At 59.7% G+C, this 57251-nt stretch carries 55 protein-coding genes (2 of these 55 only partly in view); 22 read left to right on the top strand and 33 right to left on the bottom strand.

Translation table 11 applies throughout. From position 1 onward, the window contains the following. Window positions 1–20, top strand: partial view of a CaiB/BaiF CoA transferase family protein gene (locus AC1DIH_RS24650; protein WP_477773620.1) — the final stretch only. Its footprint begins 1180 nt before the window's first position; the window shows 20 of its 1200 coding nt (coding positions 1181–1200); the start codon falls outside the window, past its left edge; its stop codon occupies window positions 18–20. Continuing rightward, window positions 1–927: the 3' portion of a TIGR02285 family protein gene (locus AC1DIH_RS24645; RefSeq protein ID WP_477773619.1), read on the top strand. 27 nt of this gene lie to the left of the window's left edge; the window shows 927 of its 954 coding nt (coding positions 28–954); its start codon lies beyond the left edge, outside the window; it ends in the stop codon at window positions 925–927. The genes AC1DIH_RS24650 and AC1DIH_RS24645 overlap by 47 nt, the downstream gene beginning before the upstream one ends. Before the next feature lie 167 nt (window positions 928–1094). On the opposite strand, the gene AC1DIH_RS24640 is transcribed toward AC1DIH_RS24645, so the two are convergent. The 11 genes from AC1DIH_RS24640 to ffh all read right to left on the bottom strand — a co-directional run bounded on the left by AC1DIH_RS24640 (window position 1095) and on the right by ffh (window position 11613). After that, window positions 1095–1382, bottom strand: a complete 288-nt coding sequence (locus AC1DIH_RS24640; RefSeq protein ID WP_477773618.1) for a DUF3509 domain-containing protein — start codon at window positions 1380–1382, stop codon at window positions 1095–1097. A gap of 167 nt (window positions 1383–1549) precedes the next feature. Then, window positions 1550–2911 (bottom strand): transporter substrate-binding domain-containing protein, encoded by a 1362-nt coding sequence (locus AC1DIH_RS24635; protein ID WP_477773617.1) that lies wholly within the window; start codon window positions 2909–2911, stop codon window positions 1550–1552. A 119-nt stretch (window positions 2912–3030) separates the two neighbouring features. After that, a complete protein-coding gene (gene thrC, locus AC1DIH_RS24630) occupies window positions 3031–4440 on the bottom strand; it encodes a threonine synthase (protein ID WP_216744776.1) in 1410 nt (469 codons plus the stop codon). Between the two features lie 66 nt (window positions 4441–4506). Continuing rightward, entirely contained in the window at window positions 4507–5811 is a 1305-nt protein-coding gene (locus tag AC1DIH_RS24625) for a homoserine dehydrogenase (RefSeq protein WP_054593847.1), read from the bottom strand. Between the two features lie 136 nt (window positions 5812–5947). Continuing rightward, entirely contained in the window at window positions 5948–6679 is a 732-nt protein-coding gene (locus AC1DIH_RS24620; protein ID WP_477773616.1) for a DsbC family protein, read from the bottom strand. A gap of 307 nt (window positions 6680–6986) precedes the next feature. Next, a complete protein-coding gene (xerD, locus tag AC1DIH_RS24615) occupies window positions 6987–7883 on the bottom strand; it encodes a site-specific tyrosine recombinase XerD (RefSeq protein WP_347927917.1) in 897 nt (298 codons plus the stop codon). Between the two features lie 156 nt (window positions 7884–8039). After that, window positions 8040–8390: a 50S ribosomal protein L19 gene (gene rplS, locus AC1DIH_RS24610; RefSeq protein ID WP_054593850.1), complete on the bottom strand. Its 351-nt coding sequence runs from the start codon at window positions 8388–8390 to the stop codon at window positions 8040–8042. A gap of 45 nt (window positions 8391–8435) precedes the next feature. After that, window positions 8436–9188 (bottom strand): tRNA (guanosine(37)-N1)-methyltransferase TrmD, encoded by a 753-nt coding sequence (trmD, locus tag AC1DIH_RS24605; protein ID WP_019692017.1) that lies wholly within the window; start codon window positions 9186–9188, stop codon window positions 8436–8438. Between the two features lie 2 nt (window positions 9189–9190). Further along, window positions 9191–9730 carry a ribosome maturation factor RimM gene (rimM, locus tag AC1DIH_RS24600; protein WP_054593851.1) on the bottom strand — a complete coding sequence of 180 codons (540 nt, stop codon included), beginning with the start codon at window positions 9728–9730 and terminating at the stop codon, window positions 9191–9193. A 5-nt stretch (window positions 9731–9735) separates the two neighbouring features. Then, window positions 9736–9987: a 30S ribosomal protein S16 gene (rpsP, locus tag AC1DIH_RS24595; protein ID WP_003209587.1), complete on the bottom strand. Its 252-nt coding sequence runs from the start codon at window positions 9985–9987 to the stop codon at window positions 9736–9738. A 249-nt stretch (window positions 9988–10236) separates the two neighbouring features. Further along, entirely contained in the window at window positions 10237–11613 is a 1377-nt protein-coding gene (ffh, locus tag AC1DIH_RS24590) for a signal recognition particle protein (RefSeq protein ID WP_477773615.1), read from the bottom strand. 208 nt (window positions 11614–11821) lie between these two features. Between ffh and AC1DIH_RS24585 the strand changes: the two genes are divergently transcribed. The 3 genes from AC1DIH_RS24585 (at window position 11822) to AC1DIH_RS24575 (ending at window position 15301) form a co-directional block, all read left to right on the top strand. Beyond that, complete coding sequence (locus AC1DIH_RS24585) at window positions 11822–12634, top strand: cytochrome C assembly family protein (protein ID WP_216744780.1); 813 nt, start codon at window positions 11822–11824, stop codon at window positions 12632–12634. A 12-nt stretch (window positions 12635–12646) separates the two neighbouring features. Further along, entirely contained in the window at window positions 12647–13912 is a 1266-nt protein-coding gene (locus tag AC1DIH_RS24580; protein WP_477773614.1) for a transporter associated domain-containing protein, read from the top strand. A 72-nt stretch (window positions 13913–13984) separates the two neighbouring features. Further along, window positions 13985–15301: an MFS transporter gene (locus AC1DIH_RS24575; protein WP_477773613.1), complete on the top strand. Its 1317-nt coding sequence runs from the start codon at window positions 13985–13987 to the stop codon at window positions 15299–15301. 120 nt (window positions 15302–15421) lie between these two features. On the opposite strand, the gene purT is transcribed toward AC1DIH_RS24575, so the two are convergent. From purT to AC1DIH_RS24550, 5 genes are all read right to left on the bottom strand, one after another. Further along, window positions 15422–16603 carry a formate-dependent phosphoribosylglycinamide formyltransferase gene (gene purT, locus AC1DIH_RS24570; RefSeq protein WP_054593855.1) on the bottom strand — a complete coding sequence of 394 codons (1182 nt, stop codon included), beginning with the start codon at window positions 16601–16603 and terminating at the stop codon, window positions 15422–15424. Window positions 16604–16702: 99 nt separating this feature from the next. After that, on the bottom strand, window positions 16703–17170 hold the full coding sequence (locus tag AC1DIH_RS24565) for a VUT family protein (RefSeq protein WP_477773612.1): 468 nt from the start codon (window positions 17168–17170) through the stop codon (window positions 16703–16705). 206 nt (window positions 17171–17376) lie between these two features. Continuing rightward, the gene (locus tag AC1DIH_RS24560; protein WP_477773611.1) at window positions 17377–17592 is read right to left on the bottom strand and encodes a DUF1289 domain-containing protein; all 216 of its coding nucleotides are present in this window, start codon (window positions 17590–17592) and stop codon (window positions 17377–17379) included. Beyond that, window positions 17589–18113 carry a gamma carbonic anhydrase family protein gene (locus AC1DIH_RS24555; RefSeq protein WP_007936184.1) on the bottom strand — a complete coding sequence of 175 codons (525 nt, stop codon included), beginning with the start codon at window positions 18111–18113 and terminating at the stop codon, window positions 17589–17591. The genes AC1DIH_RS24560 and AC1DIH_RS24555 overlap by 4 nt, the downstream gene beginning before the upstream one ends. A 66-nt stretch (window positions 18114–18179) precedes the next feature. Then, on the bottom strand, window positions 18180–18779 hold the full coding sequence (locus tag AC1DIH_RS24550; protein ID WP_477773610.1) for a CoA pyrophosphatase: 600 nt from the start codon (window positions 18777–18779) through the stop codon (window positions 18180–18182). Between the two features lie 148 nt (window positions 18780–18927). Between AC1DIH_RS24550 and AC1DIH_RS24545 the strand changes: the two genes are divergently transcribed. The 7 genes from AC1DIH_RS24545 to nagE all read left to right on the top strand — a co-directional run bounded on the left by AC1DIH_RS24545 (window position 18928) and on the right by nagE (window position 27519). Next, a complete protein-coding gene (locus AC1DIH_RS24545; RefSeq protein WP_477773609.1) occupies window positions 18928–19479 on the top strand; it encodes an NUDIX hydrolase in 552 nt (183 codons plus the stop codon). 39 nt (window positions 19480–19518) lie between these two features. Next, window positions 19519–20022, top strand: coding sequence for a L,D-transpeptidase family protein (locus tag AC1DIH_RS24540; RefSeq protein ID WP_477773608.1), 504 nt, complete (start codon window positions 19519–19521; stop codon window positions 20020–20022). Window positions 20023–20362: 340 nt separating this feature from the next. Next, the gene (locus AC1DIH_RS24535) at window positions 20363–21094 is read left to right on the top strand and encodes a GntR family transcriptional regulator (RefSeq protein WP_071551701.1); all 732 of its coding nucleotides are present in this window, start codon (window positions 20363–20365) and stop codon (window positions 21092–21094) included. A 30-nt stretch (window positions 21095–21124) separates the two neighbouring features. Continuing rightward, window positions 21125–22231 carry an N-acetylglucosamine-6-phosphate deacetylase gene (gene nagA / locus AC1DIH_RS24530; RefSeq protein ID WP_477773607.1) on the top strand — a complete coding sequence of 369 codons (1107 nt, stop codon included), beginning with the start codon at window positions 21125–21127 and terminating at the stop codon, window positions 22229–22231. Continuing rightward, window positions 22224–23234 (top strand): SIS domain-containing protein, encoded by a 1011-nt coding sequence (locus tag AC1DIH_RS24525; RefSeq protein ID WP_477773657.1) that lies wholly within the window; start codon window positions 22224–22226, stop codon window positions 23232–23234. The genes nagA and AC1DIH_RS24525 overlap by 8 nt, the downstream gene beginning before the upstream one ends. A gap of 24 nt (window positions 23235–23258) precedes the next feature. Next, window positions 23259–25775, top strand: coding sequence for a phosphoenolpyruvate--protein phosphotransferase (ptsP, locus tag AC1DIH_RS24520; protein ID WP_477773606.1), 2517 nt, complete (start codon window positions 23259–23261; stop codon window positions 25773–25775). Window positions 25776–25803: 28 nt separating this feature from the next. Continuing rightward, window positions 25804–27519, top strand: coding sequence for an N-acetylglucosamine-specific PTS transporter subunit IIBC (gene nagE / locus AC1DIH_RS24515; protein ID WP_477773605.1), 1716 nt, complete (start codon window positions 25804–25806; stop codon window positions 27517–27519). Window positions 27520–27693: 174 nt separating this feature from the next. On the opposite strand, the gene AC1DIH_RS24510 is transcribed toward nagE, so the two are convergent. Both AC1DIH_RS24510 and AC1DIH_RS24505 read right to left on the bottom strand, forming a co-directional pair. Beyond that, entirely contained in the window at window positions 27694–27984 is a 291-nt protein-coding gene (locus AC1DIH_RS24510; protein WP_477773604.1) for a hypothetical protein, read from the bottom strand. Window positions 27985–28183: 199 nt separating this feature from the next. Continuing rightward, window positions 28184–28573 (bottom strand): DUF6124 family protein, encoded by a 390-nt coding sequence (locus AC1DIH_RS24505; RefSeq protein ID WP_477773603.1) that lies wholly within the window; start codon window positions 28571–28573, stop codon window positions 28184–28186. 648 nt (window positions 28574–29221) lie between these two features. Here AC1DIH_RS24505 and AC1DIH_RS24500 point away from each other — a divergent pair. Continuing rightward, entirely contained in the window at window positions 29222–29428 is a 207-nt protein-coding gene (locus tag AC1DIH_RS24500) for an EF-hand domain-containing protein (RefSeq protein ID WP_477773602.1), read from the top strand. A 636-nt stretch (window positions 29429–30064) separates the two neighbouring features. On the opposite strand, the gene AC1DIH_RS24495 is transcribed toward AC1DIH_RS24500, so the two are convergent. Further along, window positions 30065–30376: a YqfO family protein gene (locus AC1DIH_RS24495; RefSeq protein ID WP_054593868.1), complete on the bottom strand. Its 312-nt coding sequence runs from the start codon at window positions 30374–30376 to the stop codon at window positions 30065–30067. 5 nt (window positions 30377–30381) lie between these two features. Next, a complete protein-coding gene (gene purL / locus AC1DIH_RS24490; protein WP_477773601.1) occupies window positions 30382–34278 on the bottom strand; it encodes a phosphoribosylformylglycinamidine synthase in 3897 nt (1298 codons plus the stop codon). 286 nt (window positions 34279–34564) lie between these two features. Between purL and mltF the strand changes: the two genes are divergently transcribed. Continuing rightward, a complete protein-coding gene (mltF, locus tag AC1DIH_RS24485; protein ID WP_477773600.1) occupies window positions 34565–36025 on the top strand; it encodes a membrane-bound lytic murein transglycosylase MltF in 1461 nt (486 codons plus the stop codon). Between the two features lie 127 nt (window positions 36026–36152). Here the strand turns inward: mltF and pdxJ are convergent, their stop codons facing one another. The 8 genes from pdxJ to lptF all read right to left on the bottom strand — a co-directional run bounded on the left by pdxJ (window position 36153) and on the right by lptF (window position 44575). After that, complete coding sequence (pdxJ, locus tag AC1DIH_RS24480; protein WP_054593871.1) at window positions 36153–36896, bottom strand: pyridoxine 5'-phosphate synthase; 744 nt, start codon at window positions 36894–36896, stop codon at window positions 36153–36155. A 51-nt stretch (window positions 36897–36947) separates the two neighbouring features. Beyond that, window positions 36948–37634, bottom strand: a complete 687-nt coding sequence (gene recO / locus AC1DIH_RS24475) for a DNA repair protein RecO (protein WP_477773599.1) — start codon at window positions 37632–37634, stop codon at window positions 36948–36950. Window positions 37635–37807: 173 nt separating this feature from the next. After that, on the bottom strand, window positions 37808–38710 hold the full coding sequence (gene era, locus AC1DIH_RS24470) for a GTPase Era (protein ID WP_054593873.1): 903 nt from the start codon (window positions 38708–38710) through the stop codon (window positions 37808–37810). Continuing rightward, window positions 38703–39392: a ribonuclease III gene (gene rnc / locus AC1DIH_RS24465; protein ID WP_019691997.1), complete on the bottom strand. Its 690-nt coding sequence runs from the start codon at window positions 39390–39392 to the stop codon at window positions 38703–38705. Before rnc ends, era begins: the two co-directional genes overlap by 8 nt. 179 nt (window positions 39393–39571) lie before the next feature. Then, complete coding sequence (gene lepB, locus AC1DIH_RS24460; RefSeq protein WP_477773598.1) at window positions 39572–40426, bottom strand: signal peptidase I; 855 nt, start codon at window positions 40424–40426, stop codon at window positions 39572–39574. Between the two features lie 5 nt (window positions 40427–40431). Next, window positions 40432–42231, bottom strand: coding sequence for a translation elongation factor 4 (lepA, locus tag AC1DIH_RS24455; protein WP_427534419.1), 1800 nt, complete (start codon window positions 42229–42231; stop codon window positions 40432–40434). Window positions 42232–42402: 171 nt separating this feature from the next. Continuing rightward, the gene (lptG, locus tag AC1DIH_RS24450) at window positions 42403–43464 is read right to left on the bottom strand and encodes an LPS export ABC transporter permease LptG (RefSeq protein WP_477773597.1); all 1062 of its coding nucleotides are present in this window, start codon (window positions 43462–43464) and stop codon (window positions 42403–42405) included. Continuing rightward, complete coding sequence (gene lptF / locus AC1DIH_RS24445; RefSeq protein ID WP_477773596.1) at window positions 43457–44575, bottom strand: LPS export ABC transporter permease LptF; 1119 nt, start codon at window positions 44573–44575, stop codon at window positions 43457–43459. Before lptF ends, lptG begins: the two co-directional genes overlap by 8 nt. Window positions 44576–44882: 307 nt before the next feature. On the opposite strand from lptF, the gene AC1DIH_RS24440 reads away from it, so the two are divergent. The 5 genes from AC1DIH_RS24440 (at window position 44883) to rlmF (ending at window position 51636) form a co-directional block, all read left to right on the top strand. Beyond that, on the top strand, window positions 44883–46373 hold the full coding sequence (locus AC1DIH_RS24440; RefSeq protein WP_477773595.1) for a leucyl aminopeptidase: 1491 nt from the start codon (window positions 44883–44885) through the stop codon (window positions 46371–46373). 60 nt (window positions 46374–46433) lie between these two features. Next, entirely contained in the window at window positions 46434–46862 is a 429-nt protein-coding gene (locus AC1DIH_RS24435; protein ID WP_123585119.1) for a DNA polymerase III subunit chi, read from the top strand. A 7-nt stretch (window positions 46863–46869) separates the two neighbouring features. Continuing rightward, a complete protein-coding gene (locus tag AC1DIH_RS24430; protein ID WP_477773594.1) occupies window positions 46870–47295 on the top strand; it encodes a DNA polymerase III subunit chi in 426 nt (141 codons plus the stop codon). 209 nt (window positions 47296–47504) lie between these two features. Beyond that, window positions 47505–50351, top strand: coding sequence for a valine--tRNA ligase (locus AC1DIH_RS24425; RefSeq protein ID WP_477773593.1), 2847 nt, complete (start codon window positions 47505–47507; stop codon window positions 50349–50351). A 262-nt stretch (window positions 50352–50613) separates the two neighbouring features. Continuing rightward, window positions 50614–51636 carry a 23S rRNA (adenine(1618)-N(6))-methyltransferase RlmF gene (rlmF, locus tag AC1DIH_RS24420; RefSeq protein WP_477773592.1) on the top strand — a complete coding sequence of 341 codons (1023 nt, stop codon included), beginning with the start codon at window positions 50614–50616 and terminating at the stop codon, window positions 51634–51636. Between the two features lie 134 nt (window positions 51637–51770). Here rlmF and AC1DIH_RS24415 read toward each other — a convergent pair whose 3' ends face one another. Further along, the gene (locus AC1DIH_RS24415) at window positions 51771–52052 is read right to left on the bottom strand and encodes an HU family DNA-binding protein (RefSeq protein ID WP_007905514.1); all 282 of its coding nucleotides are present in this window, start codon (window positions 52050–52052) and stop codon (window positions 51771–51773) included. Between the two features lie 396 nt (window positions 52053–52448). Here AC1DIH_RS24415 and yejK point away from each other — a divergent pair, with 396 nt between their 5' ends. Further along, complete coding sequence (yejK, locus tag AC1DIH_RS24410) at window positions 52449–53453, top strand: nucleoid-associated protein YejK (RefSeq protein WP_054593883.1); 1005 nt, start codon at window positions 52449–52451, stop codon at window positions 53451–53453. Continuing rightward, a complete protein-coding gene (locus AC1DIH_RS24405) occupies window positions 53453–53803 on the top strand; it encodes a glutaredoxin family protein (RefSeq protein WP_427532007.1) in 351 nt (116 codons plus the stop codon). The genes yejK and AC1DIH_RS24405 overlap by 1 nt, the downstream gene beginning before the upstream one ends. Before the next feature lie 114 nt (window positions 53804–53917). Here the strand turns inward: AC1DIH_RS24405 and AC1DIH_RS24400 are convergent, their stop codons facing one another. The 4 genes from AC1DIH_RS24400 to AC1DIH_RS24385 form a co-directional block, all read right to left on the bottom strand. Further along, window positions 53918–54853 carry a glutathione S-transferase family protein gene (locus AC1DIH_RS24400; protein WP_477773591.1) on the bottom strand — a complete coding sequence of 312 codons (936 nt, stop codon included), beginning with the start codon at window positions 54851–54853 and terminating at the stop codon, window positions 53918–53920. Between the two features lie 87 nt (window positions 54854–54940). Then, entirely contained in the window at window positions 54941–55261 is a 321-nt protein-coding gene (locus AC1DIH_RS24395; RefSeq protein ID WP_477773590.1) for a GIY-YIG nuclease family protein, read from the bottom strand. Between the two features lie 39 nt (window positions 55262–55300). Beyond that, window positions 55301–55771: a nuclear transport factor 2 family protein gene (locus tag AC1DIH_RS24390; RefSeq protein ID WP_477773589.1), complete on the bottom strand. Its 471-nt coding sequence runs from the start codon at window positions 55769–55771 to the stop codon at window positions 55301–55303. A gap of 115 nt (window positions 55772–55886) precedes the next feature. Further along, the gene (locus AC1DIH_RS24385) at window positions 55887–56519 is read right to left on the bottom strand and encodes a response regulator (RefSeq protein WP_477773588.1); all 633 of its coding nucleotides are present in this window, start codon (window positions 56517–56519) and stop codon (window positions 55887–55889) included. A gap of 352 nt (window positions 56520–56871) precedes the next feature. On the opposite strand from AC1DIH_RS24385, the gene AC1DIH_RS24380 reads away from it, so the two are divergent. Beyond that, the coding region (locus AC1DIH_RS24380; protein ID WP_477773587.1) for a DUF1120 domain-containing protein at window positions 56872–57251 on the top strand (380 nt) is incomplete at its 3' end.

Below are 57251 nucleotides of genomic sequence, written 5' to 3'. Positions count from 1 at the left end.
GTGCAGATGGGGCTATCTAAACTGCAAGGGTTGTCAGCCATTCGCAGAGGCGCGGCGCAGTACCTTCGAGTGCTGGGTTTCGGCACAGCCCTAGCATGCCTGCTGGCAATCCCCCCCGTAGCTCAAGCCAAGGACACGTTGATCTGGTTGCTGCGCGATCTGCCGCCGTTGACGATTGTCGACGGGCCGCAAAAAAGCCAGGGCGTGATCGACCGGTATTTACCGCTATTGATCGCCAGCATGCCCGAGTACCAACACACAACCTTTCAGGTCAACCGCGCACGCGGCATGCAAATGCTCCTGGAACCCAGCTTCACCTGCGACCCTTCGCTGCTGTGGAGCGCGGAACGGGCAAAACGGATCGTCTACTCCATCGCGGCCTATCGAATCCCTGGCAACGGCATTGTGATACGCCATGCGGACCGCGAAGCACTTGCGCCCTTCATCATCGGCAACAGCGTCGATCTGGAGCGGTTGCTGGCGCATCAGGACAAGAAACTGGGAGTGGTCGCCGAACGCAGTTACGGCCAGGTCGTTGACCGCCTGCTGCAACAGGCACCGAGCAACAGCCTGGCAGCCCATTACGGTAACGATGCCCTTGGCAGTCTGCTGCAAATGCAGCGCCTGGGCCGTTTGACCGCCCTGCTGGGTTACTGGTCGGAGATTCGTTATCAGGCCCGACAGCAAGGCATATCGCTCGATGATCTGGAGTTCTACGCGATTCGCGGCACGGACAAGTACCAGTCGATTCACATTGCCTGCTCGGACACCGAGCAGGGCCGTCAGGCCATCACTCACATCAACAAAATATTGCGCGGACCGGGGCAGACCAGGCTGGTCGAGCTTTACGCACAATGGCTCGACCCGAAAATGCGCAGTGAGTACCTGGAAGATGCCAAGAGGTTTTTCCAGAATGAGACACCCTGACCAAACGCCAGGCAAAAGAAACCCCGAGAAGTGGGGAAACGACTCGGGGTTAAACGTGGCCTACAAGGACCCGTACAACAAGCGACAAACACCGGAGCACAATGCCTGCTCTTGTTGATACAGGGTCTGACTAACCTGATTGCGCGAAGGTTCCCGCAAAAAACAAATCAGCTTCTGCCAGCCAGGCGTTTGTCTTGCGCAACATTGCGCAGAGCCGCAATCACGCTGGGCTCAAGCCGTCCCTCGGCGATCAACAAGTCGCGGTGCAAGCCGTCGACAACATCTGTCAGCAGCCGTTTATCCGTGAACTGCGCCTGATTGAACTCACGCTCGACCACGATCGCGCCAGCGGCACTCTTCAATGTCACCAGGCATTCGCCATGGGCACCTGACGGGGTCAGTGTTACCTGATACGGGCTCAATGCCTCACCCAGCAATAGGCTGATACTTTCCATCTCGATCACCACTCAATAGTCCGAAAACAAAGTGCCAAGGGCGTGATAAATGACCACTGGCCCGAGAAGAAAGTTCTGAACTCGACTGACGGTATGTCGCTTTACCCTGAGTCTCCAGAGCATGCATGGTAAAGATGACAAGAAAAAAACAGTGGGTTTCAACCGCGTCAATCAGGCTCATAACGCCGCCGGCCATGGGTATCGGTCCAGCCGCCCACCACACCTCGCAGCAAACCCTCGGCGCTATAAAACGGCACCGTCCACTGATAAACATCCCTCACACCACTTTTGAATCTCAGTGGGCGCTCGGTAAATCGGGTTTTCCGACTGCTGAGTTGATCCATGATTTCCGCGTGCAGAAGCTCGGCCGTCGAAGCAGGCAAAACGTCGACCTCTGTCAGGCGTTTTCCCTGCATCTGGTCGAAGCGGGTCGACAAGTGTTCTTCATAGCTCTTGTTGCACATGATCAACCGCCCCTCCAGATCCCGTACAAACACCGGATCGGGCATGGCATCCATCAAGGCATGCTGGAACGCCAATTGGTCACCAAGCCCTTGCTCGGCTTTCAGTCGCTGCTTGATCTGCATGCTCAGCCGCCGGTTCCACAGCAGTGAAATCAGYCCGAACAGACTCGCGAAAAAGACTCCCCAGCAACCCCACTGGTAGAACCGCTGCCACAACGAGGGTGGCTGGCCGGGCACCACGCCGCTGAGCCACTTCGAACGGATCGCCCGCAACTCGGCCGGAGGAAAAGCCTCGAGCGCCTTGTTGAGAATGCTCAACAGCTGTGGCTGCCCTTTGCGCAGTGCGAGATGGTCGGCCTCCCACATACCTTCGATACTTGGGCCGATCGCCAGCCGGCCTGCAGGGTATAGGTGGGCGCCCGTTTCATTTTCAATGGTGACGTCGGCTTCGCCGCTTTCCACCAGGGCGCGTGCCTCGGCGTAGGTTTTCACCGAGCGCAGCTCGATCTGTGGATAGTCACGGCGGATGCCGGCCTCCAGCGCATGCCTGGCCGGTAGCGCCAAAACCTTACCCGAAAGGTCCTCTAACGAATCGACCGAAGCAGCTCCGGCCCGCCCGACGAACACCCAGCCAGCCCCGCCAAAGGCATGGCTGAAATCCAGAAAGCCTTTGCGTTCATCGTTCACCGCCAGTGTCGTGTTCATGTCTGCCCTGCCACTCTCCAGCAGTCCGAGCAGGTGTTCGGTCGAGAATGACTCTTCATGAACAAACTCCAGCCCGGTCATCCGCGAAAGACGCTGGAGAATGTCGTTGTTCAGACCGCTCCATTGACCGTGCTCATCCTTGAACAAGTACAACGGGAACTGCACCGAGGCGACGATCACTCGCCGGTGCTCGGCAATCCATTCGAGCTCGTGAGCCTCAAGCTTGAAACTGTCATGACTGTCGGCAGACCTTACGTCCAAAGCGCCGAGTTGAGCCGCCAATACACAATGCCCAGGCCCCATGGCACTCAATAAAAACAGCCAGCACAAGGCCGGTTTTAATCCATTAAAAAACCACATGCCCACTTCCTTCACGTCCACTCACCCATCCTTGAGGGGCGAAACGACGACAAGTGTGCCATGCAGAAATGAGAAAGCCCGTCAGGAGACGGGCTTCAAAATGTGACAGATAAATCCTGTCAGAGTGGCTTGCCGCGGTTGCCATGCTGACTGACAAAGGCCTGCACGGCTTTCAGGTCATTTGGCAGAACCGTGCAGCGCTCATCTCGCTCAAACAAATCAGAAAGATGGGCAGGCAGTTCAAGCGCTTTTCCTACGCCGGCTTTTTCGACGGCTTCAGGGAATTTGACCGGATGGGCCGTTCCCAGAATCACCATCGGAATATCCAGGCTACGACGGCACTCACGCGCTGCCTTGACGCCGATGGCGGTATGCGGATCGAGCAGCTCACCGGTTTGTGCGAAGACTTCAGCGATGGTCTCGCAGGTTTGCGCGTCATCCACGGCCAGCGAGTCGAACAGTTTGCGCGCTTCGGTCCAGCGCTCTTGCTCGACGCTGAAACCGCCACCTTGCTTGAAGGTGTCCATCAGGCCGGCAATCGCGGCGCCGTTGCGACCGTGCAGGTCGAACAGCAGGCGTTCGAAGTTCGACGAGACCATGATGTCCATCGACGGCGACAGTGTGGCGTGCAGGGTTTCCTTGACGTACTGGTTGCCGCTCATGAAGCGGTGCAGGATGTCGTTGCGGTTGGTGGCGACGATCAACTGGTTGATCGGCAAACCCATGTTACGTGCCAGGTAGCCGGCGAAGATGTCACCGAAGTTGCCGGTTGGCACCGAGAACGACACCGAGCGCGCCGGGCCGCCCAACTGCAGGGCTGCATGGAAGTAGTAGACGATCTGGGCCATGATCCGCGCCCAGTTGATCGAGTTCACCGCCACCAGGCGCGTGCCTTTGAGGAAGCTCTGGTCGGCGAAGCTCGCCTTGACCATTTCCTGGCAGTCATCGAAGTTGCCTTCGATGGCGATGTTGTGGATGTTTTCGCCGAAGATAGTGGTCATCTGCCGACGCTGCACTTCGGACACGCGGTTGTGCGGGTGCAGGATGAAGATGTCGACGTTTTCGCAGTGCTTGCAGCCTTCGATGGCGGCCGAACCGGTATCGCCCGAAGTGGCGCCGACAATCACTACGCGCTCACCGCGTTTTTCCAACACGTAGTCGAGCAGACGACCGAGCAATTGCAGGGCGAAGTCCTTGAACGCCAGGGTCGGGCCGTGAAACAGCTCCAGCACCCATTCGTTGCTGTTCAGCTGACGCAACGGTGCCACGGCGCTGTGAGAGAACACGCCGTACGTTTCTTCGAGGATTTTCTTGAAGTCGGCGTCCGGGATGCTGCCGGTGACAAACGGGCGCATCACCCGGAAAGCCAGCTCGTGATATGGCAGGCCGGCCCAGGAAGCGATTTCTTCCTGGGTGAAACGTGGCAGGTTTTCCGGCACGTACAGGCCGCCGTCACTGGCCAGACCGGCCAGCAGCACGTCTTCGAAATTCAGGGCCGGTGCCTGGCCGCGGGTACTGATATAACGCATGACTGGCTCCACAATTCAGAGTTCGCAAACCCGGGCTCGCGCACGAGCCCGGTGAACAATAACGACTTAGTTCAGGTGCTCGACGCGGATCCGCACCACCGGACCGACCACGTCCGCCAGGGCCTCGAGGGCGGCGATCGCATCGTTCATGCGCTGTTCCTGCACACGGTGGGTCAGCAGGATCATTGGCACCAGGCCGTCGTGTTCTTCGACTTCCTTTTGCATGATCGATTCGATGTTGATACCACGCTGCGACAGAATGCTCGCGACCTGAGCCAGCACGCCCGGATGATCCTTGGCCTGGATGCGCAGGTAGTAGGCACTTTCGCAGGCTTCGATCGGCAGGATCGGGTGGGCCGACAGCGAATCCGGCTGGAAAGCCAGGTGCGGTACACGGTTTTCCGGGTCACTGGTCATGGCGCGAACCACATCCACCAGGTCGGCGATGACCGACGAAGCGGTCGGTTCCATACCGGCGCCCGCCCCGTAGAACAGGGTCGAACCAGCGGCGTCGCCGTTGACCATCACCGCGTTCATCACGCCGTTGACGTTGGCGATCAGGCGATCGGCCGGGATCAACGTCGGGTGCACACGCAGTTCGATGCCGGCAGCGGTGCTACGCGCCACGCCCAGGTGCTTGATGCGATAGCCCAGCGCTTCGGCGTAATTCACGTCAGCGGTGGTCAGCTTGGTGATGCCTTCGGTGTAGGCCTTGTCGAATTGCAGCGGGATGCCGAACGCGATGGACGCCAGAATCGTCAGCTTGTGCGCCGCATCGATGCCTTCGACGTCGAACGTCGGATCGGCTTCGGCGTAACCCAGGGCTTGCGCCTCGGCGAGTACGTCTTCGAAGGTCCGGCCCTTCTCACGCATTTCGGTGAGGATGAAGTTGCCGGTGCCGTTGATGATCCCGGCGACCCAGTTGATGCGGTTGGCCGACAGGCCTTCACGGATCGCCTTGATCACCGGAATGCCACCGGCTACCGCGGCTTCGAACGCGACGATCACGCCTTTCTCGCGGGCCTTGGCGAAAATTTCATTACCGTGAACGGCAATCAGTGCCTTGTTCGCGGTGACCACATGCTTGCCATTCTCGATGGCTTTGAGTACCAGCTCGCGGGCAACGGTGTAGCCGCCCATCAGCTCTATAACGATGTCGATCTCAGGGTTCGTGGCCACTTCGAAGACATCGTTGGTAATCGCAATACCGGTCGTCTGGAACTGAGGCTTTGGCGTGCGCATGGCAATTTGTGCCACTTCGATTCCACGCCCGGCACGACGAGCAATTTCCTCGGCGTTGCGCTGAAGTACGTTGAAGGTACCGCCACCGACGGTCCCTAACCCACAGATGCCTACTTTGACCGGTTTCACTGTGAACTCCCCATAAAACGGCCGACTCAAGGCCGGCCGTGGAAAACAGCCGCACAGCGTGCGGCTCTCTATTAATGGAACGCCGACTGCTGTCGCCGCTCCATGATCGTCAAAGGCTTACCGTGACGACGCAGGATTATTTCGCACTCAGTGCCAGTTTGGCGACTTGTGGTGCTGGCTGGTAGCCCGGAATCACTTGGCCGTCAGCCAAAACGATAGCCGGTGTACCGTTCACACCGATCGACTGGCCCAGGGCGAACTGCTTGGAAACCGGGTTGGCGCACTTGGCCGCCTTGATTTCCTTGCCATTGACCATGTTGTCCATCGCCGCTTTTTTGTCAGCCGAGCACCAGACCGCTTGCAGTTGCTCATCACCCGGCGAGCCGAGGCCCTGGCGCGGGAAAGCAACATAACGCACTTCGATGCCCATTTTGTTCAATGCAGGCACTTCGGCATGCAATTTGTGGCAGTACGGGCAGGTGGTGTCGGTGAACACGGTGATGTGGGTCTTGGTTTCGCCAATCGCCGGGTAAACCACGGTTTCAGCAACCGGAATGCCGTTGATCAGCTTGGAGATACCCAGACGCTCAGCCTTCTCGGTCAGGTTGACCGGTTTGCCGTCCTTGAGCTGGAACACGTAGCCCTGAACGATGTACTGGCCGTCGGCGCTCGCGTACAGCACGCGGCTACCCTTGAGTTTGACTTCGTAGAGACCGGCCAGCGGACTGGCACTGATGGACTCGATCGGGGTGTCGAGCTGGAGGGTTTCCAGGCTTTTACGGATGGCTTTATCAGCCGCATCATCGGCGATGGCAAAGGTGCTGACCAACGCAATGGCTGCGGCGGCGAAAATCTGGGTCAGACGCATGGGGACTCCTGAAGGCGGGCAAATGGGTCGACTGAAACGCCGGTACTGAAACATCGGGTCATAACCGCCCATCGTGCAAACCCGCAAAGCCTACCACATAAGGCCCGCGTGGCCGAATGCGCCTGATGCAAGTCACACATTTGCCAATCAGCGCAGAACCGCTCTTGTAGCAGCTGGCGCAGCCTGCGTTCGGCTGCGCAGCAGTCGTCAATTCTGTATCCGGGGTTTGACTGAAACACCGCGGCGTCTGATTTCACGACTGCTTCGCAGCCGAACGCCGCCTTCGGCAGCTGCCACAGAGATATGTTCAGCCGCGTGGGTGGTGTTTGGCGTGCAGGTCCTGCAAACGGGCGCGAGCGACGTGGGTGTAGATCTGGGTGGTCGAGAGGTCGCTATGGCCGAGCAACATCTGCACCACCCGCAAATCGGCGCCGTGGTTGAGCAGATGAGTGGCGAAGGCATGGCGCAAGGTGTGCGGCGACAGCGACTTGCCGATCCCGGCGACTTTGGCCTGGTGCTTGATACGATGCCAGAAGGTCTGGCGGGTCATCTGCTCGCCACGCAGGCTCGGAAACAGCACATCGCTGGGCCGCCCCCCCAGCAATTCGCTACGCCCGTCACGCAGGTAGCGCTCGACCCAGACAATCGCCTCCTCGCCCATCGGCACCAGCCGTTCCTTGCTGCCCTTGCCCATGACCCGCAGCACGCCCTGGCGCAGATTGATCTGCTCGAGCGTCAGGCTGATCAGCTCGGTGACCCGCAGGCCGCAGGCATATAGCACTTCCAGCATGGCGCGATCACGCTGGCCGATTGCTTCGCTCAGGTCCGGTGCGGCGAGCAAGGCTTCCACATCCGCTTCCGACAACGACTTGGGCAATGGCCGGCCGAGTTGCGGCATGTCGACGCGCAATGTCGGGTCGACGGCGATCAGCTTTTCACGCAGCAAATAGCGATAGAACCCACGCACGCCCGAGAGAAACCGCGCAGTAGACCGGGGCTTGTAGTTTTGCTCGAGGCGCCAGGCCAGATGATCGAGGATCAGCTCGCGTCCGGCGTTGAGCAGTTCCAGGCCCTTCTCCTGCAACCAGCCGTTGAACAGGGCCAGGTCGCTGCGATAAGCGTCACGGGTGTTATCGGACAAACCTTTCTCCAACCACAGGGCGTCGAGAAACTGGTCTATCAATGGATGGTCGATGGCAGGCATAAAGGCTCAAGCAAGACAGGCAACAACGGGAAGGTGGCGAACAGTCTTTCATAGCATGGCCGCTCGCGAAACCATTGCACTTTCAGGGAGAGGAATAAATCACGGGCAACAAAAAAGCAGCCCGTAGGCTGCTTTTTTCTGCATCGGAAGCTGGACTTAAACCAGTTTTTCCTTGATGCGAGCTGCTTTACCCGACAGGTCGCGCAGGTAGTACAGCTTGGCTTTACGTACGTCACCGCGACGCTTGACAGCCATGCTGTCGATTTGCGGGCTGTAGGTCTGGAAAGTACGCTCTACGCCAACACCGTTGGAGATTTTACGAACAGTGAAAGCACTGTTCACACCACGGTTACGCTTGGCGATTACTACGCCTTCGAACGCTTGCAGACGCGAACGGTCGCCTTCCTTCACTTTCACCTGAACGACAATGGTGTCGCCCGGGGCAAAGGTAGGGATCTCTTTGGTCATCTGCTCTGCTTCGAGTGCAAGGATGATTTTGTTAGTCATGCTGTGCTCCTAAGGTAAATCGTCGGATCTACCATCGATACGTTGTTAACTATCGTCCCGCTCGCGGATGTATTCCTCGAGCAGCTTCTTCTCTTCTCCAGAAAGCGAGCGGCTTTCCAGAAGATCGGCGCGTCGTTCAAAGGTCCTACCAAGGGACTGCTGTAAACGCCAACGCCGGATATGCGCGTGATTGCCACTCAGCAACACGTCGGGAACACGCTGATCCGCATACACCTCAGGTCGGGTGTAGTGCGGGCAATCCAGCAGACCATCCGTAAAGGAATCTTCCTCGGCGGAGTCCGCATGCCCTAAAGCTCCAGGCAGCAGTCGTGTAACCGCATCGATCAGGACCATCGCCGGCAGCTCGCCGCCAGACAGTACATAGTCGCCAATCGACCACTCTTCATCGACATGAGCGTCAATAAAACGCTCGTCAATGCCTTCATAGCGACCGGCAATCAGGATTAATGCTTCCTCATTCGCCAACTCGCGTACCGCCGACTGAGTCAGTTGACGGCCTTGGGGCGACAGGTAAATTACCTTCGCCGCCTCCCCGGCTGCTGCCTTGGCCTGAACCAGCGCATCTTCCAGGGGCTTGATCTTCATCACCATGCCCGGACCACCGCCAAATGGGCGATCGTCCACAGTGTGATGTCGATCCGTTGTGTAGTCTCGCGGATTCCAACAGGTCAACTGCAAGAGCCCCTGTTTCACCGCACGACTGGTGATGCCGTAGTCGCTGATGGCGGAAAACATCTCGGGAAACAAACTGATCACTTCGACGCGCAAGTTAGCCACGCTTAGAAGTCCGCGTCCCAATCCACCTTCATCTCGCCCGCTGCGAGGTCGACGGCCAACACGCATTGCTCCGTATAGGGCAACAGGCGTTCGCGATCATCCAGGCTGCCAGCGCAAGGCTTGACCACCATGACATCGTTCGAGCCAGTCTCCAGCAGGTGATCGATCTTCCCGAGCAATTGCCCGAGGTGGTCGATGACCTTCAGACCTTCCAGCTGGTACCAGTAGTACTCGCCGTCGGTCAGATCAGGAAACAGGTTACGCGGCACGCAGATTTCAAAACCGGCCAGAAGACGAGCTTCTTCGCGGTCATCGAGACCTTTGAGCTTTGTGACCAGAAACTTGCCGCCTTGTACGCGGCCGCTGACCAGCTCTACCTGCCGTACATCGCCTTCGCGCTTGAGCGTCCAGGTTTTGTAGTCCAACAGGTTTCCAATCGGATCAGTAAAGGAAAAGACCTTCACTTCGCCGCGAACGCCATGAATAGAATAAATCTTGCCGATAACGATCAAATCATCAGCGATTGCTGGCGTCGCGTTCATATCGCTCAGGCCGCAGCCTTAGAAGCGTCCTTCAGCAACTGAGCAACGCGCTCAGAAGGTTGTGCACCAACGCTCAGCCAGTAGGCTACGCGCTCTTGGTTCACGGACAGGCGGACTTCTTGACCACGAGCGATCGGGTTGAAGAAACCAACTTGTTCTTTGTGCGAACCGTCGCGTGGGTTGCGGCTGTCGGTCACGGTCAAGTGGTAAAACGGGCGCTTTTTGGAGCCGCCAAGGGCAAGACGGATTGTTAGCATGTGAACATAGTTCCTGTAGTCGGTGCTGCAAATCTAAATGCACAGCGGGCATAGGTGCCCGAAAGGCCGCATATTCTAAGGAATATCCGGACTTTTGCAAATGTCTTTTTCCGGCACCTGTCAGTGTGCCATCCAGATTTGCCATAGAGCCGTTGCGAACAACGGCGAGTCAGCTCCCGCCAATGCGGGCTTGCTGTGGGTCCCACGTCCGTGTGGGGCCGCGCCGACATGAATGCCGACGCGAATTCTTTACATTTTCGGCATGCCGCCGCCGGGCAACATACCGCCCATGCCGCGCATCATTTTGGCCATTCCGCCTTTGGCGGAGAACTTCTTCATCATCTTCTGCATCTGCTTGTGCTGCTTGATCAAGCGCCCGATGTCCTGCACCTGGGTGCCGGAACCCATGGCGATCCGACGCTTGCGCGAACCGCTGATCAGCTCAGGGTCGCGGCGCTCGGCCGGGGTCATGGAATTGATGATGGCTTCCATCTGCTTGAATTGTTTCTCCGCCGCACCCTGGGCATTGCCCATTTGCGCCAGATTCACCCCGCCGATGTTCGGCAGTTTGTCCATGAGCCCGCCGAGGCCGCCCATGTTCTTCATCTGTTGCAGCTGATCGCGGAAGTCTTCGAGGTCGAAGCCTTTGCCCTTCTTCAGCTTTTTGGCCAGTTTGTCGGCCTTATCTTTGTCGAGGGTCGCCTCGGCCTGTTCGATCAGGCTGAGCACGTCGCCCATGCCGAGAATGCGCGACGCAATACGCTCCGGGTGGAACGGTTCGAGGGCTTCGGTCTTCTCGCCCATACCGATGAACTTGATCGGCTTGCCGGTGATCGCACGTACCGACAGCGCGGCACCGCCACGGGCATCACCGTCGACCTTGGTCAGGATCACACCGGTCAGCGGCAGCGCGTCGCCAAAGGCCTTGGCCGTGATGGCGGCGTCCTGGCCGGTCATGGCGTCGACCACGAACAGTGTTTCGACCGGTTTGATCGCGGCGTGCAAGGCCTTGATCTCGCCCATCATCTCTTCGTCGATGTGCAGGCGACCGGCGGTGTCGACGATGACCACGTCGATGAATTTCAGTCGTGCTTCTTTAATAGCCGCTTCAGCGATGTCGACCGGCTTCTGGCTCAGGTCGGACGGGAAGAACGTCACGCCGATGTCGTTGGCCAGGGTTTCCAGCTGCTTGATCGCGGCCGGGCGGTAAACGTCCGCCGACACCACCATGACCGACTTCTTCTTGCGCTCTTTAAGGAAGCGCGCCAGTTTGCCAGCGGTGGTGGTTTTACCGGCACCTTGCAGACCGGCCATCAAAATGACGGCTGGCGGCACGACGCTCAGGTTCAAATCTTCGTTGGCCGCGCCCATCAGGCTTTCGAGTTCGGCCTGGACGATCTTCACGAAGGCCTGGCCTGGCGTCAGGCTGCGCGACACCTCGGTGCCGACAGCGCGCTCCTTGACCGAGTTGACGAAGTCTTTGACCACTGGCAAGGCGACGTCGGCTTCGAGCAACGCCATGCGCACTTCGCGCAGGGTGTCTTTGATATTGTCCTCGGTCAGCTTGGCCTTGCCGGTGACATGGCGCAGCGTCTGCGAGAGACGGTCGGTTAAGTTTTCAAACATGCGCGATCCTTTCAGGCCCCATGGAGACCGAGGTAATGGCGGCCCAGACCGTGAAAAACATGTGCTCGGCGAGCCTGCGGCGTGGGCAGGTCGCGGATTATAGCGAAGACTGCGTCTGGCGCACACCCGCCGTCTGGTTGAGTGGTCTTTCGTGTCATGTCGGTTGTATGCCAAACTCAGCCTCTTTCGGGCTTGCCTAACAGGATTTATGCTCCCTTTGTCACCCAGTTTGCTCAGCACCCTCGCCGCCGCCTGCTTATACGCCGCTGCGACTCTCTATCAAGGCACTCGTCTGGCCCAAGGCGCCAAGGCGAACAAACGCCTGCTGGTCTCGCTCGGCATCCTTGCCGTGCTGGCCCACAGCGCGAGCCTCCTCACCCACCTGATGACGCCGACTGGCCTGGGCCTGGACTTTTTCAGTGCCGCCAGCCTGATCGCCGCAGCCGTCATCGCGCTGACGCTGCTGGCCTGTTCACGGATCCCGGTGGAAAACCTGCTGGTGTTGCTGTTCCCGCTAGGGATGACCACGGTGCTGCTGGCGCAGTTCGCACCCTCGGGCACCGTGCAGGTGATCGACGAAGAACCGGGGATTCTTGCGCATATCCTGCTGTCGATCCTCGCCTACGGCATGTTCACCATCGCGGTGTTCCAGGCCTTGCTACTGTTGGTCCAGGACCACCAGCTCAAGCACAAGCACCCGTCCGGCCTGATCAAGAACTTTCCGCCGCTGCAAACCATGGAAAGCCTGCTGTTCGGCTTTCTCTGGGCCGGCTGGACCCTGCTCTCGCTGTCGCTGATCTCCGGCTGGCTGTTCGTCGAAAACCTGTTCGCCCAGCATCTGGTGCACAAAACCCTGCTGGCATGCCTGGCGTGGATCGTGTTCAGCGTGTTGCTGTGGGGCCGCAATCGTCTTGGCTGGCGCGGCCACAAGGCCATTCGCTGGACCCTCGCCGGTTTCTGCCTGCTGATGCTGGCCTATTTCGGCAGCAAGCTGGTCCGCGAATTCATCCTGCACATCTGACGGGTATTCGCTATGGATAACCTGCCCATAGGGCCGCTGCTCGCCGTGCTGGCCCTGCTGATCTTATGGTCAGGGCTGTTCACCGCCATCGAAGCCGCACAGCAACACCTGTTAACTCAGCGCACCGCCTCGCGCTCCGGCGACAAGCCGGTGGCGAAACTCAACTTCCCGCTCAACAGCCTGATCCTCTGCAATACCCTGTGCCGCGCGCTGGTGGTGGTCATCAGCACGCTGCTGGCAATTTTCGGCTGGGCTGAAAAAGGTCCATGGCTGGCCTGCCTGAGCGCCGCTGCTGCGCTGCTGGTGTTTGCCGATTACCTGCCACGCACCCTCGCCAGCCGTTATCCGGACGCCATTCTGGCGCTGGGTAACACCCTGCTCGGCGTGCCGCTGAAAATCATCTACCCGGCTGCCTGGCTGCTCGGCGGCATCAGCCAATTGCTGCTCAAGCCGTTCGCACGCAAGATCAAGGTCGTCCAACAAAGCGAAGACGAGCCACCGGCCCCGCAGAACAACGGCACCGACCACGAACACCCGGCCTGCCGTCCACACGCGCTGTCGGGCATTCATGCGCTGGATAACATCACCGTCAACGACATCCTGGTGCCGCGCAGCGAAGTCGACGGGATCAACCTGGACGACTCGATCGAGGAAATCATCGAACAGCTGCGCGCCAACAAACGCACGCGCCTGCCGGTGTTTCACAGTGATATCAACCAGGTCGAAGCGGTACTCAATACCCGACAGATCCGCCATTTGCTGCCCGACGCCAGCCTGACCAAAGAGGCCTTGCTGGCGGCGTGCCACGAACCTTACTTCGTCCCGGAAAGCACCCCGTTGCAACTGCAACTGCTGAACTTTCACAAGCAGCAGCGCCGCCTGGGCATGGTGGTCGACGAATACGGTGAAGTAGAAGGCATCGTCACCCTGGAAGACATTCTCGAAGAAATCGTCGGCGAATTCGAAAGCCAGCACAGCCTCGACAACCCGCACATTCACCCGCAGGCCGACGGCCGGTTGGTGATCGAGGGTGCAGCCTCGATTCGCGAACTGAACAAGAGCCTCGGCTGGCACCTGCCGAGCGACGGCCCGAAAACCCTCAACGGGCTGGTCACCGAAGCACTGGAAACCATTCCAGACAGCGCGGTGTGCCTGAAAATCGGGCGTTATCGCCTGGAAATCCTCGAAACCGAAGACAACCGCGTCAGCCGGGTGTTGATCTGGCACGTGGCCGCTGGCGAGGCCACAAGCCTGCGCTCGATGGCAAAACCGCTGTAGAACCCACATCCCTGGGTGTTTCAACCATAATAATTCGCTCCACAGGAGCACATGACTGTCAGGGATTACCGCATGACTACCAGCACCACTTACAGCGACGCCGTGCCTGCCCAACCGACGAACTCCACTACGCGAGTCGCAACGGCCAGTTTTATTGGCACCGCCATCGAGTTCTACGACTTCTACGTCTATGCCACCGCCGCCGCGCTGGTGATCGGCCCAGTGTTCTTTCCGCAGACCTCCGGCACCGCCCAGATGCTCTCGGCCTTCCTGACCTTCGGTATCGCGTTCCTGGCCCGCCCTTTGGGTTCGGCGCTGTTCGGCCATTTCGGCGATCGTATCGGGCGCAAATCCACCCTGGTCGCGTCCTTGCTGCTGATGGGCGTCTGCACCACGCTGATCGGCGTGCTGCCGGGTTACGAGAGCATTGGCGCCTGGGCACCGATCCTGCTTTGTGTGTTGCGCTTCGGCCAGGGCCTTGGGCTGGGCGGCGAATGGGGCGGTGCAGCGTTGCTCGCCACTGAAAATGCACCAAAGGGCAAACGCGCCTGGTTCGGCATGTTCCCGCAACTCGGCCCTTCTATCGGTTTTCTCGCGGCTAACGGATTGTTCCTGACCCTGGCGATGACCCTGAACGACGAGCAGTTTCGCTCCTGGGGCTGGCGGATTCCGTTCCTGCTCAGCGCCGTGCTGGTGATGGTCGGCCTGTATGTGCGCCTGAAACTGCATGAAACGCCGGTCTTCGCCAACGCGATCGCACGCCAGGAACGGGTGAAGATCCCGCTGGTCGAGCTGTTCAGCCAGTACTGGGCGCCGATGCTGTTGGGTGCAGCGGCGATGGTGGTCTGCTACGCGCTGTTTTACATCTCGACGGTGTTTTCCCTGAGTTACGGGGTTTCGACCCTGGGTTACAGCCGCGAAACCTTCCTCGGCCTGCTGTGCTTCGCCGTGCTGTTCATGGCCGCAGCCACACCGCTGTCAGCCTGGGCCAGCGACCGTTTCGGGCGCAAACCGGTGCTGATCATCGGTGGCGTGCTGGCAATTCTCTCGGGTTTCACCATGGAACCGCTGCTGACCCACGGTACGACCTGGGGCGTGGCGCTGTTCCTGTGCATCGAGCTGTTTCTGATGGGCGTGACGTTCGCCCCGATGGGCGCGCTGCTGCCAGAGCTGTTCCCCACCCGCGTGCGTTATACCGGCGCGTCGGCGGCCTACAACCTGGGCGGCATTGTTGGCGCTTCGGCAGCACCGTTCTTCGCGCAGAAGCTGGTGGCGATGGGCGGATTGAGTTGGGTCGGCGGGTATGTGTCAGCGGCAGCGGTGATCAGCTTGATCGCGGTGCTGTGCCTGAAAGAGACGCGGCATAACGACCTGAATCAGGTTGCCTGAAGTAAAAGCAAAAGCTTCGCGAGCAAGCCCGCTCCCACATTTGACCGATGTGAACACAGATTTTGTGTACCACTGAAATCCAATGTGGGAGCGAGCCTGCTCGCGAATGCCGCGACGCGGTTAGAGCTCTACAACGACTGCCTGAGAGGCACGGGTCGCTTTGGCGCGGGCGGCTTCGATCGACTCGTCACGAGCCAGGGCAACGCCCATCCGGCGCTGACCGTTGACTTCCGGCTTGCCGAACAGACGCAGCGCCGTATCCGGCTCGGCCAATGCAGCACCCAGGTTGGCGAAAGCGGTCTGGGTCGACTGCCCTTCCACCAGAATCACTGCCGACGCCGATGGGCCGAACTGACGGATCAACGGGATCGGCAGACCGAGAATCGCCCGTGCATGCAAGGCGAACTGCGACAGGTCCTGAGAAATCAGGGTCACCAGACCGGTGTCGTGCGGGCGCGGCGAGACTTCGCTGAACCACACCTGATCACCCTTGATGAACAATTCAACGCCAAACAGGCCACGGCCACCCAGGGCTTCGGTCACGGCTTTGGCCACGCGCTCGGATTCCGCCAGCGCAATCGGGCTCATGGCTTGCGGCTGCCAGGATTCCTGATAGTCGCCCTTCTCCTGACGATGGCCGACCGGCGCACAGAACGTGGTGCCGCCGATGTGGCGAACGGTGAGCAAGGTGATTTCGTAGTCGAAGTCAATGAAGCCTTCGATGATCACCCGACCTTTACCGGCACGACCACCTTCCTGCGCGTAATCCCAGGCTTTCTGCACGTCATCGACGCTGCGCAGCAGGCTCTGGCCTTTGCCCGAGGAACTCATGACCGGCTTGACCACGCACGGGAAACCCAGGTCGTCGACCGCCTTGCGGTAGTCTTCGAAGGTATCGGCAAAGTGGTACGGCGAGGTCGGCAGGTCCAGCTCTTCAGCGGCCAGACGACGAATGCCTTCACGGTTCATGGTCAACTGCGCGGCGCGAGCGGTCGGGATCACGGTGAAGCCTTCGGCTTCCAGTTCAACCAGCGTGGCGGTGGCGATGGCTTCGATTTCCGGCACGATGAAGTGCGGCTTCTCGGCTTCGATCACGGCACGCAGGGCCGCGCCGTCGAGCATGTTGATCACGTGGCTGCGATGCGCCACCTGCATCGCCGGCGCGTTGGCGTAACGATCCACGGCAATCACTTCAACGCCCAGGCGTTGCAGCTCGATCACCACTTCCTTGCCCAACTCACCACAGCCACACATCAATACGCGGGTCGCGGTTGGCGACAATGGAGTTCCGATACGGGTCATCTCAGGTCCTCAAAGGAGCGGATCATCGAGGGATGCGGCGCCAGGCGCGCATCCCTTAGGGAGAAAGCGCGGCATTTTACATGAACCTGAGGGTTTGGCTCAGCTTGCCAGCGCGTTCTTGCGCAAACGCCAGGCCATGGCCAGCCAGACGATGGTCACGCCGGCGAATTTCGAGCCCAGGGCGGTGAGGATCACACCCGGCGTCAGGGCATCGATCATGCCGAAGAAGATGAAGGTATCCAGCGGAATGCTCAGCGCCGAACTTATCCACAGACGGTCGTGCAACGGACGCTTGGTAATGCTGAACACCAGCCAGTCAATGCACTCCGAAACGGCGAAGGCAATGGCGCTGGCCAGGGCGATGGAGGGATCGGAGGTGAGGTAGGACAGAACCAGCGCCGCCAGCATCGCGCCGAGCGCGCCGTGACCGAAACGGGTTTGCACCATGTCGCGCAGCACAAATATCAGGCCACCCCAGGCCGACCAGATGATGTCCAGGTGCGGAGCAGTGGAAAAGGCGTAGTTGATCAGCACGACACTGCTGATGTAAGCGATCAGGAAGAGCATGGCGCGCGGGGATACCTGTCAATTTTGTGCACAGGGTACTTTAGCCATGCACAGCCGCCAAACCCAAATGCAGATCCCCGTAGCAGCTGCCGAAGGCTGCGTTCGGCTGCGTAGCAGTCGTAAATCCTGAGCCCTCGGTTTACCTGAAAGACCGCATCGCCTGATTTCACGACTGCTACGCAGCCGAACGCAGGCTACGCCAGCTGCTACGGATTCGGAGTTTTACCCAACATCCAAAGCAACCCACTCGATTTGGCCCGCTCATGACACAACCCCAGCACCTTGCGGCGTTCGTCGTTGTCCATGCGGCTCCAGCGGGTGATCTCCTCCACCGTACGTTGGCAGCCGGTGCAGATATCGTCCTCATCCAGTGCGCAAATGTTCACGCACGGTGAGCGTACGGGTCTTTCGTTGTCGTTCATTGTTCCTGCTCGACCAGATCACGGGCATAGCGCTGCGAGTTATGCACATAGTGGGCGGCGCTGGCTTCGAGCATTTTCTTCTGCGGCTCGGTCAGTTCACGCACGACTTTGCCCGGCGAGCCCATGACCAGCGAACCGTCAGGGATTTCCTTGCCTTCGCCGATCAGCGAATTGGCGCCGATGATGCAGTTCTTGCCGATTTTCGCGCCGTTGAGGATCACCGCGTTGATGCCGATCAGGCTGTAATCGCCCACCGTGCAGCCGTGCAACATGGCGTTGTGGCCGATGGTCACTCCGGTGCCGATGGTCAGCGGGTAGCCCATGTCGGTGTGCATCACCGTGCCATCCTGCACGTTGCTGTTCTTGCCGATCAGGATCAGCTCGTTGTCACCGCGCAACACCGCGTTGAACCAGACGTTGGCGCCCTCTTCCAGCTTGACCTTGCCCACCAGCACGGCGTTGGGTGCGACCCAGCTCTGCGGGTGGGTTTCGACGCGGGCGTCGCCCAGGCGGTATTTCATCTTATTGTCCTCAAGGCCAGGCAGGCTCACTTGCAAAGCAGGGTTCACGCCATACGCGCGATGGCATCAAATATTGATAAAGCTTTTCGGTGGTTGATGCAGGCTGATCTGCGCGTCATAGAGCAGGTTGATCAGCTCGACGATCATGATCGCGGTCAGGCCCCAGATCTTGTATTCGCCGAAACGGTAGCTCGGCACATACCAGCTGCGGCCCTGGTAATCGATGCGGTGCGTGTGTTCACGCGGGTCCTTGCGGAAGAATTCCAGCGGTACGCTGAACACCGCGGCAATTTCGGCATCGTTGGCCCGGTACTCGACGAAGTCCGGAATCACCCCGACGTAAGGCGTGACCTTGATCCCATGCAGGGAGATCAACGGGCTCAACGGGCCGATGACTTCCACCAGGCCGGGTGGCAGGCCGATTTCTTCTTCGGCTTCACGCAGCGCGGTGAAAATCAGGTCAGGGTCTTCCGGATCGCGTCGCCCGCCGGGGAAGGCCACTTCGCCGCCGTGGGTCGAGAGCCCGCTGGCACGCAGGGTCAGAACCAGCTCCGGCTCATCACTGCGGGTGATAGGCACCAGGACCGCGGCCTCCGGAAAACGCTGGTCGGTTTCCAGCGTGCGCGGCGTGTGGTTGCTTACCCGATGCAGTAGCTCATCCAGCATGAGTGCTCTCGATTTGTTAGCTACCTTGCATCATGCACCAAACACATCGACCGCCCAACCCCCTGAACCATGGCATGTCGCTAAACGACAACTTGCCGACAGACACCACCGCGCGCCAAGATAGGCGCAGCATTTTCGGAAACCCAGCATGAAATTCTGCAGCCAGTGCGGTAACCCGGTCACCCAACGCATTCCCGAAGGCGACTCGCGCCTGCGGTACGTCTGCGACCGGTGCCAGACCATCCATTACCAGAACCCGAACATTGTCGCCGGCTGCCTGCCAACCTGGGGCACTCAGGTGCTGTTGTGCCGGCGCGCCATCGAGCCGCGCCGCGGTTACTGGACCTTACCGGCCGGCTTCATGGAAAACGGTGAAACCATCGAACAGGCGGCCATTCGCGAAACCGCCGAAGAAGCATGTGCACGGGTGCGCAACCTGAACATCTATACGCTGATCGATGTGCCACACATCAGCCAGGTGCATGTATTCTTTCGCGCTGAACTGACGGATCTGGACTTTGCCGCGGGCGAAGAAAGCCTGGAAGTGAGGCTTTTCGATGAAGCCGACATCCCGTGGTCGGAGCTGGCTTTCCGCACGGTCGGCCGTACCCTAGAATGCTTCTTCGCTGACCGCCGGGTAGAACATTTTCCTGTGCGTTCCGAATCAATTCCTCCGCTTGCTCAGCCTGCGATCACTTAAACTATAAAAGTACACCGTACTCTCAGGGATATCGTTTTAATGCGCTGGTTGCTTGCGTTGTTCTGTCTGTCGTTTGTCATGGTTTCCCAAGCTGCCACCACGGAGACCCTGGACGGCAAAATCATCGAAAAAGTGTTGGTGCTCAAATCTGCCCATCAGTTGCAGCTGATCAATGATGGCAAGCCACTGCGGACCTATCGCATCTCGCTGGGCAAAAACCCCAAGGGCCCGAAACTGATGGAGGGTGATCGGCGCACGCCTGAAGGTTTGTATTGGCTGGACTGGCGCAAGGTCAGCGACCGCTTCAACCTGGCCATGCACATTTCCTACCCGAACATCAGCGACTCCGTTCGTTCGCGCCGCGAAGGTGTGCAGCCCGGTGGCATGATCATGATCCATGGCACCCCGGACACTGAAGAAAACCCTGAAGAGCTGTTCCACACCCTGGACTGGACCGACGGCTGCATCGGCATGCGCAACGTCGACATGCGCGAAGTCTGGGGCCTGGTCAAAGACGGCACGATGATCGAAATCCGCCCCTGATTTGACCTGCGACGAGGGGACCCAAACCTGTGGGAGCGAGCCGGCTCCCACAGGGGTAATGCACCAGAGTTATAAAAAATAATAAAAAATATTCCTCCCGAACCACGCCTCCACCTGCAATACCACTTCCCTCCTGAAGCACCGGCGCAGACAGTGATCTGATCCACGACCACCGCCACCTCCAATACCACTTTAAACCCAGTACTGCCGTGTCCTCCAGCGCAGCGCTTATTCGCTCGCCCCGAGCAAACCACTGGCGTTGACATGGTATTTAAGTGGTATTAGTTTTGCGCCATAACCGGGGCAACAACACGCCACTCTCCCCATCGGACCCGCACCCATGAACCACATCCTGGCCCTGCGCCCTGACGACACCCAGCCAACGCCGTTGTACCTGCAACTGGCGCGCAACCTGGAAGCGGCGATCCATGCCGGCCAGTGGAAAGCCGAGCAGGCATTGCCGTCGGAACGCAATCTCAGCGAAATGCTGAACATCTCCCGCGTGACCGCCCGCAAGGCACTGGAAGTGCTGTTCGAACAAGGCCTGATCCGTCGCAGCCAAGGCTCCGGCACTTTCATCACTCCGCGCCTCGAACAACCACTGTCCCGGCTGTCCGGCTTCAGCGAAATGCTCCGCCTCAAAGGTTTCGTGCCGAGTTCGCAATGGCTGGAGCGGGAAATCACCCAGCCGACCCACGAAGAACTGATCCGCCTCGCGCTCTCGCCCTACGACAAGGTCGCGCGCCTCAAGCGTTTGCGTAAAGCCGACGACACCGTGATGGCCATCGAGATGAGCACCCTGCCCGCCTCGATCATTGCCCAGCCGCAAGCGGTCGGGGATTCGCTTTACGAATACCTCGATGGCATCGGCAAACCGGTGGTGCGCGCCCTGCAACACATTCAGGCGATCAACGCCTCGGACGAATTCGCCGCGCTGGTCGGCATCGCCCCCGGCACCGCCATGCTGCTGATGACCCGGGTCGGTTACCTCGAAGACAACACCCCGATCGAAGTCACCGACACCTATTGCCGCAACGACTACTACGACTTTGTCGCAGAGCTGCGTCGCTAAGCCCTGCGCCACGACGCCGGAGAATTACTGATGTCCGAAGACAACATCCTCACCGCCCAAGGCTGGATCCGCGGCCGGTTGATCCACGAACACGGCAAGATCGTGCGCATTGAAGGCCAGCCGTGCGACCCGACAGACAACGACCTGCCTTACCTGCTCCCGGGTTTCATCGACCTGCACGTCCACGGCGGTGGCGGCAAGGACATCATGGAAGGCACGCCGGCCTTCGACACCATCACCAAAACCCACGTGCGTTTCGGCACCACCTCGCTGCTGGCCACCACCATGACCGCGCCACCGGAAGAGATTTCCCGGGTGCTGGCCGAGGTCGGCGAGTTCTGCGAACAGCGCCCGAAAGGCTGCGCCCGGGTACTCGGCGTGCACCTCGAAGGACCGTACATCAACCCTGGAAAACTCGGTGCACAACCGAACTTTGCCCACACCGCGCTGATGGCCGAAGTCGAAGCCTACCTGGCACTGGCGCCGATCCGGGTGATCACCATTGCCCCGGAAATCGCCGGACACGACAAACTGATTCGCGCCCTCAGCGATCGCGGCATTCGCATGCAGATCGGCCATACCCTGGGCAGCTACGAAGAAGGTGTCGCGGCACTGGAGGCCGGCGCCAGCAGTTTCACCCACCTTTATAACGCCATGAGCCCGCTGCATCACCGCGAACCGGGAATCGTCGGCGCGGCACTGGCCCACGCCAAGTACGCGGAACTGATTCCCGACCTGCTGCACGTGCATCCCGGCGCCATCCGCGTAGCCCTGCGCTCGATCCCGTGCCTGTATTGCGTCACCGATTCCACCGCCGCCGCCGGCATGCCGGACGGTGAATACAAGCTCGGCAGCCACACCGTGACCAAATGCCTGGGCGGCGTGCGCCTGCCCGACGGCACGCTGGCCGGCAGCACCCTGACCATGGATCAGGCGCTGCGCAACCTGGTGAAGATCGGCCTGCCACTGGCCGAGGCCTCGCAACGCCTGTCGCAATTCCCCGCCGATTATCTCGGCATTCAGGAGCGCGGCCGCCTGCAACCCGGCGCCTGGGCTGACTGCGTGCGTCTGGATCGCTCACTCACACTGACCGCGGTAATGGTCGAAGGAGAAGACATTGACTTCAAAAATGCTTGAAGAGGCGCTGTCCTCGTACAAGGCGGTCGACGCTCAGTTGCAGCAACTGGACCCGCAGATGATCGAGATCGCCGGGCGCCTGAACCGTCAGCCGCCGCAAGTGGCAATGACGGTCGCCCGTGGCAGTTCCGATCACGCCGCCAGCTACTTCGCCTACCTGACCATGCAGCACGTGGGTATTCCGGTGGCATCGTTGCCGATGTCGGTGGTGACCATGCAGCAAGCGCCGCTGAAGGTCAGCGGTCAGGCGGTATTCGCGTTCTCGCAGTCCGGGCAAAGTCCGGATCTGGTCAACAGCCTGCGTCTGCTGCGCAAACGGGGCGCCCTGAGCATTTCGATGGTCAATGCCGAGAACTCGCCACTGGAGGCCGCCTGTGAATTCAGCCTGCCGCTGTGCGCCGGTACCGAAAGCAGCGTCGCCGCGACCAAAAGTTTCATCGCCACCCTCAGCGCCAGCGCGCGGTTGATCGCCCACTGGAAGCAGGATGCCGAGTTGCTGCAAGCCGGCCTCGCGCTGCCAGAAGAATTACGCGACGCCGCCACGCAGGACTGGAACCTGGCGGTCGACGTACTGCGTGACTGCCAACGCTTGATGGTAATCGGTCGTGGTGCCGGGTTTGCCATCGCCCAGGAAGCGGCACTGAAACTCAAGGAAACCTCGGCGATCCAGGCCGAAGCCTTCAGCAGCGCCGAAGTCAAACACGGCCCCATGGCACTCATCGACAATAACTACCCCTTGCTGGTGTTCGCCCCTCGCGGCGCCGAGCAGGCTGGCTTGCTGAGCCTCGCCGCCGAGATGCGTCAACGCGGTGCCCGCGTGTTGCTGGCCGCCCCGGATGACGTCAGCGAACGCGACCTGACGCTGAGCCGCGCCGAACACCCGGCGCTGGACCCGATTCTCGCCATCCAGAGCTTCTACGTCATGGCGGCCGGCCTCGCGGTCGCCCGTGGCATGGACCCGGACCAGCCGCGTCACTTGAGCAAAGTGACCCGCACCCACTAACACGCCCGAATCGAGTACCGCGCCATGCATAACAACAATAAAGACCTGACCCTCAGCGCCCCGCTCAGCGGCCCGGTGCTCACACTCGCCAAGGTTCCGGACCCGGTGTTCGCCAGCGGCGCCATGGGCGACGGGATCGCCATCGACCCGCTGAACAACACCCTGCACGCTCCGTGTGCCGGTGTGGTGGTGCATGTTGCCCGCACCGGCCATGCCGTGACACTGCGCGCCGACAACGGCGCCGAGCTGCTGCTGCACTTGGGCCTGGACACCGTCGAGTTGCAAGGCGAAGGGTTCTCCATGCTGGTCAAGGAAGGCACCCGCGTCAGCAATGGCCAGGCGCTGCTGCGCTTTGATCTGGACCAGGTCGCGCAAGGCTGTAAAAGCCTGGTCAGCCTGTTGATCCTGACCAACAGCGAAGACTTCCAGGTGCTGCCGATCACCCTCAAATCGGTCAAGGTCGGCGAGCCGTTGCTGCACATCGTGCCAAGAACCACCCACAGCGCACAGGCCGAGGCGGACAGCTCGGGTGCCGAGGTTCACGGGCACATTCGCATCATCCATCGCGGCGGCCTGCATGCACGGCCAGCGGCGCTGATCCGCCAGACCGCGCACCTGTTCAGCAGCAAATCGCAGCTGCATTTCGCCGGTAAATCGGCGTCGTGCGACAGCCTGATCGGGCTGATGGGCCTGGGGATTGGCGAGCAGGACGAGGTTCAGGTCAGCTGCAAGGGCGCGGACGCCAAGGCGGCGCTGCAAGCGTTGTTGAACGCCTTGTCCACCGCGGTCAACGACGACAGCCACGCGGCCGCGCCGACACCGATTGCCCAACGCACCCGCCCCGCCGAAGCCGGCGTACTCAATGGTGTCTGTGCCGCGCCGGGACTGGTCGGCGGCCCGCTGTTCCAACTGGCAGCCATCCACCTGCCGGAAGACACCGGCAACCATAACGCCGAAGAACAACTGCAAGCCCTCGACCGTGCGCTGGAACAGGTTCGCAGCGAAATCCGCGAAACCCTGTCCCACGCCAAAAAGCACAAACACACCGAAGAGGAACAGATTTTCGCCGCCCACCTGGCGCTGCTCGAAGACCCGGCGCTGCTGGAAGCGGCCATCCAGTCGATCGATCAGGGCGGCGCCGCCACTCACGCCTGGAGCCAGTCAATCGAGGTGCAGTGCGAGGTGTTGCAACAGCTCGGCAACCCGCTGCTGGCCGAACGCGCCAACGACCTGCGCGACCTCAGGCAACGGGTACTGCGTGCCTTGCTCGGTCAGGACTGGCACTACGACGTACCGGCCGGTGCTATCGTCGCCGCGCATGAACTGACCCCTTCCGATTTGCTGCAATTGAGCCAGCAAGGCGTCGCTGGACTGTGCATGGCCGAAGGTGGCGCGACCTCCCATGTGGCGATTCTTGCCCGGGGCAAAGGCCTGCCGTGCCTGGTTGCCCTCAGTTCCTCACTGCTCCATCAACCGCAAGGCCAGTCAGTGGTGCTGGACGCCGACGGCGGACGCCTGGAGCTGACGCCCGACAGCCAACGCCTGGAGCAAGTCGCCCAGGCCCAGCGCGAACATCTGCAACGCCGCGAACGCCAACAAGCGCAAGCCCATAACCCGGCACTCACCCGCGATGGCCTGCGGATCGAAGTCGCAGCCAACGTAGCCTCCAGCAATGAAGCGGCTGATGCGTTGAAAGGCGGCGCCGATGGCGTTGGCCTGCTGCGCACCGAGTTTCTGTTCGTCGATCGCCAGACCGCGCCGGATGAACAGGAACAACGCCAGGCCTATCAAGCGGTGCTGGATGCCATGGGCGACAAGTCAGTGATCATCCGCACCATCGACGTCGGCGGCGACAAACAGCTCGACTACCTGCCACTGCCGGCCGAAGCCAACCCGGTGCTCGGCCTGCGCGGCATCCGCATGGCCCAGGTACGCCCGGAACTGCTCGACCAGCAATTACGTGCGCTGCTGCAGGTCAGCCCGTTGCAGCGCTGCCGGATTTTGCTGCCGATGGTCACCGAGGTCGACGAATTGCTGTACATCCGCCAACGCCTCGATGCCTTGTGCGCCGAGCTTGCGCTCACGCAGCGTCCTGAACTGGGGGTGATGATCGAAGTCCCGGCCGCGGCGCTGCTCGCCGAGCAATTGGCGGAACACGCGGACTTCCTGTCCATCGGCACCAACGACCTGTCCCAATACACCCTGGCCATGGACCGCGACCATGCCGGTCTCGCCGCACGGGTCGATGCCCTGCACCCGGCGCTGCTGCGGCTGATCGCCCAGACCTGCATCGGTGCCGCCAAGCATCAGCGTTGGGTCGGCGTTTGCGGCGCTCTGGCCTCCGATCCGCTGGCGACCCCGGTGCTGATTGGCCTGGGTATCCGCGAGCTGTCCGTCAGCCCGCCGCAAGTCGGTGAAATCAAGGAACGCGTCCGCCAACTGGACGCCGCCGACTGCCAGCGCTTCAGCGCCACCCTGCTCAACCTGAGCAGCGCCACGGCGGTGCGTCACGCCTGTCATCAACATTGGCCTCTGAGCTGAAAACAACAAGAACACAGGGAGATACGCCATGTACCAACTCTTCATCGAAGGCTTGCAGCGCCTTGGACGGGCGCTGATGCTGCCCATCGCGATCCTGCCGATTGCCGGTCTGTTGCTGCGTCTGGGCGACACCGACTTGCTGAACATCGCGATCATCCACGACGCCGGGCAAGTGATCTTCGCCAACCTGGCACTGATCTTCGCCATCGGCATCGCCGTCGGGTTTGCCCGGGACAATAACGGCACCGCCGGGCTGGCCGGGGCGATTGGTTACCTGGTGATGGTCTCCACGCTCAAGGTGCTGGATGCGAGCATCAACATGGGCATGCTCGCCGGGATCATCAGCGGTTTGATGGCCGGCGCGCTGTACAACCGCTTCAAGGACATCAAGCTACCGGAATACCTGGCGTTCTTCGGCGGCCGGCGCTTCGTGCCGATTGCCACCGGGTTCAGCGCCGTTGGCCTGGGCGTGATCTTCGGCTTGATCTGGCCACCGATCCAGCACGGCATCAACAGCTTCGGCCAACTGCTGCTGGAAAGCGGCAGCATCGGCGCGTTCGTCTTCGGCGTGTTCAATCGCTTGCTGATCGTCACCGGCCTGCACCACATCCTCAACAACATGGCGTGGTTCATCTTCGGCAGCTTCACCGACCCGACCACCGGCGCCATCGTCACCGGCGACCTGGCGCGCTACTTTGCCGGCGACCCGAAGGGTGGCCAGTTCATGACCGGGATGTTCCCGATGATGATCTTCGGCCTGCCCGCCGCCTGCCTGGCGATGTACCGCAACGCCCTGCCGGAACGCCGCAAAGTCATGGGCGGGATCTTCCTGTCGATGGCCCTGACCTCGTTCCTGACGGGCGTCACCGAACCGATCGAATTCGCCTTCATGTTCCTCGCACCGCTGCTGTATTTGCTGCACGCGCTGCTGACCGGCATGGCGATGGCCATCACCAATGCGCTGAACATCCATCTGGGGTTCACCTTCTCCGGCGGCGCCATCGACATGGCACTGGGCTGGGGCAAGTCCACCAACGGCTGGCTGGTGTTCCCGGTGGGCCTGGCGTACGCGGTGATCTGCTACGTGGTGTTCGACTTCTGCATCCGTCGCTTCAACCTGAAAACCCCGGGGCGTGAAGGTGTCGTCGTCGGTGAAAAGGTGGTGCTGAGCGAAAACCAACGCGCCGGGGCCTACATTCAAGCCTTGGGCGGCGCCGACAACCTGATCACCGTTGGCGCCTGCACCACGCGCTTGCGCCTGGAAATGGTCGATCGCAACAAAGCCTCCGACAACGAATTGAAAGCCCTCGGCGCCATGGCCGTGGTGCGCCCCGGCAAGGGCGGCAGCTTGCAGGTGGTAGTCGGACCGCTGGCGGACAGCATTGCCGATGAGATTCGCCAGGCCATACCGACTTCTGGTTCAGCTTTGGTAGCTGATGCTGTGGTGGTCGAAGAAGCGCCGAAAGCGGCACCCGTGACCATCCCGGAAGCACAAAAATGGCTGAACGCCTTGGGTGGCAGCGACAATGTGCTGCAACTGGATTGCGTGGCCATGACCCGGATTCGCCTGCAATTGGCGGATGGGAAAGCGCTGTCGGAGTGTCAGCTGAAGGACTTGGGTTGCCAGGGTGTGAGTGCGTTGGACGGTGGGGTTTGGCACTTGTTGATTGGTGACAAGGCGTTGAGTTTGAGTGAAGCGCTCGAAGCGCTGGTGAATCGTAGTGAGGTGAGTGCGAAGGTTTAGCACCGTAAAAGATCGCAGCCTGCGGCAACTCCCACATTCGGGGGAGTGTGGTTAATGCAGGAGCTGCCGCAGGCTGCGAGCCTTTGGACGCGATTCAAAACCGCTGACTGTTTCCGGTTCAGCGGTTTTTTCATTTATTCAGGTAATAGAAAGCGATTCAGCTATTACTTGCAATTACTTCACAGTAAAGGACCAAGTATGAGTCACGTCTCCATGATAGAACTTAATCTTGATCTTATAATCTCCTACCGCAAAATGTAGTCCGATTGGCCCCCAGTCCTTAGAATAAGGCTCCGTAACGCTAAGTCTAAGACCTTTATCATCAGATACTTCGACCTTGTGACCCGGTTCTGTCGTTCCCTCAAACATCACCAGTCCTGCATTGATTATTCCACCGTCCGGAATAGGCTTTCCTTTAGCGTCAGAAATCAAAAATGTGTTTCCCAATATTTGCGCTGAAGTCATGGTGGTACTTCCTTTTGGATGTGCGGTTATGAGTTTTTATAAAGCCTGATCCACCCACCACCCACAACTGTCAGAACTAACAGGTAGCCACATAAATCAGACCAGCGGTAGGCCTGACTCTCTCCCAATATAAAAAACCGCTGACCGTTTCCGGTTCAGCGGTTTTTGTTTTACGCCGCATGAATGCCCTGCTGCGCTTCTACTCCTTCACGTAAAACTGGTCCGACTCCGAGGGGTTGTAGTCATTCAGCGCCTTGTCCACCAACAACAAAGCGCCATCGACCATCCGGCAAATCGCCAACGCCACGCTGCGTCGCGAACCCTCGATCTCGAATGCCAGGTCGGCGGCCATGACCTTGACTGAGGCCAGGTCTTCCGAGGCATTGGCCAACAGGCTTTCGAGGCCTACGTCGGGTGAAACGCTGAACAGGCGATCGGAGCGCAGGTCGCTGAAGCGCAGTTTGGCGAGGGTGGGTTTCAGGTAGTGATCGAGGGCGCGGTGGGCGGCGTCGTGGAGCTTTTTTGAATCGAGGGATTCGTAGGGGGAGACGTCGTCGTGTTCGGGAGGGTTGGGAGATTCTTTGATCATGGTGGAGCTCCTAACAATAGTTGGAGCTACCAGCATCACTTGCAGATGATGGGTGGCAGCTGTATGCGGGTCTGCAAGACCGAGTTGTTAGGCCCTCGGCAGACCCGAAGGTCTCCCGCACACAGCCACCATAAATCGATGGACACTGAAAAAGCGTCACGATTATAGGTGCGCATGTAAGCGCCTAACAAACTATCGGCGGGCTTGCAGTCCCGGTCGCTGAATTGGCAGCGACGTTCAAAGGCTAGAGGCAGTGCTTCCGAGGGGCAACCTTAAATACTTGTCAGAGATTTCTGCTTTGCCCGCGATGCTGTCATCGAGTTCAAGCCGCTTCCTACGGGTATTACACAAATCCCAATCACACAGGAACGATCAAGCAAGATCAAAAAATTGCAGCCTGCGACAGCTCCTCCCCACGTGCCGTGCCCACTAATGAAGCAGAACACAGAGCGCCCATAGAGGCCTTCCCTTGCTGCGCAAGAACGATCGACAAACTCCTTCATTTCATAATTTTCGGCTCCGTCAACTGTCAGTTATGACAGTTGACGGTAACAACCATCATAAATAGCCTGTCCCGATCAAGGCAGTACCTTCCTGTAGCCTTCGCCCTGATTATTTTTCATTTAACTTGTGAAGGATGAGATCGGCATGAGCAAACTAACGGCAGCACAACTGAAACACCTGGAAACGACTTTTAAAAAAAAGGACCTCAATAAAGACGGCCACGTCACCGTTGAAGAGTTTAAAGAGGCTTTTAATTATCTTTCACCGGAAGACCTCAAACAGTTGTTGGAAATCGTGAATCCTGACAACGATGACGAAATCAGCTTTGAAGAATTTCTTCTCAATCGGTAGAGCACCTCTATCTGGCGAGCATTCTCGCCTAAATGGGTGTCCGGTTTCATTAGACCACCACACACCTCAACTACTCAGGCCGGCCGGTAGGCCGCCGTGCTTTGCTGTTGATCTTGATCCACCCGCCCCTTTGGGAGGCCGAGTGGAGGTGTTCATCAGGGGGTTGGCGCGCAGCGCCGTACGGCGCAGCCGGACACATCGAGAGGAGGTCGTCGCGCAGCAGACCGTAGGCGATGCCCCCTGATGGACACCGGAGCGATGGGACGCCGAGCCTAGGCGAGGTGCCGTACGCTTGGGGCGAAGCCTTTTGGTTCCTTTTTGGCGTTTGAAAAAGGGACTCGCCGTAAGGGCAAAACCCTAAGCGGCCGTTACCACAGGAATGGATATGTACATCTGCAAGAGGTTGGTCGGCTATCAGGCCGCCATCGCGAGCAGGCTCGCTCCCACAGGGGATTGGTGTACATCTGCGRRAGATAGGCCGGCTGTCAGGCCGCCTCGCCATAAAAATGTATGGTCAGCCTGACCGAGAAGCCCTGCAGGTTTACGCTTGCAGGGCTTCTCGGTCAGGCTGACCATCTCATTAACCCCGCAGAACCAATAACGGTTCTGCGGGTTTCTCATTTGAACGGCGGAAGATCAGAAATCCTCCAACCGCCACACCTCGTAAGCCGGCGTCTCATAGGGATGACTCTGCTTCAGAGCCGCCACCACAACACCAATCAACTCATCGCTGACCACCAGCTCAACCTTCCATTCCTCAACCTGCTCGACCAGCCCCGCCTGACCAATAAACGGCTGACTGCCGTCCAAAGGCCGAAACTGACCCAACCCAAGCACCTGCCACGAACAGTGGTCATAAGCACCGATCCGCCCACCACCGGCAGCGAACACAGCACCCTTGACCACCTCAACATGGCTCTGAGGAACAAAAAAACTGAGCTTGTACACAGCGCTTAGTTCACCCACACACGAGCGTTACGGAACATACGCATCCACGGCGCGTCTTCGTTCCACTCTTCCGAGCGCCACGAGTTCTGCACGGCACGGAACACCCGCTCCGGGTGCGGCATCATGATCGTCACGCGACCGTCACGGCTGGTCAAACCGGTGATCCCGCGCGGCGAGCCGTTCGGGTTGGCCGGGTAGCGCTCGGTAACCTTGCCGTGGTTGTCAACGAACCGCATCGCCACGCAACCCGACAGATCGGCTTGCAGCAACGCTTCTTCGCTGGCGAATTCGGCATGACCTTCACCGTGAGCGATGGCGATCGGCATACGCGAACCGGCCATGCCCTGCAGGAAGATCGAGTTCGATTCCTGAACCTGAACCATCGCCACGCGCGCTTCGAACTGCTCGGAACGGTTACGCACGAAGTGCGGCCAGAACTCGCTGCCCGGGATCAGCTCGTGCAGGTTGGACATCATCTGGCAACCGTTGCACACGCCGAGAGTGAAGCTGTCGGTACGTTCGAAGAAGCCCTGGAACGCATCGCGAGCACGGCTGTTGAACAGCGCCGATTTCGCCCAGCCTTCACCGGCACCCAGTACGTCACCGTAGGAGAAGCCACCGCACGCCACCAGACCTTTGAACTCGTTCAGGTCGACACGGCCAGCGAGGATGTCGCTCATGTGCACGTCGATCGCGTTGAAACCGGCGCGGTCGAACGCTGCGGCCATTTCCACCTGACCGTTGACGCCCTGCTCACGCAGTACGGCAACCTGTGGGCGAATGCCTTTCTTGATGTAAGGCGCGGCAACGTCCTGGTTCACGTCGTAGCTCAGCTTGACGCTCAGGCCCGGGTTGTCTTCTTCCAGCAGCACGTCGAACTCTTGTTCGGCGCAGTCGGCGTTGTCACGCAGACGCTGGATCTGATAGCTGGTTTCAGCCCACTGACGTTGCAACAGGCGACGCTGGCCTTCGAACACGGTGTCGCCGTTGAAAGTGATGCTGATCTCGCCATTGTTCATCGGCTGGCCGATCACCGAGACGCAGTCGCCCAGACCCGCTGCGCTGAACTGCGCAAGGATGTCCGGCGTCGCGTCCTGGCGAACCTGGATGACCGCACCCAGTTCTTCGTTGAACAGGATCGCGGCGATGTCGGCAGAAGTTTCTGCCAGGCCGTCGAGGTTCAGGCTCAGGCCGCAGTGACCGGCAAAGGCCATTTCCACCACGCTGGTCAGCAGACCACCGTCGGAACGGTCGTGGTAAGCCAGCAGGTGACCGTCGGCGTTGAGGCCCTGGATCACCGCGAAGAAGGCTTTCAGGTCTTCGGCGTCATCGACGTCCGGTGCATGCTTGCCGAGCTTGCCGTGAACCTGCGCGAGGATCGAGGCGCCCATGCGGTTCTGGCCACGGCCCAGGTCGATCAGGATCAGGTCGGTGGTGCCTTTGTCCATGCGCAGTTGCGGAGTCAGGGTCTGACGGATGTCAGTCACTGGCGCGAAACCGGTCACGATCAGCGACATCGGCGAAGTCACCGTCTTGTCGACGCCTTCGTCATTCCAGCGTGTGGCCATGGACATCGAGTCCTTGCCCACCGGAATGGTGATGCCCAGTTCCGGGCACAGTTCCATGCCGACCGCTTTCACGGTGTCGTACAGACGCGCGTCTTCGCCCGGGTGACCAGCAGCCGACATCCAGTTCGCCGACAGCTTGATGTCGGAGATCTTGCCGATGCGCGAGGCCGCGATGTTGGTCAGGGTTTCGCCGATGGCCATGCGACCCGACGCCGGAGCGTCCAGCAGGGCCAGCGGAGTACGCTCGCCCATGGCCATGGCTTCACCGGTGTAGACGTCGAAGCTGGTGGCGGTGACGGCAACGTCAGCCACGGGAACCTGCCACGGGCCGACCATCTGATCACGGGCCACAAGGCCGGTGATGGTGCGGTCGCCGATGGTGATCAGGAAGCTTTTGCTGGCCACGGCCGGGTGATGCAGAACGCGCTCGACGCAATCGGCAATGGCCAGGGTCGACGGATCGAAATCGTCGCCCAGCTCGGTTTCACGAACAGCCGAACGGTGCATGCGCGGGGCTTTGCCCAGCAGCACTTCGAGCGGCATATCCACCGGGCTGTTGCCGAAGTGGCTGTCGGTGACCGTCAGTTGTGGCTCGGCAGTCGCTTCGCCGACAACGGCGAACGGGCAACGCTCACGTTCGCAGATTGCCTTGAAGCGCTCGAAGTCGGCCGGGCCGACCGCCAGAACGTAGCGTTCCTGGGATTCGTTACTCCAGATTTCGTGCGGGGCCATGCCCGGCTCGTCGTTTGGAATGTTGCGCAGTTCGAAACGGCCACCACGGTCGCCATCGTTGACCAGTTCCGGGAAGGCGTTGGACAGACCGCCTGCACCCACGTCGTGGATGAAGCTGATCGGGTTCTTGTCGCCCAGTTGCCAGCAACGGTCGATGACTTCCTGGCAACGGCGTTCCATTTCCGGGTTTTCGCGTTGTACCGAAGCAAAGTCCAGGTCGGCCGAGCTGGTGCCGGTGGCCATGGAGGAAGCCGCGCCGCCACCCAGACCGATCAGCATCGCCGGGCCGCCCAGCACGATCAGCTTGGAGCCCACGAGGATTTCGCCTTTCTTGACGTGTTCCTCACGGATGTTGCCCATGCCGCCGGCCAACATGATCGGCTTGTGGTAACCGCGCACTTCATCGCCACGCGGGGTGGTGATGGATTGTTCGAAGGTACGGAAATAACCGGTCAGCGCCGGACGGCCGAATTCGTTGTTGAATGCAGCGCCGCCCAATGGGCCTTCGATCATGATGTCCAGCGCGGTAACAATGCGCTCAGGCTTGCCGTACGGCACTTCCCACGGCTGTTCGAAGCCCGGGATTTGCAGGTTGGACACGGTGAAACCGGTCAGGCCTGCCTTTGGCTTCGCGCCGCGACCGGTCGCGCCTTCGTCGCGGATCTCGCCACCGGAACCGGTGGATGCGCCCGGGAACGGGGCAATCGCGGTCGGGTGGTTGTGCGTCTCGACTTTCATCAGGATGTGCACCGGTTCCTGCACCGCGCCGTACTGGCGGGTCTCAGGGTCCGGGAAGAAACGCCCGGCGACAGAGCCGACGATCACCGAAGCGTTGTCCTTGTATGCCGACAGAACGCCTTCGCTGTGCATCACGTAGGTGTTCTTGATCATACCGAACAGGCTTTTTTCCTGGCTCTCGCCGTCGATGTCCCAACTGGCGTTGAAGATCTTGTGACGGCAGTGCTCGGAGTTCGCCTGGGCGAACATCATCAGCTCAATGTCGTGCGGGTTGCGCTTCAAGCCAATGAAAGCGTTGACCAGGTAGTCGATCTCGTCTTCGGCCAGGGCCAGGCCCAGCTCGACGTTGGCTTTTTCCAGCGCGGCGCGACCGCCACCCAGAACGTCGATCGCCGTCAGCGGCTTCGGTTCGGCGTGACTGAACAGGCCGGCAGCCTGTTCGAGGTTTTCCAGCACGATCTGGGTCATGCGGTCGTGCAGGCCGTCGGCGATCAGCTGTGCTTGGGCGTCGGTGAATTCACCGGTCACGTAGAAAGCAATACCACGCTCCAGGCGCTGGATTTTCGCCAGGCCACAGTTGCGTGCGATATCACTGGCCTTGCTCGACCAGGGCGAGATGGTGCCGAAACGCGGCAACACCAGGAACAGACGACCGGTCGGCTCTTGTACCGGAACACTAGGGCCGTACTTCAGAAGGCGCGCTAGCACCTGCTGTTCGTCGCCGGTCAGGACGCCGGTGACTTCGGCGAAGTGAGCGAATTCAGCATACAAGCCACTGACAGCTGGAACCTTCTGGCTCAGTTGCTCAAGGAGTTTGCTGTGGCGAAAGGCAGAAAGGGCAGGAGCGCCGCGCAGGATCAACATCTTCGGGACAGCCTCGGAAGGGGGTGTGCTTTGAGGCCGTGCATTCTAGCCTAAACCGCCCGCGACAGCACCCGAAACGCTACACCCGGTATTGTCCGAACGTCGGCCCGGGGCTCAAAGCCTGTGCCCCATGCCCATCAAGGCGCGCGCCGGGGGTTATTTTTGTTGTCACAGTCAGGCCGGAATGCCTGTTTTTGCGGGCTTGCGCCGGGTTTTGCACGCTCTAGCAGACAAGCCCTTTGCTGTCGAGATATGGCGGCCGTGGTCCTTTGCGTATACTGCGCAGATGTTTTCCCCAACGGCTTTGCGTCCGCGATTCGCCAAATGGCTCATCGCAACCGGACTCTTCCTGATGCTCAGTGGCTGTGTTGATAAACCCAACACACTGGAGCGCGTAAAGGAGGATGGCGTGCTGCGTGTGGTTACCCGCAACAGCCCCGCTACCTACTTTCAGGATCGCAACGGTGAAACCGGCTTCGAATACGAGCTGGTGAAACGCTTTGCCGACGATCTGGGGGTGAAACTCAAGATCGAAACCGCAGACAACCTCGACGACCTGTACGGTCAGTTAGGCAAACCTGGCGGCCCGGTGCTGGCTGCCGCCGGTCTGGTCGGCAGCGACAAACGCAAACAGCAAGTGCGGTTTTCCCACTCGTATCTGGAAGTCACCCCACAGATCATCTACCGCAACGGTCAGTCCCGGCCGACCTCGGCAGCCGATCTGGTCGGCAAGAAGATCATCGTGCTCAAGGGCAGCACCCACGCCGACCAACTGGCCGCGCTGAAAAAGAAATACCCCGGCATTGAATACGAAGAATCCGACGCGGTTGAGGTCGTTGACCTGCTGCGCATGGTTGATGAAGGTCAGATCGACCTGACACTGGTCGACTCCAACGAAGTCGCGATGAACCAGGTGTACTTCACTAACGCGCGGGTCGCCTTCGACCTGGGCGACGCCAGCAACCAGAGCTGGGCGGTCGCCGCAGGTGATGACAACAGCCTGCTCAACGAAATCAACGACTTCCTCGACAAGGCCGAGAAGAATGGCACCCTGCAACGGCTGAAAGACCGCTATTACGGGCACGTCGATGTACTTGGCTACATGGGCGCCTACACCTTCGCCCAGCACTTGCAGCAACGGCTGCCCAAGTACGAGAAGCACTTCAAGGCCTCGGCCAAGGAAGAGAAAGTCGACTGGCGGCTGCTCGCCGCAATTGGTTATCAGGAATCGCTGTGGCAACCGGCGGTCACCTCGAAAACCGGCGTTCGCGGCCTGATGATGCTGACCCAGAACACCGCGCAGGCCATGGGCGTGTCCAATCGCCTGGACGCCAAGCAAAGCATCATGGGCGGCGCGAAGTACCTGGCTTACATGAAGGATCAACTCGACGACTCGATCCAGGAGCCGGATCGCACATGGTTTGCGCTGGCGGCCTACAACGTCGGCAGCGGTCACCTGGATGACGCGCGCAAACTGGCGGCCAAGGAAGGGCTGAATCCGGACAAGTGGCTGGATGTGAAAAAGATCCTGCCGCGCCTGTCGCAGAAACAGTGGTACAGCAAAACCCGCTATGGCTACGCCCGAGGCGGTGAGCCGGTGCATTTTGTGGCGAACATCCGGCGCTACTACGACATCCTGACGTGGGTCACGCAGCCGCAGCTTGAAGGCGATCAGGTCGCCCAAGGCAACCTGCATGTGCCGGGCATCGACAAAACCAAGCCGCCGGAAGAAAACCCACCGCTCTAAAACCCGACGCCAGTCAAATGTGGGAGCGAGCCTGCTCGCGATAGCAGTCTTGCAGCCAACATCTTCGTTGAATGGTAAGACGCCATCGCGAGCAGGCTCGCTCCCACACGGGTTTTGGGTTTGGTGCTTAGGCTTTTGCCGCAGCGAGGATCAGCGCTTTCATCTCCGAAACAGCCGACTTGAACCCGACGAACAGTGCATGAGCCACCAGCGCGTGGCCGATGTTCAGTTCGTTGATGCCCTTGATCGCCGCGACTGCTTCGACGTTGTGGTAGTGCAGACCGTGACCGGCATTGACGATCAGGCCTTGCGTCAGGCCAAACGCCACGCCATCCGCCACACGCTTCAGCTCTTCAGCCACCGCTGTCGGCGTCTCGGCGTCCGCATAACGGCCGGTGTGCAACTCGATGGCCGGTGCGCCAACGCGTTTCGAGGCTTCGATCTGGCGCTCGTCGGCATCGATGAACAACGACACTTCGCAACCGATTTTCGCCAGGCGATCCACCGCCGCCTTGATCCGCGCTTCCTGCCCCGCGACATCCAGACCGCCTTCGGTGGTCAGTTCCTGACGGGTTTCCGGGACCAGGCAAATGTGCGCCGGACGAATGCGCTCGGCGAACGCCATCATTTCCTCGGTGACGCCCATCTCGAAGTTCATGCGGGTTTGCAGCACGTCCTTGAGCAACAGCACGTCGCGCTCTTGAATGTGCCGGCGGTCTTCACGCAAGTGCACAGTGATGCCGTCAGCGCCCGCCTCTTCCGCGTCCAGCGCTGCTTTCACAGGATCAGGGTAACGCGTACCCCGGGCCTGACGCAGGGTGGCAACGTGGTCGATGTTCACGCCAAGAAGAATGCGATTGCTGGTGGTCACGGAAGCGCTCCAGAAGAAGAGAAAGTTCGGTGCACAGCATACACGTCAGGCTTATGGCTTTCGAAACAACTCGCGACTCACCAGCGGGCGACCGCCCAGGTGAACGGCCAACGCCTGACGCATCAAGCGCTTGGCGGCGGACAAGGCACCCGGCGCGCTCCAGTCGGCGTCGGCCATGGCCAGCAGTTCGGTGCCGTTGAACAGACCGGGCTGCAACAGGTAAACCCGCTCCAGACCTGCATCGACCTGCAAGCGATACAGGCCGTCAGGCGCGATAGGTTCGCCGTGGATATCCGCGGTCAGTGCAAAGCCGTAGCCCAGGTCATCGAGCAGCCGCCATTCGAACGAACGCAACAACGGCTCCAGCGGACGCCCCTCGGCGAGGGCCAGCAAGGTCGCGGCGTAATGATCGAATACCGCTGGGTGAGGATCTTCGGACGGCAGCAGGCGGATCAGCAGTTCGTTGAGGTAGAGACCGCTGAACAGCGCTTCACCGTTGAGCCAGGTCGAGACGCCGGCGCTTTCCATGCGTCCGACGCTCTTCAATTCACCCCGGCCACGGAACTCGACTTCCAGCGGCACGAATGGCCGCGCCAGCGTTCCGGCCTTGCCCCGCGCACTGCGCAACACCGCCCGCAGCCGACCTTGCGGCGTGAGGAAATCCACCAACGCGCTGTTTTCGCGGTAGGCACGGCTATGGAGCACGTAGGCGGGTTGGCCGAGGGGAGCTTGAGACATGAAAGTCAGGGTTCTCAATGAAAGAGCGCAGTTTTACAAACAACCCTAAACCACTGTGGGAGCGAGCCTGCTCGCGATGAGGGCCTGATATTCAACACAGATGTTGACTGACAGACCGCTATCGCGAGCAGGCTCGCTCCCACAGTGGAATTTACGCATCCAGGGGCAAGCGATTACAGGTCGCCGTAACCCAGCGAACGCAGGGCGCGTTCGTCGTCGGACCAGCCGCCTTTCACTTTGACCCAAAGGTTGAGCATGATCTTGGAGTCGAACAGCAGCTCCATGTCCTTGCGCGCCTCGGTGCCGATGCGCTTGATCCGCTCGCCCTTGTCGCCAATGATGATTTTCTTCTGGCCGTCACGTTCGACGAGGATCAACGCATGGATGTGCAGGGTTTTCCCCTGCTGCTTGAACTCTTCGATTTCCACGGTGATCTGGTACGGCAGCTCGGCGCCCATCTGGCGCATGATTTTCTCGCGTACCAGTTCGGCGGCGAGGAAACGGCTGCTGCGGTCGGTGATCTGGTCTTCCGGGAAGAAGTGATCGTTTTCCGGCAGGTGACCGGCGATCACCCGCTCCAGCGCATCGAGATTGTGCCCGTGCTGCGCCGAAATCGGAATGATCTGCGCGTTCGGCAGCTGTTCCTGCAACCAGCTCAGGTGCGGCATCAACTCGGCTTTGTCTTCGATGCGATCGGTCTTGTTCAGCGCCACGATCAACGGACCGGTCACGTACTGAACGCGCTCGAGCACCATCTGGTCTTCTTCGGTCCACTTGGTGCGATCAACCACGAAGATCACCACGTCGACGTCTTTCAACGCCGCCGAAGCGGTCTTGTTCATGTAGCGGTTGAGGGCTTTCTCGCCACCTTTGTGCATGCCGGGGGTGTCGACGTAGATCGCCTGCACATCGCCTTCGGTCTTGATCCCGAGCATGTTGTGACGGGTGGTTTGCGGTTTGCGCGAGGTGATCGCCAGCTTCTGACCCAGAATATGGTTCAGCAGCGTGGATTTGCCCACGTTCGGGCGGCCGACGATGGCGACATAGCCACAGCGAGTTGCAGTTGAATCAGTCATGGCCATTCTCCACGCCCAGGGCAATCAGTGCTGCAGCGGCCGCTACCTGTTCGGCAATACGACGACTCACACCCTGACCTCGGCTTTTTTCGTTCAGTAAGGTGATTTCGCATTCGACGAAGAACGTCCGGCAATGCGGCTCACCCTGGATATCCACCACTTCGTAACGCGGCAGTTCACAGGCACGCGACTGCAAGAACTCTTGCAGGCGTGTCTTTGGATCCTTGTTGGTGTCGACCAGCGTCAGGCTGTCGAACTCGGACGTCAGCCAGGCCAGCACGCGTTCGCGCGCCATGTCCATGCCGGCATCCAGGTAGATCGCACCGATCAGCGCTTCGAGGGCATCGGCGAGGATCGACTCCCGGCGGAACCCGCCGCTCTTCAACTCACCGGACCCCAGGCGCAGGTACTCGCCAAGATCAAAACCACGCGCCAATACGGCCAGCGTCTCACCTTTGACCAGGCGTGCGCGCAAACGCGACAACTGGCCTTCACGGGCCAGCGGAAAGCGGTCGAACAGCGCTTCACCGGCGACGAAGTTGAGAATGGCATCACCGAGGAATTCCAGGCGTTCGTTATTGCGCCCGGCAAAGCTGCGATGCGTCAGGGCCAGAACCATCAGTTCCTGGTCCTTGAAGGTATAACCGAGCTGACGCTCGAGACGGCTTAAAGAGACGCTCACGGTTTACCCACGCTGAGTTCGTGGTCGACGTCCATCACAGCAACGCTGCAAGGCTCTTGGACAATTAACGCTGTGTTCAAAAATTACATCCTGAATATCGTTGGCTTCATGCATCTTCGGCAACCTTCTGCTGGCTCCAGAAATGCATTCGGCGCTGTGTTCAACAGCGCCGTGGGTGATTACTTGATCAGGCCAACCCGCGAGAAGTTCGGCAGGTGACTGAGTTTGGGTTCCGGCCAGCTCATCCAGACTGCGAAGGCCTTGCCGACGATATTCTTGTCGGGAACCATGCCCAGCAGGTCCTTGGGAATAGTTGGATCATCCCAGTAGCGACTGTCGTTGGAGTTGTCGCGGTTGTCGCCCATCATGAAGTAGTGCCCGGCAGGCACGGTCCATTGATGGTCCGGGGTTGCGCGGTAGCGGCTCATTTCCTTGCGGATCAGGTGCTCGGCGGCGCCGAGTTTTTCCTTGTAGAGCTCGGCACTGCCCAACGTACCCGGCTCGGAGCCGACCAGCTGCTCGGCGATCGACTCACCGTTGACGAACAGGCGCTTGTCGGCGGTGTAACGAATCTGATCGCCCGGCAGGCCCACTACACGCTTGATGTAGTTGACGTTCGGGTCACTTGGGTAGCGGAACACCATCACATCGCCGCGCTGCGGATCACCGACCTGGATGACTTTCGTATCGAGCACCGGCAAGCGGATCCCGTACGAAAACTTGTTCACCAGAATGAAATCGCCAACGTCCAGGGTCGGCTTCATCGAACCAGACGGAATCTGGAACGGCTCTACCAGGAACGAACGCAAGACCAGCACGATGAACAGCACCGGAAAGAACGATTTGCCGTATTCGACCAGCATCGGTTCTTTGTTCAGTTTCTCGACCACCATCATATCCGGCTCGCCGACGCTGCCCTGATAGGAGGTAATGGCGGCACGTCGACGTGGCGCCAGGAAAATCAGATCGAGCAACCCCAACAGGCCGCACACGAGGACGGCGATGACCAGCAACAGCGGGAAATTTAGTGACATAGGACCTAACTATCCAACCTGAGCACAGCGAGGAAGGCTTCTTGTGGAATTTCCACGTTGCCGACCTGCTTCATGCGTTTTTTACCGGCCTTCTGCTTTTCCAACAGCTTGCGCTTACGGCTAACGTCACCACCGTAGCATTTGGCCAATACGTTCTTTCTGAGTGCCTTGACGGTTGTCCGCGCCACAATCTGCCCGCCAATGGCGGCCTGGATTGCCACGTCGAACATCTGCCGCGGAATCAGTTCTTTCATCTTCTCGGTCAACGCACGACCTTTGTAGTGCGCGTTGTCACGGTGCACGATCAACGCCAGGGCGTCGACTTTTTCACTGTTGATCAGTACATCCAGCTTCACCAGATTAGCTGATTGATAACGATCGAAATGGTAATCCAGCGAAGCATAGCCGCGACTGGTGGATTTCAGACGATCGAAGAAGTCCAGGACCACTTCGTTCATCGGCAAATCGTAGGTCACCTGGACCTGGCTACCGAGGAACAGCATATCGTGTTGAATGCCACGCTTCTCGATGCACAGGGTAATGACGTTGCCCAGGTGCTCCTGCGGCACAAGAATATTTGCCCGAACGATTGGCTCGCGCATGTCTTCAATAGACGACAGGTCCGGTAGCTTGGACGGGTTGTCGACGTAAATCGTTTCACCGGTTTTCAGCAACAGCTCAAAAATAACGGTTGGCGCGGTGGTGATCAGGTCCAGGTCGTACTCGCGCTCAAGGCGCTCCTGGATGATCTCCATGTGCAGCATGCCGAGGAACCCGCAACGGAAGCCGAAGCCCAGGGCGTCGGAGCTTTCCGGGGTGTACTGCAGCGACGAGTCGTTCAGGGTGAGCTTTTGCAGCGCTTCGCGGAAGTCTTCGAAGTCGTCGGAGCTGACCGGGAACAGACCGGCATACACCTGCGGCTGAATGCGTTTGAAACCTGGCAGCACGTCGACATCCGGCGTCGAGCTCAAGGTCAGGGTGTCACCTACCGGCGCGCCGTGAATGTCCTTGATGCCGGCGATGATGAAGCCTACTTCACCAGCTTTCAGATCAACGGTGGCGGTGTGCTTCGGATTGAACACACCGACGCTGTCGACCAGGTGGATCTTGCCGGTGGACTTCACCAGAATCTTGTCGCCCTTTTTCACGCGGCCGTGGCGCACGCGAACCAGGGAAACAACGCCCAGGTAGTTGTCGAACCAGGAGTCGATGATCAACGCTTGCAGCGGATCTTCGATGTTGCCGGTCGGCGCAGGAATGGTGTGTACCAGACGCTCGAGCACTTCATCGACGCCCAGGCCGGTCTTGGCACTGCACTCGACCGCATCGGTGGCATCGATGCCGATGATTTTTTCGATTTCTTCTTTTACGCGGTCCGGATCGGCCTGTGGCAGGTCGATCTTGTTCAGGACCGGCATCACTTCCAGGCCCTGCTCGATCGCCGTGTAGCAGTTGGCAACCGATTGCGCCTCGACACCCTGACCGGCATCGACCACCAGCAAGGCACCTTCACAGGCCGCCAGCGACCGGCTGACTTCGTAGGTGAAGTCAACGTGGCCGGGGGTGTCAATGAAGTTCAGTTGGTACTTGATACCATCACGGGCGATGTAATACAGGGTAACGCTGTGAGCCTTGATGGTGATCCCGCGCTCACGCTCAAGGTCCATGGAGTCCAGTACCTGGGCTTCCATTTCGCGCTCGGCCAGGCCGCCGCACATCTGGATGAAGCGATCGGCCAGAGTCGACTTGCCATGGTCAATGTGGGCGATGATGGAGAAATTGCGGATATGACTCAAATCACTCACGGATCAACACTCAAAAAGGCTGCAGGCATAGCCCGCCGAAAAATAGCCGGGAATTGTACCTGATACACGACGCAAGCGTCACGTTCGCAGGTCAACGGTATTGGATACAAAAACGCCCCGCTCTTGCGAACGGGGCGTTTGAGTGTCAACCGGGGCAGGAATTACCGGCGATCAACCGGCTCGGCGCAGCATCCAGACACCGGCTACCGCGCAGATACTGGCCGGAACCAGCACCGCGAACAACGGTGAGAAGCCGAAGACCAGGCTTGAAGGCCCGAGCAAATCCTGAGCGATACGGAAGGCAAAGCCGACCAGTACACCGGTGAATACGCGCTGCCCCAGGGTCACCGAGCGCAGCGGGCCGAAAATAAAGGAAATCGCCATCAGCACCAGGGCAACAGTGACCAGCGGCTGCAACACCTTGACCCAAAACGCCAGCCAGTAACGGCCATTGTTCAGGCCCTGATCCGCCAGATAGTGGATGTAACCCCACAATCCGCTGATCGACAACGACTCCGGCGTCATGATCACCGTGTTCAGCAGTTGCGGGCTCAACGGTACATCCCAGCGTTCTTGCGGGGCAGTGACCACTTCGGTGCTGCCGTCATGGAACACCGTGGTGGTGACGTCATTGAGCTGCCAATGATCTGTTTCGAACTGCGCACGCTTGGAGAAGCTCGAGGTCAGCATGTGACGCTCGCGGTCAAAACGATAGCGAGTCACACCGTACAGAATGCCATCCGGCTGCACCGAGTTGATGTGAATGAACTCATCACCCTGGCGGTGCCACATACCGTGCTTGGCGCTCTGCGCATCACCAATGCCCTGAGCCAGGGAGCGATTGGCCTGGGCCACGTTTTCCGCAGCGGGCGCAACGTACTCGCCGACCAGCACGCCTGCCAGCATCAACACCAGCATCGGCTTCATCACCGCCCAGACGATCCGGCCGATGGACACGCCAGCGGCGCGCATGATGGTCAACTCACTGCTGCTGGCCAGGCTGCCCAGGCCGATCAGGCAGCCGATCAGTGCCGCCATCGGCAGCATGTCATAGACCCGACGCGGCGCTGTCAGCGCCACGTAGCTCAATACGTCGGTAAGGGTGTAGGTATCGGTGACATCACTCATCTCGTCGATGAATGCAAACAAGGTTGCCAGACCCAGAATGATCCCCAGTACCGCCAGGATCGCCATGAAAACACTGCCACCAATATAGCGATCGAGCTTAACCACGGGCCACCTCCAGCGCACTGCGGCGACTCGCCATTTTCAAGCGCAACGGCTCCCAGTAGAGCAGTCCCAGGCCAATGGCCAGGAATATTGCGTGAACCCACCACAGGCCCAGTGCCGGGGGGATCTTGCCTTTTTCCAGAGCACCGCGTGCGGCGATCAGGATCGTCAGATAAGCCATATATAGAAGAATCGCCGGCAGCAACTTGAGGAAACGTCCCTGACGCGGATTGACCCGCGACAGCGGCACCGCCATCAACGTCACGATAAACACCAGCAACGGCAGCGACACACGCCACTCAAGCTCGGCGCGTGCACTAATATCCGGACTGTCCAGCAGGGTACGGGTCGGCATCGCATCGCGATCGGTCACCTCGTCGCTGATATCCGGTTTAGGCAGCAGTACGCCATAGGTGTCGTACTTGATGGCCCGGTAGTCGGCCAGCCCCGGCTGACCGTCGTAACGGTAGCCATTGTCGAGAATCAGGTAGCGGTTGCCGTCTTCCTTTATTTCCTGACGGCCCTTTTCGGCCACCAGTACGGAAATACCGCGATCCTTCTGATCGGCGGAAAGACGCTTCTCCGAGATGAATACGCCACCCAGATTGATCCGGTCATCGGACAGCTGCTCGGTGTACGTCACCCGCGAACCATCGCGCAACGCCTGAAAACGGCCCGGCACCAGCGTGTCGAACTCGGTCATGGCGTCCTGCTTGTTCAGCAGCAACTGGAACTGATTGGCGCCTTGCGGTGCCAGGCTCAGGCTCAGCCAGGCCACGATCACGGCGACCAGCGCAGCCGGAAACAGGGTCATGCCCAGCAGACGCTCCTGGCTCATGCCGGTCGCGGAGAGCACGGTCATTTCGCTTTCAAGGTACAGGCGACCGTAGGCCAGCAGGATCCCGAGAAACAGCCCCAAAGGCAGAATCAGTTGCAGGAAACCCGGCAGGCGAAAGCCCATGATCAGGAACAGTGAGCCTGGGTCCAGGGCGCCCGAGGCGGCCTGGGCCAGGAACTTGATGAAGCGCCCACTCATGATGATGACCAGCAGCACAGCGCTGACGGCGCTCAAGGTCAACAGGACTTCGCGGGAAAGATAACGGAAGACAATCAAACCAGACACTCCAGGGCTGTCAGGCTAAGGCGGCCAAACAAGCAAACATATCGGGCGGCCCGCAGGGCTGAGCCGCCGAAAAAGATGGCGCATTATCCTGTGATTGAACGCGCCTGTCACTGCGCATGCTCAAGCAGCCGTGCAATGGCATAAAGATCACCTGCGCGAGGGTTGTCAGGCGCACGGAGCGAGGTTCAAACTGCGGCCTTTGTCGCTGGTCTGCACCAGCGTCTTTCTATAGATAGGCAAACGTGTGCGCGCACTGCGTAACACGTTGCTCTTTGACCATTTATTCAGGGACCCGGACATGGAACTGGTTGTAAAAAGCGTTAGCCCAGAAACGTTGAAAACCGCCACTCTGGTGGTCGCCGTCGGCGAAGACCGCAAACTCGGCACGGTCGCCAAACAGCTCGACGAGCTCTGCGGCGGCGCGATCAGCGCAGTCCTCAAGCGCGGCGACCTGGCCGGCAAAGCAGGTCAGAGCCTGTTGCTGCACAGCCTGCCGAACCTCAAGGCCGAACGCGTGTTGCTGGTTGGCGTGGGTAAAGAAGCCGAACTGGGCGACCGTCCGTTCCGCAAAATCATCGCCGGCGTATTGAACACCCTCAAAGGCCTGGGTGGCAGCGATGCCGCACTGGCGCTGGACGAAGTCGTGGTCAAAGGGCGTGACAGCTACGGCAAGACCCGCCTGCTGGCCGAGACCCTGGTCGACGGCGAATACACCTTCGAGCAGTTCAAGAGCAAGAAATCCGATCCACGCGCACTGAAGAAAATCACCCTGCTGACCATCAAGGCCGCACAGGCTGAAGTCGAGCGCGCCGTGACTCACGCCACTGCAATCGCCAACGGCATGTCCTTCACCCGCGACCTGGGCAACCTGCCGCCGAACATCTGCCACCCAAGCTTCCTCGCCGAACAGGCCAAGAACCTGGGCAAGGCCAACAAGGGCCTGAAGGTCGAAATCCTTGATGAGAAGAAGATCAAGGAGCTGGGCATGGGCGCGTTCTATGCCGTGGGCCAGGGCAGCGATCAACCGCCACGCCTGATCGTCATGCAATACAACGGCGGCAAGAAATCCGAGAAGCCTTACGTGCTGGTCGGCAAGGGCATCACCTTCGACACTGGCGGCATCAGCCTCAAGCCGGGCGCCGGTATGGATGAAATGAAATACGACATGGGCGGCTCGGCCAGTGTCTTCGGCACCCTGCACGCGGTGCTCGAATTGAAGCTGCCGATCAACCTGGTGTGCATCCTGGCCTGTGCCGAGAACATGCCAAGCGGCGGCGCGACCCGTCCAGGCGATATCGTCACCACCATGAGCGGCCAGACCGTGGAAATCCTCAACACCGACGCCGAAGGCCGCCTGGTGCTGTGCGACGCCCTGACCTACGCCGAGCGCTTCAAGCCACAAGCGGTGATCGACATCGCGACCCTGACCGGCGCCTGCGTCGTCGCCCTCGGCGCCCATACTTCGGGCCTGCTGGGCAACAACGACGAACTGATCGGCCAACTGCTGAGCGCAGGCCAACAGGCTGACGACCGTGCCTGGCAACTGCCGCTGTTCGATGAGTACCAGGAACAGCTGGACAGCCCGTTCGCCGACATCGCCAACATTGGCGGCCCGAAAGCCGGCACCATCACCGCGGCCTGCTTCCTGTCGCGCTTCACCAAGAACATGAAGTGGGCGCACCTGGACATCGCCGGCACGGCCTGGACCAGCGGCGGCAAGGACAAGGGCGCCACTGGCCGTCCGGTTCCATTGCTGACCCAATACCTGCTGGACCGCGCCAAAGCCTGAAACTGAAGATCCTGAACGGCGTCATCCACGGATGACGCCGCGCAGGCATCAGGAACCGCAATGACCAAAGTCGACTTCTATATCCTGCCCAGCGCCGATCCTTCAGCGCGGCTGGACTTTGCCTGCAAACTCACCGAAAAAGCCTGGCGCATGGGCCACCGTATCTACCTGCATTGCAGCGATGCCGCCCAGCGTGACGATCTCGATGCACGCCTGTGGGCGTTCAAAGGCGAAAGTTTCGTGCCTCACGGCCCCGCCGAAAACGAACCGGACGGTTTGGTAGTACTCGGCCTGGGAGACGATCCAGGACAACACCAGGACTTGCTGGTCAATCTTGACCTCAAGGTCCCGTCTTTTGCCCAGCGCTTTGCCCGTGTGGCCGAAGTGGTGGTTGAAGACCCGACTATTCGTCAGGCCGCGCGGGAGAGTTTCCGTTTCTACCGCGAACAGGGCTATCCTCTGCAAGATCACCGTTTACAGCGACTCTGAGCATACGATGGACACGTCAAACCAGCTGCAAAAGTCCGCGCACCTGCTGGACGACCTCGAGTCGATCCGCCAGTTGCTCGGCGACGACAACCTGCAACCTCCCCTGCTGACCGACACCGTCGAGCAAGTCAGTGGTGAAGGCCAGATTCCGATGTTATTCGATAAGGTCGGCGGCAAACCGCAGGCTGAAATCATCGAACCACCGGCTCCCGCTCCGAGGCCCGCGCCTGTCGCGGCTCAGGCCTCAGCTCCGGCTCCGGCATCATCCGTCCAGCAAGGCGCCGATGTCATGCTGCACCTGAACGACGAACTGCGCGCTGCCGCGCAAATGATCATGCAAGACGTGATCGACGACTTCGCCCCGCACATCGAAACCGAAATCAAACGCCGCCTGGATGCGCGGATGGAGCGGTTGTTGAGTCAGTACGAGTAACACCAATCCCCTGTGGGAAGAGCCGGGCGACGTTCGCCTGCTCGCGATAGCATCACCTCGGTTTCCTGAAAGACCGCGTCGCCTGCATCGCGAGCAGGCTCGCTCCCACATTTGATCTGCGCCCTGTCCGCCCCTGCTCGCCCTTAGCCCCATGCCCCGCTATACTTCCCGGCTTTTCCTGAATAAATGCCAATAGGGTCCCGCCGCGCATGGATAAGACCTACCAGCCGCACGCCATTGAAACTTCCTGGTACAACACCTGGGAGTCAGAGAATTACTTCGCCCCGCAAGGCGCGGGCGAGTCCTACACCATCATGATCCCGCCGCCGAACGTCACCGGCAGCCTGCACATGGGTCACGGCTTCAACAACGCGATCATGGACGCCCTGATCCGTTTCCGCCGCATGCAGGGTCGCAACACCCTGTGGCAGCCGGGCACCGACCACGCCGGTATCGCCACGCAAATGCTGGTGGAGCGTCAGCTCGAAGCCAAGGGTCAGAATCGCCACGATCTGGGCCGCGAGAAATTCCTCGAGAAAGTCTGGGAGTGGAAGGATGAGTCCGGCGGCAACATCAGCCGTCAAATCCGCCGCCTCGGCTCGTCCGTCGACTGGAGCCGCGAGCGCTTCACCATGGACGACGGCCTCTCGGAAGCGGTCAAGGAAGCTTTCGTGCGCCTGCACGAAGACGGCCTGATCTACCGCGGCAAGCGTCTGGTCAACTGGGACACCAAGCTGCACACGGCGATTTCCGACCTCGAAGTGGAAAACCACGACGAAAAAGGTTTCCTGTGGAACCTCAAGTACCCATTGGCCGACGGCGCCAAGACCGCCGAAGGCAACGATTACCTGATCGTCGCGACCACTCGCCCGGAAACCATGCTCGGCGACGCCGCCGTGGCGGTTAACCCGAACGATGAACGCTACAAAGCCCTGATCGGCAAATTTGTCGAGCTGCCACTGGTTGGCCGCCGCATCCCGATCATCGCCGACGATTACTGCGACCCTGAATTCGGCACCGGCTGCGTGAAAATCACCCCGGCCCACGATTTCAACGACTACGAAGTCGGCAAGCGCCACAACCTGCCGCTGCTGAACATCTTCGACAAGAACGCCCACGTTCTGCCAGCAGCCCAGGTGTTCAATCTGGACGGTACGCTGAATACCGAAATCGACGCCAGGATCCCGGCCGAATACGCCGGCCTTGACCGTTTCGAAGCACGCAAGCAGATCGTCGCCGCGTTCGAAGCTACCGACCTGCTGGTCAGCGTCGACGATCACGCCCTGAAAGTACCGAAAGGCGACCGCTCGGGCACCATCATCGAGCCGTGGCTGACCGACCAGTGGTACGTATCCACCAAACCGCTGGCCGAGCCTGCGATTGCCGCTGTTGAAGACGGCCGCATCCAGTTCGTGCCCAAGCAGTACGAGAACATGTACTTCTCGTGGATGCGCGACATCCAGGACTGGTGCATCAGCCGTCAGCTGTGGTGGGGCCACCGGATTCCGGCCTGGTACGACAAGTCGGGCAAGGTCTACGTGGGCCGCGACGAAGCCGAAGTGCGTGCCAAGCACAACCTCGGTCCTGACGTTGCGCTGCAACAGGACAACGACGTACTCGACACCTGGTTCAGCTCGGGCCTGTGGACTTTCTCCACCCTCGGCTGGCCGCAGCAGACTGAATTCCTGAAGAAGTTCCACTCCACCGACGTGCTGGTGACCGGCTTCGACATCATTTTCTTCTGGGTTGCCCGGATGATCATGCTCACCATGCATTTGGTGAAAAACGCAGACGGTACGCCGCAGGTTCCGTTCAAGACCGTGTATGTGCATGGTCTGGTGCGCGATGGCCAGGGCCAGAAGATGTCCAAGTCGAAGGGCAACGTCCTGGACCCACTGGACATCATCGACGGTATCGAACTGGAAGCACTGGTAGAGAAACGCACCTCGGGCTTGATGCAGCCGAAACTGGCGAAGAAGATCGAGAAGCAGACCCGCGACGAGTTCGCCGACGGCATCGCCAGCTACGGCACCGACGCCCTGCGCTTCACCTTCTGCTCGCTGGCCTCGACCGGCCGCGACATCAAGTTCGACATGGGCCGCGTCGAAGGCTATCGCAACTTCTGCAACAAGATCTGGAACGCTGCGCGCTACGTGCTGGACAAGGGCGAAGACTGCGGCCAGAACGGCGAAGCCTACGAGCTGTCACTGGCGGATCGCTGGATCATTTCGCAGCTGCAACGCACCGAAGCCGAAGTGACCCGTCAACTCGACCAGTTCCGTTTCGACCTGGCGGCACAAGCCTTGTACGAGTTCATCTGGAACCAGTATTGCGACTGGTACCTGGAACTCTCCAAGCCTGTGCTGTGGGACGAAAACGCAGCCGTAGAACGTCAACGCGGCACCCGTCGCACGCTGGTTCGCGTGCTGGAAGTCGCCTTGCGCCTGGCCCACCCGTTCATGCCGTTCATCACCGAAGAAATCTGGCAGCGCATTGCGCCGCTGGCCGGTATTCAAGGCAAGACGATCATGCTGCAACCTTGGCCAGTAGCCGTTGAGGCACGCATCGACCAGGCCGCCGAAGACGATATCGAATGGCTCAAGGGCCTGATGCTCGGCACGCGCAACATTCGTGGCGAGATGAACATCGGCCCGGGCAAGCCACTGCCGTTGTTCCTGAAGAACGTCAGCGCCGAAGACCAGCGTCGCCTCACCGAGAACGAAGCCCTGCTGAAGAAGCTGGCCAAGCTCGAGTCGATCACCGTATTGGCTGCAGGCGAAGAAGCACCGCTGTCTGCTACCGCACTGGTGGGCGAGATGGAAGTGCTGGTGCCGATGGCTGGCCTGATCGACAAAAACGCCGAACTGGCGCGCCTGGACAAGGAAATCCAGCGCCTGCAAGGCGAAGTGCAGCGGGTTGGCGGCAAGCTGTCCAACGCCGGCTTCGTTGACAAGGCCCCTAGCGACGTCATCGAGAAGGAACGCGCCAAACTGGCCGAAGCCGAACAGGCTCTGGGCAAGCTGGCCGAGCAGCATGCGCGGATTGCCAGTTTGTAACGGCAGCTCGCACTGAAAAAGGGAGACCCGGGTGGTCTCCCTTTTTTATGCCTGAAAAACCGCCCCTGTGGGAGCGAGCCTGCTCGCGATGGCAGTCTTTCAATCAACATCATTGTTGGATGCAAGTCCGCCATCGTCGGAACGCCGCCCGGAGCAAGCTCGCCCCCACAGTGAATGTTGGTTGTCTTTGCAATTGAGTTCACAAGCGCCGGATGTGGGACAATACCCGCCACTTTGAGCCAAAACCCTGAATCGACTTCCCATGACCGCCCCTAGCAAACCCAAAGCCCCGCGCCAAAAGCCAAAGCCCGCGACCCCGGCCAAAGCCGTCGAGCCGCGTGAGAAGGCCAGCCTGCACCCGCGCAACCGCCACCAGGGCCGTTACGACTTCCCGGCGCTGATCAAGACCACGCCTGAGCTGGCGAAGTTCGTGATCATCAATCCCTATGGCAAAGAGAGCATCGACTTCGCGAGCCCGGATGCGGTGCGGGTGTTCAACCGGGCGCTGCTCAAGGCGTTCTACGGCATTGCCCATTGGGATATTCCAGCCGATTACCTGTGCCCGCCGGTGCCGGGGCGTGCCGACTATGTGCACTTCCTCGCGGACCTGCTGGCCAGCGTCAACGATGGCGAGATCCCTCGGGGCGCACCGGTCAAGGTGCTCGATATCGGCATGGGCGCCAACTGCGTCTATCCGTTGATCGGCTACAGCGACTATCGCTGGCACTTCCTCGGCTCGGAAATCGACTCGACAGCCCTTGCCGCCGCCAAAGCCATCGTGCAGTCCAACGGGCTGAACAAAGCCATTCAGTTGCGCCAGCAAAGCAATCCCAAGCAGATTTTGCTGGGCCTGCTCGAACCCGGCGAACGCTTTGACCTGACCATGTGCAACCCGCCGTTCCACGCCTCGATGGACGAGGCTACCAAGGGCAGCGAGCGTAAATGGCGCGCACTCGGCCGCGCCGACCCGAAGCGCAAGCTGCCGGTGCTGAACTTTGGTGGCCAATCGGCCGAACTGTGGTGTGAAGGCGGCGAAGCACGGTTTGTGACGCAACTGATCGCCGAGAGTGCGCACTTTCAGCACAAAGTGCTGTGGTTCAGCACCCTCGTCTCGAAAGCCTCAAACCTGCCCGCCATCCAGACCGCACTGAAAAAGGCCGGCGTACTGGAGAGCCAGGTCGTGGAAATGTCTCAGGGGCAGAAGCAAAGCCGTTTTGTCGCCTGGACCTTCCAGACTAAATCCGAGCAGCAGGTCTGGCGCGAACGCTGGGTTCGCAAGAGCTGAGCAACTGACCGACGCAGATCAAATGTGGGAACGTCGCCCGGCCCTTCCCACATTGGTTTGCAGCGTCTGCCGAATCGCAGGTACAAAAAAACCGTGCCCGGGTTGTCCCGGCGCACGGTTTTTTTACTGCGGTCTTACTTGTTAACAGCGTCAGTCAGGCCTTTAGCCACGACCAGCTTGATAACTTTCTTGGCAGCGATTTCGATGGCAGCGCCAGTCGAAGGGTTGCGGCCGGTACGGGCAGGACGCTCGGTCACTTTCAGCTTGCCGATACCTGGCAGAGTGATTTCGCCGCCGTTTTCCAGTTGATCAGCAACGATTTGGCCCAGTTGGTCCAGAGCGTTACGCGCGGTGGTTTTTGGCGCGTCGATAGCTTCAGCAATATCGGCGATCAGTTGGTCTTTAGTAAGAGCCATGTGGTGTTCCTTCCCTATCAAATTCATATGGATTGCAGAGTGCAGTGTCAGCCATCGAGCCCGATCTTCTGGATCTGGCACCCTCGGCTACAACACCGACGGGTCGGGGTTATAGATGCCGAAATCAGGGTTTGGTTCGACCTGACAAATGCTGAATGCACGCTTAACGCAGTGACTTCGCGTAAGACCGGGCAAAACTAGCACAGAGACGGGGAAATATCCGCCTCTACCTACCCATTTGGTCAGCTTTATTGCTCTAAATCCGGAAAAAAGCGCATAAGCCCGGTCAGACACGCCTCGAATCCCCTTCAAGCACCGCCAAAACCAGCAGGTGCGGTACACTGGGCACTTTTTTGGGGGAGCACGCCCTCCTCTCTTCAATCAGCCGAGAAGCCCATGCCGATCCGTCATTGCATCGTCCACCTGATCGACAAAAAACCCGACGGCACWCCYGCAGTTCTYCACGCCCGCGACTCCGAACTTGCTGAGTCCACGGCCATCGAGAACATGCTCGCCGACCTCAACGAAAGCTATAACGCCAAACAAGGCAAGGCCTGGGGTTTGTTCCATGCCGAGTCCGGCGCGCATCCGTTCAGCGGCTGGCTGAAGGAATACCTCGACGGCGGCAAGGACTTCACGGCGTTCAGCCGCGTTGCAGTGGAACACCTGCAAAAGCTGATGGAAGAGTCCAACCTGTCGACCGGCGGCCACGTGCTGTTTGCGCACTATCAGCAAGGCATGACCGACTACCTGGCCATCGCCCTGCTGCACCACAGCGAAGGCGTGGCAGTGACTGACCAGCTCGACGTGACACCGTCCCGCCACCTGGATCTTGGCCAGTTGCACCTGGCAGCGCGGATCAACGTGTCCGAGTGGCAGAACAACAAACAGTCCAAGCAGTACATTTCGTTCATCAAGGGCAAGAACGGCAAGAAGGTTTCCGAGTATTTCCGCGACTTCATCGGCTGCCAGGAAGGCGTCGACGGTCCGGGCGAAACCCGTACCCTGCTCAAGGCCTTCAGTGACTTCGTCGAAAGCGAGGACCTGCCGGAAGAGTCCGCCCGCGAAAAAACCAAAACCCTGGTCGACTACGCCAGCAGCCAGGCCAAGCTCGGCGAGCCGATGGGCCTCGAAGAGTTGTCGGAACTGATCGACGAAGAACGCCCGAAAGCTTTCTACGACCACATCCGCAACAAGGATTACGGCCTGTCGCCAGAGATCCCGGCAGACAAACGCACCCTGAACCAGTTCCGCCGCTTCACCGGTCGCGCCGAAGGCCTGTCCATCAGCTTCGAAGCGCATCTGCTGGGCTCGAAGATCGAATACGATGAAGAAGCCGGCACGCTGATCATCAAGGGTCTACCGACCCAGCTGACCGATCAGCTGAAGCGTCGCAACTGATGCTTAACGGGGTACTGAAGAAATTCCTGCTGATCCTGCTGGTGGTCGTGGTCTACCAGAACTGGGGCAAGATCGAGCGGGTGTTCAACCCCTCGCAAGTGGTGTCCGAGCAGACCCAGGCCAATGCCAGGGTTGTGCTCTACGCCACCGACTGGTGCGGTTACTGCAAACTGACCCGGCGCTTTCTCGACCAGAAAGGCATTCCTTACCGCGAGTTCGACATCGAGAAAGATGCCGAAGCGCGCAAGGCTTATGAAGCGTTGGGCGGACGCGGAATTCCGATGCTGGACGTGAACGGCACATTGATTCGCGGTTATGAGCCTGACGCGATACTCACCGCCCTGAAATAACTACTGTGGGAGCGAGCCTGCTCGCGATAGCGGTGTGTCTGTCACATTAATGTTGAATGTGCCGCCGCCATCGCGAGCAATCAAGCGTCGACCGGCTGCTCCCACATTAGTCTGTCAGCGAGCCTCGATGCGAAAACCAAACCGCGGGAAGTGCACATGCACCACCCCGCCGCGCTCATCTTCGCGGCGCAGGATCAGTTCTTCGCGCCCTGCAAACAACAACTCACCTACGACCGGATCAACGCCATAGTCAGTCGCCGCAACGACTACTTGCTGGCCGGCCTTGAAGCCGTTTGGTTCATCGAATGGCTCATCCGGCAAAGCCGCTGGTGTTGAATGACGCGAAACCTCCAGCGCCTCTTCGGAGGTCATCTCGCTGAACGCACCCTGCCCGAAGCCCATGACCCGAGCCAGCCACGCCGACACCGCCGGATAAACATCGACCAACGGCGCTGTCACCGGTGTGCCCTTGAGGAACCACAACGGGTGAGCCATGGCGAAGTCGGCAATCGAAGGTTCACCAAACAGATAGTCACCGTCCTCGCGCTCTAACTGCTGCTCAAGCCGCGCCATGATCGTCGGCCATTGATGCCTGGCCTGCTCAGCCGACAACCGCGTAGCGCTGCCACCGCTGAACAACCCGGCACGGTCAGCAACAAAAGCCTTGATCGCCTCTGGAGACAACCCGGCAAAACGCACCGCCACCGATTCTGGCTGGAACACCAGGCTCACCGCGTGCTGAAACACCACCGAATCAGCCCAGGCAGCGAAGCTTGCAGTAATCATCTCCCGACCTTCCGGGAACAATGCAGGCGACGCCTTTTCCTGTTCCAGACGGCGGGCAATCAACGCTGTGTCGCAGTAGATATCGGCACCAATCTGCAACACCGGGGTCTTGCGGTAACCACCGGTCAGCGCGGTCAAATCGGGTTTTGGCATCATTCGCGGGATCATCACGGAACGCCAGGACAAGCCCTTGAAACCGAGCAACAGTCGGGTTTTTTCCGCAAAGGGAGAAGTCGGGTAATGGTGAAGAATCAACTCTGACATGCTGGACCCGTCGCTGGTGTTAGAAGTCAGCAGCTTAGCGCGCAATCGAATAGCGGCCTACCCATCTGCCTGATGGGCACTTATCAGTCAGATTGATAACTCCGCAGAGGCGCTCGCCACCAGACATTCCTTGGCGCTTTTCTTGAGTTTTTTGATCAGGCGCTCCTGACGCAGCGCTTCGCTCTTATCGCGGCAGGCTTCGGTGTACACCAATGCGACAGCTGGGCTGGAGAGGAAGAAACGCGCACCTTTGCCGCTTTGATGAGTGGCAAAACGCCGAACGGGATCGTCGCTGATCCCGCAGTACAGCGAACCATTGGCCGCACGAACCAGATAGACAAACCAGGGTTTGCTCTGCGTGGCAGGGGTTGCAGGGTCGCTGACGGAGACTTCGCTCAGGGTGTTCACGTGACGATCAAGGCTTGTAGGAAACAAGCCGCGATCTTATCAGCGACTGGCCTGAAACGCCCTCAAGCCTTTCAAGGCTTGCGCGCGTACAGCGTTGCCCACCAACGGTGTCCAACCCAGCAACAGACCTTTGAAACCCAACGCCTGACGCGACCAGCGCCACAAATCGAAATGGTCGTGGTGCTCGCAGATCTTGCCGTCACGGAAAACAAATCGCGCCTGAATGTCGTTGACTACCGTGTTGCCGGTCTGGCTGAACAGGTAGGTCGCCACCCAATGGGCGCCGCCCGTGCGCTCGTCGGCGCGGACGTTATCGAAGGTCAGGGAAAAGTCTTTGGCGCGAGTCGTGAGCATGCGCCACATATCGCCGGCATCGCGTCCACGCAGTTCGCCGAACGCCGGATCACTGAACACCACGTCGTCGGTGTAGCAGGCGCTCATGGCCTCGGCATCCAGCCGCTGAAAAGCTTGATAGAACTCGGTGATCAAGGCGTGGTTGGCATCACTCATAGGCAGGCTCCCTGGGGTTGTAAACGGATTTCGCGAGTTTGCCTGCACGATAGTCAACAACGGCACGGAACACTACCGGCATTCATGGTGGGAATACCATTAAGTGCGCCGATGCCTAATGCACCATGCCGCTGTCACGGGCATAAGCAAAGAGCTCCACATCCGTGGAAATGCCCAGCCTGCGCATGGCCATGCTTTTTTGCTTGCTGATCGTCGACACGCTGCGCTTGAAGTAGCCGGCGATTTCACTGACGGTCATGCCGCTGGCGAACATTCTCACCACTTCATGTTCTTTGGCTGACAGTGAAGTAGCACCCGACTGAGCCACGGCGTCCGCGTGAACCAATGCCGCACGTAAGGGCTCGCTGATAAAACGCCGTCCTTCTACCACCGATTTGATTGCCATGGGCAGCTCCTTCGCCGATGAATCTTTGGCAATGATTGCCAACACGCCATGAGCAAATGCCGCCCTCAGTGTCGTAACGTTGGCAAACATCGTGACCAGAATGATCAACGTTGAAGGGTAACGGCGTCGCACCGCGCTCAACATTTGCAACCCGTCGGCCCGCCGGTTTCCGGGCATACAGAAGTCCGTGATCAATAGATCGCATGGCGTGGTTGAAAGCAGGCTGAACAGGCTGTCCGGGCCGTCCGCTTCCCCCACGACCACACAAGGCTTGCTCTGATCGATGAGCATCCGCAAGCCGATACGAACGACTGGATGGTCGTCAGCGATGATTACGCGCATTGTCGGATTTATCCTATTCGATGACTGGAATGCACGAAAAATAGCGCCGTCGTATGTCGACCACAACGCCCAATCTCGACCGCGTAACCGCCTTACCCAATGTATTCAGGGACCTGTCATTTCTCCCATAAAACAAAGAGAACCGCCCTACATTTTTAAGCTGCGCAGCCCACAAAGAAAGACTACAGATAACAGTCAGAAAGCTGAAATCTGGAGTTCGAAACACGCTTTCACACAGCGAACCCAGCGTTTTCGTATTAGTTGCATTCCGCCTGGCCACCTCGATCGATAGATTGCGCCCTGTCCAAAAAGGACAATTTTCGACAATCCTCCTTCAAGTAAGAGCCAACACATGAACAAACATTTATCCCTGCTGACGGCTGCATTGCTGCTGACAGGCGCATCCTGCGCTTTTGCTGCGTCCAGCACTGACCTGACTGTTACAGGCACCATTACTCCGGTGGCCTGTGAACCGACACTCGCCAACGGCGGCGTCGTTGATTACGCAAAGATTTCTGCGAAAGACCTGAATGCGACCACTCACACCCGACTCAACGACGAAACCATTCAACTCACCGTGAGCTGCGATGCGTCAACCCGGTTTGCGATCAGTACTGTCGACAACCGGCCAGGCACATCAAGCCAGGTTGGTCAGATGGGGCTGGGCCTGATCAATGGGACTGAAAAGCTGGGTTACTACCAGTTGGGTTTCAAAAACCAGGTCGCGGACGT

It is taken from the genome of Pseudomonas sp. 05N36 (assembly GCF_056397385.1).
This window is presented reverse-complemented; position numbering and strand designations above follow the sequence as displayed.

What these genes read in the sequence shown, in the direction of transcription:
- AC1DIH_RS24640 (WP_477773618.1), bottom strand. Translation starts at nt 1,382, where the DNA reads ATGGAAAGTATCAGCCTATTGCTGGGTGAGGCATTGAGCCCGTATCAG.
- thrC (WP_216744776.1), bottom strand. Translation starts at nt 4,440, where the DNA reads ATGCGTTATATCAGTACCCGCGGCCAGGCACCGGCCCTGAATTTCGAA.
- AC1DIH_RS24620 (WP_477773616.1), bottom strand. Translation starts at nt 6,679, where the DNA reads ATGCGTCTGACCCAGATTTTCGCCGCCGCAGCCATTGCGTTGGTCAGC.
- xerD (WP_347927917.1), bottom strand. Translation starts at nt 7,883, where the DNA reads ATGCCTGCCATCGACCATCCATTGATAGACCAGTTTCTCGACGCCCTG.
- rplS (WP_054593850.1), bottom strand. Translation starts at nt 8,390, where the DNA reads ATGACTAACAAAATCATCCTTGCACTCGAAGCAGAGCAGATGACCAAA.
- rimM (WP_054593851.1), bottom strand. Translation starts at nt 9,730, where the DNA reads ATGAACGCGACGCCAGCAATCGCTGATGATTTGATCGTTATCGGCAAG.
- rpsP (WP_003209587.1), bottom strand. Translation starts at nt 9,987, where the DNA reads ATGCTAACAATCCGTCTTGCCCTTGGCGGCTCCAAAAAGCGCCCGTTT.
- ffh (WP_477773615.1), bottom strand. Translation starts at nt 11,613, where the DNA reads ATGTTTGAAAACTTAACCGACCGTCTCTCGCAGACGCTGCGCCATGTC.
- AC1DIH_RS24585 (WP_216744780.1), top strand. Translation starts at nt 11,822, where the DNA reads ATGCTCCCTTTGTCACCCAGTTTGCTCAGCACCCTCGCCGCCGCCTGC.
- AC1DIH_RS24580 (WP_477773614.1), top strand. Translation starts at nt 12,647, where the DNA reads ATGGATAACCTGCCCATAGGGCCGCTGCTCGCCGTGCTGGCCCTGCTG.
- AC1DIH_RS24575 (WP_477773613.1), top strand. Translation starts at nt 13,985, where the DNA reads ATGACTACCAGCACCACTTACAGCGACGCCGTGCCTGCCCAACCGACG.
- purT (WP_054593855.1), bottom strand. Translation starts at nt 16,603, where the DNA reads ATGACCCGTATCGGAACTCCATTGTCGCCAACCGCGACCCGCGTATTG.
- AC1DIH_RS24565 (WP_477773612.1), bottom strand. Translation starts at nt 17,170, where the DNA reads ATGCTCTTCCTGATCGCTTACATCAGCAGTGTCGTGCTGATCAACTAC.
- AC1DIH_RS24560 (WP_477773611.1), bottom strand. Translation starts at nt 17,592, where the DNA reads ATGAACGACAACGAAAGACCCGTACGCTCACCGTGCGTGAACATTTGC.
- AC1DIH_RS24555 (WP_007936184.1), bottom strand. Translation starts at nt 18,113, where the DNA reads ATGAAATACCGCCTGGGCGACGCCCGCGTCGAAACCCACCCGCAGAGC.
- AC1DIH_RS24550 (WP_477773610.1), bottom strand. Translation starts at nt 18,779, where the DNA reads ATGCTGGATGAGCTACTGCATCGGGTAAGCAACCACACGCCGCGCACG.
- AC1DIH_RS24545 (WP_477773609.1), top strand. Translation starts at nt 18,928, where the DNA reads ATGAAATTCTGCAGCCAGTGCGGTAACCCGGTCACCCAACGCATTCCC.
- AC1DIH_RS24540 (WP_477773608.1), top strand. Translation starts at nt 19,519, where the DNA reads ATGCGCTGGTTGCTTGCGTTGTTCTGTCTGTCGTTTGTCATGGTTTCC.
- AC1DIH_RS24535 (WP_071551701.1), top strand. Translation starts at nt 20,363, where the DNA reads ATGAACCACATCCTGGCCCTGCGCCCTGACGACACCCAGCCAACGCCG.
- nagA (WP_477773607.1), top strand. Translation starts at nt 21,125, where the DNA reads ATGTCCGAAGACAACATCCTCACCGCCCAAGGCTGGATCCGCGGCCGG.
- AC1DIH_RS24525 (WP_477773657.1), top strand. Translation starts at nt 22,224, where the DNA reads ATGCTTGAAGAGGCGCTGTCCTCGTACAAGGCGGTCGACGCTCAGTTG.
- ptsP (WP_477773606.1), top strand. Translation starts at nt 23,259, where the DNA reads ATGCATAACAACAATAAAGACCTGACCCTCAGCGCCCCGCTCAGCGGC.
- nagE (WP_477773605.1), top strand. Translation starts at nt 25,804, where the DNA reads ATGTACCAACTCTTCATCGAAGGCTTGCAGCGCCTTGGACGGGCGCTG.
- AC1DIH_RS24510 (WP_477773604.1), bottom strand. Translation starts at nt 27,984, where the DNA reads ATGACTTCAGCGCAAATATTGGGAAACACATTTTTGATTTCTGACGCT.
- AC1DIH_RS24505 (WP_477773603.1), bottom strand. Translation starts at nt 28,573, where the DNA reads ATGATCAAAGAATCTCCCAACCCTCCCGAACACGACGACGTCTCCCCC.
- AC1DIH_RS24500 (WP_477773602.1), top strand. Translation starts at nt 29,222, where the DNA reads ATGAGCAAACTAACGGCAGCACAACTGAAACACCTGGAAACGACTTTT.
- purL (WP_477773601.1), bottom strand. Translation starts at nt 34,278, where the DNA reads ATGTTGATCCTGCGCGGCGCTCCTGCCCTTTCTGCCTTTCGCCACAGC.
- mltF (WP_477773600.1), top strand. Translation starts at nt 34,565, where the DNA reads ATGTTTTCCCCAACGGCTTTGCGTCCGCGATTCGCCAAATGGCTCATC.
- recO (WP_477773599.1), bottom strand. Translation starts at nt 37,634, where the DNA reads ATGTCTCAAGCTCCCCTCGGCCAACCCGCCTACGTGCTCCATAGCCGT.
- era (WP_054593873.1), bottom strand. Translation starts at nt 38,710, where the DNA reads ATGACTGATTCAACTGCAACTCGCTGTGGCTATGTCGCCATCGTCGGC.
- lepB (WP_477773598.1), bottom strand. Translation starts at nt 40,426, where the DNA reads ATGTCACTAAATTTCCCGCTGTTGCTGGTCATCGCCGTCCTCGTGTGC.
- AC1DIH_RS24440 (WP_477773595.1), top strand. Translation starts at nt 44,883, where the DNA reads ATGGAACTGGTTGTAAAAAGCGTTAGCCCAGAAACGTTGAAAACCGCC.
- AC1DIH_RS24435 (WP_123585119.1), top strand. Translation starts at nt 46,434, where the DNA reads ATGACCAAAGTCGACTTCTATATCCTGCCCAGCGCCGATCCTTCAGCG.
- AC1DIH_RS24430 (WP_477773594.1), top strand. Translation starts at nt 46,870, where the DNA reads ATGGACACGTCAAACCAGCTGCAAAAGTCCGCGCACCTGCTGGACGAC.
- AC1DIH_RS24425 (WP_477773593.1), top strand. Translation starts at nt 47,505, where the DNA reads ATGGATAAGACCTACCAGCCGCACGCCATTGAAACTTCCTGGTACAAC.
- rlmF (WP_477773592.1), top strand. Translation starts at nt 50,614, where the DNA reads ATGACCGCCCCTAGCAAACCCAAAGCCCCGCGCCAAAAGCCAAAGCCC.
- AC1DIH_RS24415 (WP_007905514.1), bottom strand. Translation starts at nt 52,052, where the DNA reads ATGGCTCTTACTAAAGACCAACTGATCGCCGATATTGCTGAAGCTATC.
- AC1DIH_RS24405 (WP_427532007.1), top strand. Translation starts at nt 53,453, where the DNA reads ATGCTTAACGGGGTACTGAAGAAATTCCTGCTGATCCTGCTGGTGGTC.
- AC1DIH_RS24400 (WP_477773591.1), bottom strand. Translation starts at nt 54,853, where the DNA reads ATGTCAGAGTTGATTCTTCACCATTACCCGACTTCTCCCTTTGCGGAA.
- AC1DIH_RS24390 (WP_477773589.1), bottom strand. Translation starts at nt 55,771, where the DNA reads ATGAGTGATGCCAACCACGCCTTGATCACCGAGTTCTATCAAGCTTTT.
- AC1DIH_RS24385 (WP_477773588.1), bottom strand. Translation starts at nt 56,519, where the DNA reads ATGCGCGTAATCATCGCTGACGACCATCCAGTCGTTCGTATCGGCTTG.